Origin of the sequence: Musicola keenii (genome assembly GCF_014855505.1) — a bacterium.
Taxonomy (GTDB): Bacteria; Pseudomonadota; Gammaproteobacteria; order Enterobacterales; family Enterobacteriaceae; genus Musicola; species Musicola paradisiaca.
The window spans coordinates 115,344-172,756 of record NZ_JAAWVW010000002.1 but is presented as its reverse complement, the minus strand read 5'-3'; the positions used below and the strand labels follow the sequence as shown (position 1 = coordinate 172,756).

General features: G+C 55.5%; 53 protein-coding genes, 1 tRNA gene and 2 pseudogenes (2 of these 56 cut by a window edge). 37 read left to right on the top strand and 19 right to left on the bottom strand.

Features of this window, described 5'->3' with window-relative positions; all coding sequences use genetic code 11:
* Positions 1–60, bottom strand: the 5' portion of a protein-coding gene (locus HEP82_RS03085; protein ID WP_192456733.1) for an NADH-dependent flavin oxidoreductase. 1,095 nt of this gene lie to the left of the window's left edge; 60 of the gene's 1,155 nt are visible here — the first part of the coding sequence; the start codon lies at positions 58–60; the stop codon falls past the left edge of the window.
* Between the two features lie 219 nt (positions 61–279).
* On the opposite strand from HEP82_RS03085, the gene HEP82_RS03080 reads away from it, so the two are divergent.
* The gene (locus tag HEP82_RS03080) at positions 280–1,203 is read left to right on the top strand and encodes an AraC family transcriptional regulator (protein ID WP_192456732.1); all 924 of its coding nucleotides are present in this window, start codon (positions 280–282) and stop codon (positions 1,201–1,203) included.
* 157 nt (positions 1,204–1,360) lie between these two features.
* Here the strand turns inward: HEP82_RS03080 and HEP82_RS03075 are convergent, their stop codons facing one another.
* Together HEP82_RS03075 and HEP82_RS03070 are read right to left on the bottom strand one after the other, a co-directional pair.
* On the bottom strand, positions 1,361–2,317 hold the full coding sequence (locus HEP82_RS03075; RefSeq protein WP_192456731.1) for a phospholipase D family protein: 957 nt from the start codon (positions 2,315–2,317) through the stop codon (positions 1,361–1,363).
* Between the two features lie 90 nt (positions 2,318–2,407).
* Positions 2,408–2,785: a RidA family protein gene (locus HEP82_RS03070; RefSeq protein ID WP_192456730.1), complete on the bottom strand. Its 378-nt coding sequence runs from the start codon at positions 2,783–2,785 to the stop codon at positions 2,408–2,410.
* Positions 2,786–2,901: 116 nt separating this feature from the next.
* On the opposite strand from HEP82_RS03070, the gene HEP82_RS03065 reads away from it, so the two are divergent.
* On the top strand, positions 2,902–3,600 hold the full coding sequence (locus tag HEP82_RS03065; RefSeq protein WP_192456729.1) for an HAD hydrolase-like protein: 699 nt from the start codon (positions 2,902–2,904) through the stop codon (positions 3,598–3,600).
* A gap of 194 nt (positions 3,601–3,794) precedes the next feature.
* Here the strand turns inward: HEP82_RS03065 and HEP82_RS03060 are convergent.
* A tRNA-Ser gene (locus HEP82_RS03060) sits at positions 3,795–3,884 on the bottom strand.
* Positions 3,885–4,139: 255 nt separating this feature from the next.
* Between HEP82_RS03060 and HEP82_RS03055 the strand changes: the two genes are divergently transcribed.
* The gene (locus HEP82_RS03055) at positions 4,140–4,877 is read left to right on the top strand and encodes a phosphatase (protein WP_192456728.1); all 738 of its coding nucleotides are present in this window, start codon (positions 4,140–4,142) and stop codon (positions 4,875–4,877) included.
* Positions 4,878–4,908: 31 nt separating this feature from the next.
* Positions 4,909–5,478, top strand: coding sequence for a TorD/DmsD family molecular chaperone (locus tag HEP82_RS03050; protein WP_192456727.1), 570 nt, complete (start codon positions 4,909–4,911; stop codon positions 5,476–5,478).
* A gap of 245 nt (positions 5,479–5,723) precedes the next feature.
* Here the strand turns inward: HEP82_RS03050 and HEP82_RS03045 are convergent, their stop codons facing one another.
* From HEP82_RS03045 to mdtH, 3 genes are all read right to left on the bottom strand, one after another.
* Positions 5,724–6,287 carry a lipoprotein gene (locus tag HEP82_RS03045; protein ID WP_192456726.1) on the bottom strand — a complete coding sequence of 188 codons (564 nt, stop codon included), beginning with the start codon at positions 6,285–6,287 and terminating at the stop codon, positions 5,724–5,726.
* 123 nt (positions 6,288–6,410) lie between these two features.
* Complete coding sequence (grxB, locus tag HEP82_RS03040; protein ID WP_192456725.1) at positions 6,411–7,058, bottom strand: glutaredoxin 2; 648 nt, start codon at positions 7,056–7,058, stop codon at positions 6,411–6,413.
* 282 nt (positions 7,059–7,340) lie between these two features.
* Entirely contained in the window at positions 7,341–8,546 is a 1,206-nt protein-coding gene (mdtH, locus tag HEP82_RS03035) for a multidrug efflux MFS transporter MdtH (RefSeq protein ID WP_192456724.1), read from the bottom strand.
* 385 nt (positions 8,547–8,931) lie between these two features.
* Here mdtH and rimJ point away from each other — a divergent pair, with 385 nt between their 5' ends.
* The 6 genes from rimJ (at position 8,932) to HEP82_RS03005 (ending at position 16,591) form a co-directional block, all read left to right on the top strand.
* On the top strand, positions 8,932–9,516 hold the full coding sequence (gene rimJ / locus HEP82_RS03030; RefSeq protein ID WP_015853875.1) for a ribosomal protein S5-alanine N-acetyltransferase: 585 nt from the start codon (positions 8,932–8,934) through the stop codon (positions 9,514–9,516).
* A 105-nt stretch (positions 9,517–9,621) separates the two neighbouring features.
* A complete protein-coding gene (locus HEP82_RS03025; protein ID WP_192456723.1) occupies positions 9,622–10,269 on the top strand; it encodes a YceH family protein in 648 nt (215 codons plus the stop codon).
* Positions 10,270–10,309: 40 nt separating this feature from the next.
* Positions 10,310–11,227 carry a Gfo/Idh/MocA family protein gene (locus tag HEP82_RS03020; RefSeq protein ID WP_192456722.1) on the top strand — a complete coding sequence of 306 codons (918 nt, stop codon included), beginning with the start codon at positions 10,310–10,312 and terminating at the stop codon, positions 11,225–11,227.
* 214 nt (positions 11,228–11,441) lie between these two features.
* A complete protein-coding gene (gene murJ / locus HEP82_RS03015) occupies positions 11,442–12,977 on the top strand; it encodes a murein biosynthesis integral membrane protein MurJ (RefSeq protein WP_192456721.1) in 1,536 nt (511 codons plus the stop codon).
* Positions 12,978–13,361: 384 nt separating this feature from the next.
* Positions 13,362–14,954, top strand: coding sequence for a methyl-accepting chemotaxis protein (locus HEP82_RS03010; RefSeq protein WP_192456720.1), 1,593 nt, complete (start codon positions 13,362–13,364; stop codon positions 14,952–14,954).
* A 410-nt stretch (positions 14,955–15,364) separates the two neighbouring features.
* Positions 15,365–16,591, top strand: a complete 1,227-nt coding sequence (locus HEP82_RS03005; RefSeq protein ID WP_192456719.1) for an EAL and HDOD domain-containing protein — start codon at positions 15,365–15,367, stop codon at positions 16,589–16,591.
* 69 nt (positions 16,592–16,660) lie between these two features.
* Here HEP82_RS03005 and argS read toward each other — a convergent pair whose 3' ends face one another.
* Positions 16,661–18,391, bottom strand: coding sequence for an arginine--tRNA ligase (gene argS / locus HEP82_RS03000; protein WP_192456718.1), 1,731 nt, complete (start codon positions 18,389–18,391; stop codon positions 16,661–16,663).
* 167 nt (positions 18,392–18,558) lie between these two features.
* Here argS and HEP82_RS02995 point away from each other — a divergent pair, with 167 nt between their 5' ends.
* Both HEP82_RS02995 and cutC read left to right on the top strand, forming a co-directional pair.
* Positions 18,559–19,131, top strand: a complete 573-nt coding sequence (locus HEP82_RS02995) for a VOC family protein (RefSeq protein ID WP_192456717.1) — start codon at positions 18,559–18,561, stop codon at positions 19,129–19,131.
* A gap of 371 nt (positions 19,132–19,502) precedes the next feature.
* Positions 19,503–20,267, top strand: a complete 765-nt coding sequence (cutC, locus tag HEP82_RS02990; RefSeq protein ID WP_192456716.1) for a copper homeostasis protein CutC — start codon at positions 19,503–19,505, stop codon at positions 20,265–20,267.
* Between the two features lie 293 nt (positions 20,268–20,560).
* Here cutC and HEP82_RS02985 read toward each other — a convergent pair whose 3' ends face one another.
* Complete coding sequence (locus HEP82_RS02985) at positions 20,561–20,908, bottom strand: ankyrin repeat domain-containing protein (RefSeq protein WP_192456715.1); 348 nt, start codon at positions 20,906–20,908, stop codon at positions 20,561–20,563.
* A 690-nt stretch (positions 20,909–21,598) separates the two neighbouring features.
* On the opposite strand from HEP82_RS02985, the pseudogene HEP82_RS20195 reads away from it, so the two are divergent.
* The 3 genes and pseudogenes from HEP82_RS20195 to HEP82_RS02975 form a co-directional block, all read left to right on the top strand.
* Positions 21,599–21,652 (top strand): annotated as a pseudogene (locus tag HEP82_RS20195) (hypothetical protein); the annotation flags it as partial.
* Positions 21,653–21,673: 21 nt separating this feature from the next.
* Positions 21,674–21,881: pseudogene (locus HEP82_RS02980) on the top strand (IS1 family transposase); the annotation flags it as partial.
* Positions 21,882–22,134: 253 nt separating this feature from the next.
* Entirely contained in the window at positions 22,135–22,395 is a 261-nt protein-coding gene (locus HEP82_RS02975; RefSeq protein WP_015853866.1) for a hypothetical protein, read from the top strand.
* An 84-nt stretch (positions 22,396–22,479) separates the two neighbouring features.
* Here the strand turns inward: HEP82_RS02975 and cmoB are convergent, their stop codons facing one another.
* The 3 genes from cmoB to HEP82_RS02960 form a co-directional block, all read right to left on the bottom strand.
* Positions 22,480–23,451 carry a tRNA 5-methoxyuridine(34)/uridine 5-oxyacetic acid(34) synthase CmoB gene (cmoB, locus tag HEP82_RS02970; protein WP_192456714.1) on the bottom strand — a complete coding sequence of 324 codons (972 nt, stop codon included), beginning with the start codon at positions 23,449–23,451 and terminating at the stop codon, positions 22,480–22,482.
* Positions 23,448–24,191 (bottom strand): carboxy-S-adenosyl-L-methionine synthase CmoA, encoded by a 744-nt coding sequence (cmoA, locus tag HEP82_RS02965; protein ID WP_192456713.1) that lies wholly within the window; start codon positions 24,189–24,191, stop codon positions 23,448–23,450. The genes cmoB and cmoA overlap by 4 nt, the downstream gene beginning before the upstream one ends.
* A 135-nt stretch (positions 24,192–24,326) precedes the next feature.
* On the bottom strand, positions 24,327–24,722 hold the full coding sequence (locus tag HEP82_RS02960; protein WP_192456712.1) for an MAPEG family protein: 396 nt from the start codon (positions 24,720–24,722) through the stop codon (positions 24,327–24,329).
* 660 nt (positions 24,723–25,382) lie between these two features.
* Here HEP82_RS02960 and HEP82_RS02955 point away from each other — a divergent pair.
* A complete protein-coding gene (locus HEP82_RS02955; RefSeq protein WP_243061602.1) occupies positions 25,383–25,754 on the top strand; it encodes a hypothetical protein in 372 nt (123 codons plus the stop codon).
* 120 nt (positions 25,755–25,874) lie between these two features.
* Here HEP82_RS02955 and HEP82_RS02950 read toward each other — a convergent pair whose 3' ends face one another.
* Positions 25,875–26,687, bottom strand: a complete 813-nt coding sequence (locus tag HEP82_RS02950) for a DUF72 domain-containing protein (protein WP_192456711.1) — start codon at positions 26,685–26,687, stop codon at positions 25,875–25,877.
* Between the two features lie 295 nt (positions 26,688–26,982).
* Between HEP82_RS02950 and aspS the strand changes: the two genes are divergently transcribed.
* The 4 genes from aspS to ruvC all read left to right on the top strand — a co-directional run bounded on the left by aspS (position 26,983) and on the right by ruvC (position 30,681).
* Positions 26,983–28,788: an aspartate--tRNA ligase gene (aspS, locus tag HEP82_RS02945; RefSeq protein WP_192456710.1), complete on the top strand. Its 1,806-nt coding sequence runs from the start codon at positions 26,983–26,985 to the stop codon at positions 28,786–28,788.
* 1 nt (position 28,789) lies between these two features.
* Positions 28,790–29,233, top strand: a complete 444-nt coding sequence (gene nudB, locus HEP82_RS02940) for a dihydroneopterin triphosphate diphosphatase (RefSeq protein ID WP_192456709.1) — start codon at positions 28,790–28,792, stop codon at positions 29,231–29,233.
* Positions 29,234–29,375: 142 nt separating this feature from the next.
* The gene (locus HEP82_RS02935) at positions 29,376–30,119 is read left to right on the top strand and encodes a YebC/PmpR family DNA-binding transcriptional regulator (protein ID WP_192456708.1); all 744 of its coding nucleotides are present in this window, start codon (positions 29,376–29,378) and stop codon (positions 30,117–30,119) included.
* Between the two features lie 40 nt (positions 30,120–30,159).
* Positions 30,160–30,681 (top strand): crossover junction endodeoxyribonuclease RuvC, encoded by a 522-nt coding sequence (gene ruvC, locus HEP82_RS02930; RefSeq protein ID WP_192456707.1) that lies wholly within the window; start codon positions 30,160–30,162, stop codon positions 30,679–30,681.
* A gap of 164 nt (positions 30,682–30,845) precedes the next feature.
* On the opposite strand, the gene HEP82_RS02925 is transcribed toward ruvC, so the two are convergent.
* Both HEP82_RS02925 and HEP82_RS02920 read right to left on the bottom strand, forming a co-directional pair.
* Positions 30,846–31,808 (bottom strand): sugar-binding transcriptional regulator, encoded by a 963-nt coding sequence (locus tag HEP82_RS02925; protein WP_192456706.1) that lies wholly within the window; start codon positions 31,806–31,808, stop codon positions 30,846–30,848.
* Positions 31,809–31,995: 187 nt separating this feature from the next.
* Positions 31,996–32,781 (bottom strand): triose-phosphate isomerase, encoded by a 786-nt coding sequence (locus tag HEP82_RS02920; protein ID WP_192456705.1) that lies wholly within the window; start codon positions 32,779–32,781, stop codon positions 31,996–31,998.
* Between the two features lie 245 nt (positions 32,782–33,026).
* On the opposite strand from HEP82_RS02920, the gene pdxA reads away from it, so the two are divergent.
* The 10 genes from pdxA to ruvB all read left to right on the top strand — a co-directional run bounded on the left by pdxA (position 33,027) and on the right by ruvB (position 44,060).
* Positions 33,027–34,070, top strand: a complete 1,044-nt coding sequence (gene pdxA / locus HEP82_RS02915; protein WP_192456704.1) for a 4-hydroxythreonine-4-phosphate dehydrogenase PdxA — start codon at positions 33,027–33,029, stop codon at positions 34,068–34,070.
* A 55-nt stretch (positions 34,071–34,125) separates the two neighbouring features.
* Complete coding sequence (locus HEP82_RS02910; protein WP_192456703.1) at positions 34,126–35,844, top strand: four-carbon acid sugar kinase family protein; 1,719 nt, start codon at positions 34,126–34,128, stop codon at positions 35,842–35,844.
* Positions 35,845–36,007: 163 nt separating this feature from the next.
* The gene (locus HEP82_RS02905; protein ID WP_192456702.1) at positions 36,008–37,015 is read left to right on the top strand and encodes a 2-keto-3-deoxygluconate permease; all 1,008 of its coding nucleotides are present in this window, start codon (positions 36,008–36,010) and stop codon (positions 37,013–37,015) included.
* A 10-nt stretch (positions 37,016–37,025) separates the two neighbouring features.
* The gene (locus HEP82_RS02900; RefSeq protein ID WP_192456701.1) at positions 37,026–37,397 is read left to right on the top strand and encodes a PTS glucitol/sorbitol transporter subunit IIA; all 372 of its coding nucleotides are present in this window, start codon (positions 37,026–37,028) and stop codon (positions 37,395–37,397) included.
* A gap of 49 nt (positions 37,398–37,446) precedes the next feature.
* Positions 37,447–37,905, top strand: a complete 459-nt coding sequence (locus tag HEP82_RS02895; RefSeq protein WP_015853846.1) for an RpiB/LacA/LacB family sugar-phosphate isomerase — start codon at positions 37,447–37,449, stop codon at positions 37,903–37,905.
* Between the two features lie 32 nt (positions 37,906–37,937).
* The gene (gene tal / locus HEP82_RS02890; RefSeq protein ID WP_192456700.1) at positions 37,938–38,888 is read left to right on the top strand and encodes a transaldolase; all 951 of its coding nucleotides are present in this window, start codon (positions 37,938–37,940) and stop codon (positions 38,886–38,888) included.
* Between the two features lie 18 nt (positions 38,889–38,906).
* Positions 38,907–40,916, top strand: a complete 2,010-nt coding sequence (gene tkt / locus HEP82_RS02885) for a transketolase (RefSeq protein ID WP_192456699.1) — start codon at positions 38,907–38,909, stop codon at positions 40,914–40,916.
* Positions 40,917–41,113: 197 nt separating this feature from the next.
* Positions 41,114–42,145: a HoxN/HupN/NixA family nickel/cobalt transporter gene (locus tag HEP82_RS02880; RefSeq protein WP_192456698.1), complete on the top strand. Its 1,032-nt coding sequence runs from the start codon at positions 41,114–41,116 to the stop codon at positions 42,143–42,145.
* A gap of 285 nt (positions 42,146–42,430) precedes the next feature.
* On the top strand, positions 42,431–43,048 hold the full coding sequence (gene ruvA, locus HEP82_RS02875) for a Holliday junction branch migration protein RuvA (protein ID WP_192456697.1): 618 nt from the start codon (positions 42,431–42,433) through the stop codon (positions 43,046–43,048).
* Positions 43,049–43,055: 7 nt separating this feature from the next.
* The gene (ruvB, locus tag HEP82_RS02870; RefSeq protein WP_015853841.1) at positions 43,056–44,060 is read left to right on the top strand and encodes a Holliday junction branch migration DNA helicase RuvB; all 1,005 of its coding nucleotides are present in this window, start codon (positions 43,056–43,058) and stop codon (positions 44,058–44,060) included.
* Between the two features lie 140 nt (positions 44,061–44,200).
* Here the strand turns inward: ruvB and znuB are convergent, their stop codons facing one another.
* Together znuB and znuC are read right to left on the bottom strand one after the other, a co-directional pair.
* Positions 44,201–44,986, bottom strand: coding sequence for a zinc ABC transporter permease subunit ZnuB (gene znuB / locus HEP82_RS02865; protein ID WP_192456696.1), 786 nt, complete (start codon positions 44,984–44,986; stop codon positions 44,201–44,203).
* Entirely contained in the window at positions 44,983–45,741 is a 759-nt protein-coding gene (gene znuC / locus HEP82_RS02860) for a zinc ABC transporter ATP-binding protein ZnuC (RefSeq protein WP_192456695.1), read from the bottom strand. Before znuC ends, znuB begins: the two co-directional genes overlap by 4 nt.
* Positions 45,742–45,816: 75 nt before the next feature.
* Here znuC and znuA point away from each other — a divergent pair, with 75 nt between their 5' ends.
* The 4 genes from znuA (at position 45,817) to HEP82_RS19920 (ending at position 50,445) form a co-directional block, all read left to right on the top strand.
* A complete protein-coding gene (gene znuA, locus HEP82_RS02855) occupies positions 45,817–46,839 on the top strand; it encodes a zinc ABC transporter substrate-binding protein ZnuA (RefSeq protein ID WP_192456694.1) in 1,023 nt (340 codons plus the stop codon).
* A gap of 12 nt (positions 46,840–46,851) precedes the next feature.
* Entirely contained in the window at positions 46,852–48,315 is a 1,464-nt protein-coding gene (gene mepM, locus HEP82_RS02850) for a murein DD-endopeptidase MepM (RefSeq protein WP_192456693.1), read from the top strand.
* 149 nt (positions 48,316–48,464) lie between these two features.
* Positions 48,465–49,445, top strand: coding sequence for a lauroyl-Kdo(2)-lipid IV(A) myristoyltransferase (gene lpxM / locus HEP82_RS02845; RefSeq protein WP_192456692.1), 981 nt, complete (start codon positions 48,465–48,467; stop codon positions 49,443–49,445).
* Positions 49,446–50,016: 571 nt separating this feature from the next.
* Positions 50,017–50,445: a hypothetical protein gene (locus HEP82_RS19920; RefSeq protein WP_225622286.1), complete on the top strand. Its 429-nt coding sequence runs from the start codon at positions 50,017–50,019 to the stop codon at positions 50,443–50,445.
* A 379-nt stretch (positions 50,446–50,824) separates the two neighbouring features.
* Here the strand turns inward: HEP82_RS19920 and pyk are convergent, their stop codons facing one another.
* Positions 50,825–52,267, bottom strand: coding sequence for a pyruvate kinase (pyk, locus tag HEP82_RS02835; RefSeq protein WP_192456691.1), 1,443 nt, complete (start codon positions 52,265–52,267; stop codon positions 50,825–50,827).
* A gap of 173 nt (positions 52,268–52,440) precedes the next feature.
* Positions 52,441–53,310, bottom strand: coding sequence for a MurR/RpiR family transcriptional regulator (locus tag HEP82_RS02830; RefSeq protein ID WP_192456690.1), 870 nt, complete (start codon positions 53,308–53,310; stop codon positions 52,441–52,443).
* 364 nt (positions 53,311–53,674) lie between these two features.
* Between HEP82_RS02830 and zwf the strand changes: the two genes are divergently transcribed.
* From zwf to HEP82_RS02815, 3 genes are all read left to right on the top strand, one after another.
* Entirely contained in the window at positions 53,675–55,150 is a 1,476-nt protein-coding gene (gene zwf, locus HEP82_RS02825) for a glucose-6-phosphate dehydrogenase (RefSeq protein ID WP_192456689.1), read from the top strand.
* 167 nt (positions 55,151–55,317) lie between these two features.
* Positions 55,318–55,959: a bifunctional 4-hydroxy-2-oxoglutarate aldolase/2-dehydro-3-deoxy-phosphogluconate aldolase gene (locus tag HEP82_RS02820; protein WP_192456688.1), complete on the top strand. Its 642-nt coding sequence runs from the start codon at positions 55,318–55,320 to the stop codon at positions 55,957–55,959.
* A gap of 366 nt (positions 55,960–56,325) precedes the next feature.
* Positions 56,326–57,413, top strand: the 5' portion of a protein-coding gene (locus HEP82_RS02815) for a glycoside hydrolase family 30 protein (RefSeq protein WP_192456687.1). It continues 154 nt past the right edge of the window; the window shows 1,088 of its 1,242 coding nt (coding positions 1–1,088); it begins with the start codon at positions 56,326–56,328; its stop codon lies beyond the right edge, outside the window.

Sequence of the window (57,413 nt, the reverse complement as noted above, 5' to 3'; positions counted from 1 at the left end):
TAGGGTCAGGCCGTTGTTGAAAGCGAAAGGCTGAAGCAGCTTCGATTGGGGTGAGGTCATAGTACAAAATCTCCATGAATGAAAAAGTAAGTCAGGGTAGGTCGTGAACCGGTGTGAGGCAGTATGAGCGCGAAGGCCCTGGGAGTGTTTGCCAGAAACGTGGTATTTATTGCCTGATTTGATGATTTGATATCAATCATCAAGTCGGTAGACAACCAGCAATGCTAAGCTTCAACAATACATTTGAGATGTAACCATTAGATTTTATGGAGATGTGGAATGAGTTCTCAATCAGAACCGGACATGGGTGAGCTTGCCAGCCTGATTGGCAATATTGCACAAATTGATGGAGACCATAATACGCTGATACCGGCGCTGAAGCTGCGTCGCTGCAGTTCTATCACCGATCCTACGCCCTGCATCTATGGCCTGGGTCTGGTATTGATCGTGCAAGGCGGCAAGCGGATCACCCAGGGTGACGAGATCTTCGAATACGGGGCTGGACAATCCCTTATCACCACCGTAGATATGCCGGTTGTCGCATACGTTACTCGTGCCAGTACCGCAGAGCCTTTCCTCGGGATGTGGTTGGAGCTTGATGCTCGCCTCATCGCTCAGTTGGCGGCGGAAATGGAGTTTGCGACGCCATTGCCGGCGTCGACGACACGAGGAATATCTCTCGTGGCGCTGGAGCCCGGCTTACAGGATGCGCTGACCCGGCTACTCCGATTGCTGGCCGAGCCGGCGTTGATTCCTCTCCTCGCGCCCTTAATCCAGCAGGAGATCGTCGTGCGCCTGCTCAATGGGGGGCATAGCGCCGGTTTGCGCCGTCTCGTGGCGATCGGCTCGCCGAGCCAGCAAATTGCCAAGGTGATCGCATGGCTTAAACAGCACTACACGGAAAATGTGTTGATGGATGAACTGGCGGCAAAGGCCCACATGAGCCCCTCAACGTTCCGACAGCATTTCCGCGCCGTTGTCGGCGTGAGCCCGTTGCAATACCTGAAGAATCTGCGCCTGCTTGATGCCCGGCAATTGATGCTCAATGAAAATCTGGATGCCGGCAGCGCAGCGACGCGAGTCGGATACGAGAGCGCATCCCAGTTCAGCCGGGAATACAGCCGACTATTCGGGGATCCGCCGAATCGAGATATCAAGCGGATGCGAGAATCGACCTGGACAGGCAACCGACGTGACCACTAAAGCGTGGCCAGCCGACCCGGTATCCGGCTTTGCCCCAGACTTGCGTCTGGAGAAGGGCTAGCAAGGATGAACCGGCCTGGTCGGGATTGACTCGCGGGGGGAATCGCCAAGCCGGCAGTGAGGTTCGCGACGGGATCGTGAAAGATTCAGCACCTGGTTATGTCCGGTGCAGGATCTCTTGCAGTTCGTCGCGGTCAATACAGGTGGCGTCACCTTCAAAAAATTGCGGTATCGCGCGCTTAAGTTTTGTTTTCAACGTATTCAGTTCGAACGGGCGTTGATACCGATTCTGCCGATACGAATAGAGAAAGTGGCGCCCCTCGCTGTAGATAATTCTATCGAATGTATAAAAATCGATATAACTTCCACGGTGATTGGCGCAAAGCACCACATCGCCCTGTTGGTAGGGCAGATCATCTTGCTTGGCGTCGTATGTGAAAAAATCCCTCAGCAGGAGGGTATCAGCTTCCGCAGATGCTTCTTGCAACAGTTGAGTGGCTTTGGCTTTGGTTTCCGCTGAATGGCGTTTACACCAAATGAACAACGGTAGCGTCTGATTGCTTTCATCTAATAACCATTGCTCGGCGCTGGAATAATGCCGAGACCTGGCTAATCCCGCCTGGGTTCTATTATGGTTGCGACAGTAATGATGAAAGTTTAATTGGAATGCTGATGATGTATCTGCTTTGATGACCGATTTCGTGGTTAATAATTGTCTAAAACGCTGCACATATTCAGTATACAGGCCGATATTTTCCATGACCACGCAAGTATCCCGTCGAAGAGATAAGCCAGTTTTTGTAAAATTAGCGCTGCCAATGACAACGATATCCGGTTCGATTAAATACAACTTCCAATGAATACTTGATTCATAGCCAAAGTCCACGAAAGCGTGAAAGTCATTTCGGTTTAGATTGGCACAATATTCAATGAATTTTGGCGCAGTGAAGGCATTAATTGTCCCAACCAGTAATTCAATGGTGTTGTTATTATCCAGTAATGCGGAAATGATCTCTTCTGTGCCGCTGGCAAAGGCGGTAATGATTTTAATCTTCTTTCCCTGGTGTGATGTTAAATAATCTTCCAGGCATGAGGTGTCATCAAGGATGTTCATATTTTCTCGTGGTAAATACCCTAAATAATTCAGTGCCCACGTAATGATGGCGGGCACTCACAGTGCTGATACCGGTTGCCTGTAATGACATCACTGTGCATCAGGCGAGGAGGCCACAACCGCCGTGCCGTCCATCATACAGAGGCAGTTTTCGCTGATAAAATCAGTGAACACCGTCATCCGTGCTGGATAATGGCCATCGGTGAAAAACTCGCGGAAAACGTCCCGAACTGCGGGGAAATCGTGGCGGTGCTTGAGATACAGCGTCAATTGAACCATGTCATTGAGGCTTGCGTCGACGGATTGTAACGTTCGACTCAGTGCTTTCAGAGACGCTCTTGCCTGAAACACCGCATCCGCTTTTTCATGGCCGCCACTGTGGTGTGCCAGGAAAATAAATCCGCCAGCGACTACGCATGCTGGGCAAGTCTCATCTTTTGTGTGTGGCGCCGCTCTCATAATCATCATAATACCCTCATCATTAATGGTTTTTTACTGTATTCCCATACAGTGGTTATAGCAAGCCGATCGCTATTAGGTTATTTGCGAACAATCACATTTATTAAAAATGAAGGGGGTGCAGCGTGAATGTACTCTTTGATCTGGACGGAACCATCATTGATTCTCTCCCCGGCATCAAAGCGAGTTTAGTGTATGCCATTCGCCAGCAAGGCCATGACATTGATGAAAATATGGACATCACCGCGCTGGTTGGCCCGCCCATGAATAGTATTGTCTGTACTTTACTGGCGCCGTATGGCGATAACCGCGTGGCTGAAACGGTGAATATCTATCGGGAGCATTATGGTCAACATGGGCTTTATGAGAGCGTGCCTTATCCGGAAATTCAGACATCGCTTAGCCAGTTAAAAAATAATGGGCATGATTTATTTTTGGCGACATCGAAGAGACAGATTTTTGCAGAGAAGATACTGGTGAATTTAAAACTTGATTCGTTTTTTACCGATATTATGGGCACGCTCGCAGACGGTAGTTTAGATGATAAAAGCCAATTGTTATCGGCCCTGATAAATAAACATGCGCTGGATAGAAAAAATACCGTCATGATAGGGGACAGGAAAGAAGATATTATTAGCGCGCATAATAATGGTTTATTCGCCATCGGCGTGTTGTGGGGGTATGGTTCTTATGATGAGTTGAGGAACCATGGCGCGAATATTTATTGCCAGTCACCCTCACAGTTATGCGCGCGGCTGGAGGACAGGGGGGACATGGTCAGAGGTGCAATTAACAGCGGCGATACCCCTGATGACCTCGAGTGACGCTTACCCATATGGGCAAACCGATATGGATGTAAAAAACGCCGAAAATGGGATGCTGTAAACTGCGAGGGCGCGCATCATTTATGCGGTCTGCGTGAATGCGCGCTGACGACGCGATGCAAGTTTTCCCCTCACTCATCAACGGTAAAAAAACAAAAACCCCAGGCGTAAGTCTGGGGTTTTTGTTTTTAATCTGGCGGTGAGGGAGGGATTCGAACCCTCGATACGTTTTCACGTATACACACTTTCCAGGCGTGCTCCTTCAGCCACTCGGACACCTCACCGTAGCCGCTGTCTCAGCGACGGGCGCTACTGTAGGGAAATTCCGTTGTAGCGTCAACAAACTTCTTTCATAACAACGTGCGTTTAGCCAAACTTCACGCGATCTGCTGCTTTGCTCGCCAACGGTGGGGATATCGCAATGTACGCAGTTGAGAATATGTCGGCGGCGTTAATTTAATGTTATTGATTCTCATCGCCGCTGTGTCGTGGAGGGATAAATGCTATGCTTGCTTATCAATGCCACACCAGGAGAAATCATGTATCCCGTTGATTTGCACATGCACACCGTCGCCAGTACCCACGCCTACAGTACACTGCATGACTATGTTGCCGAAGCGAAAAAGAAAAACATTCGTCTGTTCGCCATTACCGACCACGGCCCCGATATGGCGGATGCGCCGCACTACTGGCACTTCATTAATATGCGTGTTTGGCCGCGCGTGGTTGGCGGCATCGGCATTCTTCGCGGGATCGAATCCAATATCAAAAATCTGGACGGCGACATCGACTGTACCGGCCAGATGCTGGAAGTGATGGATCTGATCATCGCCGGTTTTCACGAACCGGTATTCCCACCGCAAAATCAGGCCGTTCACACTACTGCAATGATTGCTGCCATGGCGCAGGGGCATGTGCACATGATAAGCCACCCCGGCAACCCCAAATTTCCCATTGATATCCGCGCCGTGGCGCAGGCCGCCGCCGAGTACAACGTGGCGCTGGAACTGAACAATTCCTCGTTTGAACACTCCCGCCGGGGTAGCGGGCCGAATTGTCGGGCGATTGCCGAAGCGGTTCGTGACGCGGGCGGTTATCTGGCGCTGGGGTCTGATTCGCATATCGCTTGGTCGATGGGGGAGTTTCCCCACTGTGAGCGCATATTGCAGGAAGTTGATTTTCCGCAGGATCGTGTGTTGAATGTCAGCCCGCGTCGGGTGCTGGATTTTCTGCAATTACGCGGTAAGCCTACTATTCCCGAATTTGCGGATTTGTGACACCGTCACTCATTGTTCACAAGGTAATAACATGAATGAATTCTCTGTGGTGTGCCGCATCCTCGGCTCACTGTTTTATCGTCAGCCGCAGGATCCGCTGTTGGCGCCGTTATTGACGCTGATCCAGCAAGGCAAAATGCCGCAGCACTGGCCGCTGGAGCAGGATGACCTGTCAGCGCGCTTACAGAAAAGCGTCGATTTACCGGCGCTGACGGCGGATTACGTCTCGTTGTTCGGTGATGACCCGGCGGTGGCGCCGTGGGGGTCGGCCTGGGAAGAGGGCGCACCGGAGGCTGAGGTGCGGGCATTTTTACAGCAGCGAGGTATGCCGTTGGGCGAGGGCCCGGCCGACCATTTCGGTGGGTTGCTGCTGGCGGCGTCCTGGCTGGAAGATCAGGCGCAGGACGATGAAACCGCCGCGCAGATTGCTTTGTTCGACAACTACTTATTGCCCTGGAGCGGACGTTTTCTGGGGAAAGTTGAGAGCCACGCCGTCACGCCGTTCTACCGCACATTGGCGATAATGTGCCGTGAGGCGCTGGATGCGATGCGAGATGAGCTGGCGGAGACAGAAGACGAAGACAATGAGGATGATGTGTAACCCGCGTTGCCGAGTAGGTAGCCCGGTCACTCACTCAACTGCGCAGTTCGCGCCGTATTTACCGCACATCACGGTGTCGGCTACGGCGCGCCCATCGCGGCGGTTTTGCCTGCAACACGCGCAGCGTCGTGTCGGAATACGGCTTTCGCGTGACGTGCTTTCGCTAGACTCAACCGTTCGGCGCTATAACTCGCCGGGCTGATGGCGAACATGCCGATACGTGGCAGGTTCGCCTGGTTCAGTGCTTAGTCGGTGAGCAGAATCACCAATTGCCCCGGTTTAACGTCAATACCTTTGGCCAGTTTTTTCGCCAGCGCTTCCTTGTTGCTGTGCTCCGGGTTCAGCACATAAGCGGGTTTTTGGTCGAAGTAATTCTTCAGCGACTGGTTCAGATAGGGCGTCAGCGTCTGCAATAGCGACTGCAATTTTTCCGGTTCGACTTGGTAGCTCACCAATTCCAGATCTTTCAGATAGATGGCACCTTGCTCTTTATTGAACACCGGCTGGGCTTTCAACGTCAGTTTCATGTCGGCGGTCTGGTTGCCGAGCAGCGAAGCGATATTCACTTTGGCGTTGCCGCTCAGCGTCACTTTGCCGGGCTCGGTGCGGCCGATTTGGCTATTGAGTTCGGTCAGCACGATGTTGGCGTCGATCACGCCGGGGACACCAAGCTGTTTCTGATAATCATTATGCTGTTGCAGGTATTGGTTGATTTCCTGCTCGCTCAGGGAATATTGCGTCAGCGGCCCGCAGCCGCTCAATAACCACGAGCCAAGCAGCGCCAATGCGGCCAGTCCTGAAAATTTCATCCTATAACCTCTTGTTTTTAAAGTGCTCTGAACCACCGAAACCTGCTGGCAGGGTGCGACAATCGGGGTATATCGCCAATCGGAATGTACTGAAACGCGCCTGCCCGCAGGCAGGCGGCGTGATTACTGCGCCTGATCGGCCAGCAAGTTGATGTTGCTCAGCCGCGCCATCGCATCACGGTAGGAGGCGACCTGGGGAGGAACGGCGACGTTGGCGACAATGCTCAGCGAACGCAGCAGCGGGAACAGATTGATATCGTCCAGCGACAGCGCGCCGTTGCAGGCGTCGGCGCTGACAATCAGCGGTTCCAGCGCCAGCAGGTCATGCTCCAGCCGGGCGACCAGCGTCTCGGTTTGGGCGAAGTGCCCGGCAAAGCTGCCGATCTGGCCCTCTTTTTTGTGGATGAAGTAGTTGCGGCCGGCCTCGGTGGCAAACTCTTCAAACCGGGCGCGGGAAAAGCGGGGGATCAGCAACTGGCCCGCGTACTGGTAAACCTGGCGGATCCAGTCATCAATGGCCGGGTTAACCGCGCCGTTCAGTACCGGTTTGCCATCCAGCCCGTCAACGTATCTCACGATATCCAGACTTTCCGGCATATAGCCGCCATCCGCCTTTTGCAGAATCGGCACCATCTTCTGTCCCACCATGGAAATGGGCGTCGCTTCGTCGTCATTGGACAGTACGGTCACGTCTACCGGCAGAGACTTCAGGCCGAAAATCATGCGGGCCTTCACGCAAAACGGGCAGTGTTCATAGATAAAAAGTTTCATACCAGATCTCCTGTAGTGCGCATGACCTCAGCCTGCGCGTGACTGTTCCAGCGCAGGATTATCCATTGTCGTGGTGTGGTGCGTCCATGCTGTTTGTGCCGGTAAATGTAACGAAATAGCGTCCGTCGCCCAGTCGACAGGAAATACGTTCAATGACCTAGGCGTCGGGTGGGCGCTATGGCGGCGGGAAAACGTGTGGTGGATAACTCGTGGTCAGTGAAATGCCGTCAGGAAAACCCGCGGCGGGGAGAACAGTGGCGCCCGTGACGGGCGCCGGTGACATCAGTGGTCACGCAAGATGGCGGGTTCGAGACGTTTCAGGTGGAACTGCCAGTAGAGCGCCGCCAGCGTCAGCATCCCGACAATACCGAGCATGCACCAGGGCAATGCCGGTTGGTTGAGTGATTTACCCATATCGAACAGCCAACCGCCGCCGCTGTAACCTAGAGCGCCGCCCAGCGCCAGCCCCATCCGGCTAAAGCCCATATAGCTGCCGCGGGCGCGGGCGTCGGACAACGACGCACTCAGGGTTTCCCGTGCCGGTTCGGCGATGATCGAGCCCAGGTAAAAAATACCGATCAATAGCAATAGCAACCGGACATGCGTCACCATGCCCATCGGCAGCAGGCTCAGGGTCATGATGAACAGACCTAACATCAGGCGTTGTTCCAGACGGTAGCGTTTTTCGCTCCAGCGGGCGATGGGATACAGCAGCGACAGCGACAGCACCGCCTCGATAGCGTACATCCACTTGACGGCCGAAGGCGTCCCCGCCAGCTCATTGACCATGATCGGCATCATCAGCAGTACCTGTACGCCCAGCATGTAGTAGCCGGTCAGCGTCAGGACGTAAGTCACAAAGCGCCGATCGCGCAGTACCCGCGACATACCTTCCAGAATCGGCGTGCGGGTGGTGGAAATCCGGTAGGCGGGCAGCAGCCATGCATTCAATAGGCCGATCAGCACGAAAATAGCCGCGCCGGTCCAACACACCACATTGAAATTGTATTGCATCAACCAACTGCCCAGTAGCGCGCCCAGTACCGCACCGGCGTTATCCTGCATCATCAACAGCGAGTAGAACCGGCTGCGCTCGTGCGGACGGGTGAGTTTGATGACGATGGCATTACGCGGCGGCTCGAACAGCGTGCCGCCCAAGGCGGATAAAATGCAGGATAGCATCAGCAAGAGCGGTGTTTCCGCCAATGCCATCAGCACGAAACCGGAAGCGCGCAGCAACATGCCGGCGACGATCATCGGTTTGGCGCCGAACCGGTCGGCGATCGCGCCGCCGAAAATCCCCAGCCCCTGTTGGGTAAACTGCCGCAGGCCGAGTGCTATCCCCACCGTCAGCGCCGCCCAACCCATCTGATCGACAAAACGAATGGAAATTAACGGGAAAACAACAAAGAAACCTAAAATTACCAGCATGTTGTCCAGCAGCAGGAAGTATTTCCCCAGGCTGCGGGCTTGCGTCATCAACGGCATGTTTCACCACAAAGAAAGCAGAAGAAGGCGTATGGATCTGATGAAGGACAGCCGGCGAAATGTGCGTCAGCACAATGTGTGTGGCGGGTTTTCGCATCCCTGCCTGACTTCAGATCTCTCGTCGGCGCTATTGTCTCGCCTCTTGATGAAATGTGATAGGGCACGCGCTAATAATTTTTTTTCATTAAACAACTGTTACCTGGGCGACAGTTTAAGAAAAAAAGCCGGCAGGATGACGTGATTGCACAATAACTCGGCGCCGGCGATTTTACGGCGTGGAAGCGATGTGGTTATAGTAGATTGTAAAATCATGGCTTTCGGCGGGGGCATTTCCGCCGGTGCAATACATTTGACCTATCGACAATCTGTCCGCCTGGGGGGAGACATGTTTGGCTACCGTTCCGCGTCAACGAAAGTCCGTCTGGTGACAGACCGGCTTGTAGTCCGTCTGGCACATGAGCGAGATGCCTGGCGTCTGGCTGAATACTATGCGGAGAATCGGGAATTTCTGAAGCCCTGGGAGCCGGTGCGTGACGCCAGTCACTGCTATCCTTCCGGCTGGCAGGCGCGCTTGAGCGTGATTACCGACATGCATAAACAGGGCAGCGCTTACTATTTTTTGCTGCTTGACCCGGATGAAAACGAAGTGCGCGGCGTGGCTAATTACAGCAATGTGTTGCGCGGCGCGTTTCACGCTTGCTATCTCGGCTACTCGTTGTCGGCGAAGTGGCAGGGGCAGGGGCTGATGTATGAAGCGTTGCAGGCGTCATTGCGTTACATGCTGCGCCAGCAGCATATGCACCGCATCATGGCCAACTACATGCCACATAACCACCGTAGTGGCGATCTGCTGGCTCGGTTGGGTTTTGAAAAAGAAGGTTACGCCAAAAACTATTTGCTGATTGATGGCAAATGGCAGGATCACGTACTGACCGCCCTGACCAATACCGAGTGGACGCCTATGCGTTAGGCCGCGCCCCGTCCCGGTTTCCCGATGAGTAACGATAGCGTCGACGCGCCGTCCGGCGTCGGCGGATCCTGAACTTCGCCCCGATAATGCACAAGGAGCACGCGAATGAAATACGAGTTGAATACCCGTGAAGCCAGAGTGATCGGCTGTATGCTGGAGAAACAGATCACCACGCCGGAGCAGTATCCGCTGTCGCTGAACAGCCTGACGGCCGCCTGCAACCAGAAAACCAACCGCGAGCCGGTGATGGACTTGAGCGAAACCGAGGTGCAGCAAACGCTGGATGTGTTGGTGAAACGGCATTTCCTGCGCACGGTAAGCGGCTTCGGCAACCGGGTGATGAAATATGAGCATCGGTTCTGCAACTCGGAATTCGGCGATCTGAAATTCTCGGCGGCGCAAGTGGCGTTGGTCGCCACCCTGTTGCTGCGCGGCGCGCAAACGCCGGGCGAATTGCGTACCCGGGCGGCGCGGCTGTATGAGTTCAGCGACGTGTCAGATGTGGAAAACACCCTGCAACAGCTGTCCGCACGTGAGGACGGGCCGTTCGTGGTGCGGCTGGCGCGGGAAGCCGGCAAGCGCGAAAGCCGGTTTATGCACCTGTTCAGCGGCGATGTAAGCGGCGATCCCGAACCCGACACGGAGCGCACGCCGGAAAGCGCGTCCTTGCTGGCGCGGGTGGAGATGCTTGAACAGGAAGTGGCAGCGTTACGCCAGCAACTGGCGGCGCTGCGCCAACCTTCGGACGCCTGAGCGCGTCGGCCGTTAACCGAATAATCATTGAGGATCGCCGATGTCATCGCTACGTATCGGGATGGTGGGGCTGGGCGATATCGCCCGTAAGGCCTATTTGCCGGTGCTGTCGCAGCAGCTGAACTGGACACTGGCGGGCGCGTATTCGCCCAATCAGCAGAAGGCACACCAGATCTGCGGGCAGTATCGAATGCCGTGTGCCGCGAGTTTGTCCGCGCTGGCCGAACAGTGCGATGCGGTGTTCGTGCACAGCAGCACCGCGACCCATTACGAGGTGGTGCACGCTTTGCTGATGGCGGGCGTGCATGTGTATGTCGATAAACCGCTGGCGGAAACGCTGGCGCAGGCTGAGGCGCTGGTGGCGCTGGCGGCGAAGCGCCGCCTGATGCTGATGGTCGGTTTTAATCGACGGTTCGCGCCGCTGTACCGACAATTGGCGGCGTTGGTGCCGTCGCCGGACAGTCTGCGGATGGAGAAACACCGCATCGACCACGTTGGCCCGCAGTCGGCGGCGTTTACCCTGTTGGATGATTATCTGCATGTGGTGGATACCGCGCTGTGGCTGTCGAGATCGGCCGACGCATCGCTGAACGGCGGCACGCTGCGCTGTACGCCGCAGGGTGCGCTGATCTACGCAGAGCATCACTTTCAGGCGGGTGACTGTCTGGTGACGACCAGTATGCACCGACAGGCGGGTACTGGCCGCGAAGCGCTACAGTGGGTGGGCGCGGGCGGCTGGTATCAGGTGGAAAATCTGCACGACTGGAAAGAGGAGCGGGACGGCGTAATCGTACAGCGGCCGGCGCCGTCTTGGCAGAGCACGCTGGAGCAGCGGGGGTTCGCGGGGGCGATTACGCATTTCGTCAACTCGGTGGTATCGCAGACGCCGCCGTTAACCAGCGGCGATCAGGCGCTGCGCGCGCAGCGCCTGGTGGACAGCCTGCTGGGAAAATGCTGAAAAAGAACGCAGTCGCGCGTTTGTTCGGTAGCTATTGAACACGCAATGCGTAGACTAGGCCACACTATCAGGCGGGAGCGCGGTTTGTTTCCGCCTGCGACGCAGCGATACCGGTGGCGTCCGGCGGGGCGACCGCCGGCAGTCCTTGAGCCGCGCCGCCCGTGATGTTGCGGCGGCGTCCGGTATCCCCGATTTCCCTATCCAGAAAAAGCGAATGAATTTACTGAAATCACTGGCCGCGGTCAGTTCCATGACCATGGTTTCCCGAGTGCTGGGGTTTGTGCGCGACGCGATCGTCGCCCGCGTGTTTGGCGCCGGTATGGCGACCGATGCATTTTTCGTGGCCTTCAAACTGCCCAACCTGCTGCGGCGTATTTTTGCCGAAGGCGCGTTTTCCCAAGCGTTTGTTCCCATTTTGGCGGAATACAAGAATCAACAAGGTGAAGAGGCGACCCGTACCTTTTTAGCTTACATCGCCGGGATGTTGACGCTGGTGCTGGCGTTGGTGACGGTGGCGGGTATGTTGGCTGCGCCCTGGGTGATCATGATTACTGCGCCGGGATTTGCCGATACGCCGGATCGTTTTGCGCTCACTGCGGCGCTGTTGCGTGTCACCTTTCCTTATATTTTGCTGATCTCGCTGACGTCGATGGTGGGGTCGGTGTTGAATACCTGGAACCGGTTTTCCGTGCCGGCATTTGCGCCGACGCTGCTCAACGTCAGTATGATCGCTTTTGCGCTGTTCGGCGCGCCGCTGTTTCATCCACCGGTGATGGCGTTGGGGTGGGCGGTGGTGGTCGGCGGCGTGCTGCAACTGGGTTATCAACTGCCGCATCTGAAAAAAATAGGCATGCTGGTACTGCCGCGCATCAAATGGCGCGAGCCTGGCGTCGCACGGGTGATGAAGCTGATGGCACCCGCCATACTCGGTGTTTCCGTCAGTCAGATTTCGCTGATCATCAATACCATCTTCGCCTCTTTCCTCAGCCAGGGCGCGGTGTCCTGGATGTATTACGCCGACCGGCTGATGGAGTTTCCCTCCGGCGTGTTAGGTGTGGCGTTGGGCACTATTCTGTTGCCGTCATTGTCGAAAAGCGTCGCCAGCGGCGATCAGGTGGAGTATTCGCGTCTGCTGGACTGGGGGCTGCGGCTGTGCTTTTTGCTGGCGTTGCCCGCGACGGTAGCGCTTGGCGTGTTGGCGCAGCCGCTGACGGTGGCGCTGTTCCAATATGGCAAGTTCAGCGCCTTTGACGCGCTGATGACCCAGCGCGCACTGGTCGCTTACTCCGTCGGCTTGATGGGATTGATTCTGGTTAAAGTGTTGGTGCCGGGGTTTTATGCGCGGCAGGACATCAAAACGCCGGTGAAAATCGCGATGGTGACGCTGGCCATGACCCAACTGATGAATCTGGTGTTTATCGGGCCGTTGCAGCATGCCGGGCTGGCGCTTTCCATCGGGCTGGCGTCCTGCATTAATGCTGCGCTGCTGTACTGGCAGCTGCGTCGTCAGCGCTTGTTCCAGCCGCAGCAGGGGTGGACGTCATTTCTGGCGAAACAGGCGATCGCCGTGGTGAGTATGGCGCTGGTGTTGGTGCTGATGTGCTATTGGATGCCCGCCTGGGATCAGGGCGGTATGGCGGCGCGTCTGCTACGGCTGATGGCGGTGGTGGCAGCCGGCGGCGGCAGTTATTTCGCCGTGCTGGCGCTACTGGGATTCCGCCCGCGGGATTTCGCCCGCCGCAGCGTCTAAGCCTTTTCTATTACCTGTTTCCCCTTTCCCGAGTTTCCTTCATATCCCGCCGGCGGCCTTATCGGTCGTTTGCGGGACGATGAGTTGCCGTTTGTTTTCCTTTCTTTGTCCTCTTGTTTCCTGAAAAAACAGCACATCGCCTGACATTTAGCAATTTGTTTAGCATTACTGATCAGTGCTACACCAAGTTGTATAAATCAATTGCGGAATATAGGCCCGAAATTATGCGTTATTTGTGCGAATGAATTGCTGTTATGTGACTGTTTTATTGATTCATTTAACTAATTAAGTGCAATGTTTTGTCGATAACAAGTTATCAGTGCATACATTACTGATACTTTAAATAAGAAACACAATAACCGTATGTAAATAAAGGAAAAGAAGATGACGATTTTCCAGAAATTAACAATAGCTATCACTATTTTCGTACTGTCGCTCATCGGTGTGGGCGGGTATGGCATTAAAGCGCTTGGGGATTCAAAGGATCGGGTTGAATACGTCACGGGAAATACGTTGCCCAGTCTCACTTTATTGTCTAATTCGAACATCAATGTGCGTGAAGTACGGGCATCGCTCAGTTCGCTGAGCAACATGGAGGATCAGGGGCAACGTGTGGCGCTGTTGAAATCCACGCTGGACAAGCTGACAAGCGTGGATAAGCTCATGGCAGACTACAAGCAGAACTATATTGCCGATGCGCACGATGCGCAGATGACCGATTACATCATTCAACAACTGACGTTGTACCGTCAGGCTATTGATAATGTTTATAAAGGCGGAATCCAGCAGAACACCACGGATACCGCCGCGGAAAATACTAAAAAGCAGGTTGAACAGGCATTGATTAAAGCTTTGCAGGATCAACGTGATTACAACCTGACGCTGGCCGATACACAGGAAAAATCTAATGAGGCGAGTTATAACACTGCGCTGTATACCTTTGTCGGCCTGATCGTTGCCTCGGTGGCGGTGGCCGGTACGCTGGCGTTGATGATTTTGCTGTATGTCCGTCGCAGCCTGAATCATCTGCAACATACCTTGCTGACGATCAGCGACAATCTCGATCTCACGTTGAGAGCAGACGACAGCCGTCATGATGAAATCGGCAAGACTGCGCAAGCGCTCAACAACCTGACCGACCGTTTCGCTACCGTGTTGGCGGATGTGCGGATGTCCAGCGAAAGTGTGGCGACCGCATCCAGCGAGATTGCCGCGGCGAACATTGATCTGTCGTCCCGTACCGAAGAACAGGCTGCGTCACTGGCGCAAACCGCCGCCAGCATGCATGAAATCTCCTCCACCGTGGAAAGCAACGTCGAAAATGCCCGGCAGGCCAACAGTCTGGGCCTGAAGGCGGCGGAGGCCGTGACCCACGGCGATGAGTCGGTTGAACGCATGATGCAGGCGATGAAAGGCATTGCTTCCGGGTCGGAAAAAGTGGCGGAGATCACCAACCTGATCGAAGGCATCGCTTTCCAGACCAATATTCTGGCGTTGAACGCAGCGGTGGAAGCAGCGCGCGCCGGCGAGCACGGCCGCGGCTTCGCCGTGGTGGCAGGCGAAGTACGCACGTTGTCACAACGTTCCTCTTCCGCCGCCAGAGAAATCAAAACGTTGATAGACAATGCCATTGCGGCAGTGAGAAACGGCTCGCAGCAGGCGGATGATGTGCGCGAGGCCATCGGTAATGTCAAAACCCTGATCACGAATACGTCATCGCTGGTGGGTGAAATGTCGCTGGCGTCGGAAGAGCAGAGCCGCGGCATCAGCCAGATCAACGTAGCGATCAACCAGATGGAGGCGGTGACGCAGCAGAACGCCGCGATGGTGGAACAGGCGTCGTCGGCGGCGGAATCGCTTAACGATCAGGCGACGAGATTGCGTCAGTTGGTGGAAACGTTCCGACTGAGAGAGGGGGGGGCACACGCATCGTCGGATGAGGCTTTGTCGTCTCGGTTGGCGTTAGGGATGAAATAACCGACGGGTGCCAGAGACGCGGCGGTAACGTCGCGTCTCTGGCGTGAATGGGCCAGCGATTTCATCACTATTGTTCGTGAATAACGCCAAGTTATTGGTTGAATGAGTGAGCAATTGTTTCAACAATGTGTGATTAGAGTCAAAATATAAGTTCTTATTATTCAGGTATAGATAATGCGAGATTATCTGGCTATAGTTTACAAGGTAAATTAATACCTATCAGAAAATAGAACGTGATAATAAATATCATTTTTATAGCGCAGCGTGAGTGAATAACATAATGATGAGTTGGGTATAAAGAGAAATTAATTTCGGCCGTGATAAATAAAACAAGAAGGTATGATGATAAATATTTTCTCTTACGCATGTACTTTCTTTTGCATGCAATATAGCCAATAACCGGGGGATACATGTATTCATTCGTTGCGCGGCAGCCTATCTTTGACAGGCACCTGAATACGGTAGCCTATGAGATTTTTTTTAGAAATGGCTTGACCAATGCCTTTCCCAATGTGCCCTCCGAGTATGCGACGGCCCAGATCATTTCGGATCAGTTCCTGTGTGCGGCGCCGTCCCGCCTGGTTGGGCATCATTCCGCATTCATTAATTTTCCCTATCAATTAATTGTTAACGGCGTCGCGCATGCGTTGCCGCGTAACAAAGTGGTGATTGAAGTATTAGAGCAGGCGACGCCTGATGATGACTTATTGAAGGCGGTGCGAAAATTACATGATGATGGGTTTCGCATCGCACTGGATGACTTCTCTTTAGACAGTGCCTGGGATCGCTTCATCCCCTACATTCACATCATAAAATTTGATGTGCAGGATACTGAGTTTAATGATATTGACCGCTATCTCAGTAAACAGGGTAAAAAAATAGACCATGTGACGTTGCTGGCTGAAAAAATAGAGTCGCATGCCGAGTTTGAGCGATATAAAAAATATGGATTTGATCTTTTTCAAGGCTATTTTTTTAGCAAGCCGGAAGTGATCAAAAATCGCAGGTTATCACAGAATGAGATCGCCACATTCCAATTGATAAAAGCGGTAAGCGCCGAAGAGATTGATTTTAAGAGAGTTGAGATGTTGATTAAGGGCGATGTCTCTCTTTCCTATAAAGTCATGCGCTACGCAAAAAATATTTTATACCGGACGGTCGGCGCCAGTAATTTTAAATGCCTGTCGTTGAAAGATATCGCCATGTACCTCGGTAAGAATGAACTGCGCCGTTTTGTGGCTATTGCCTGTTTATCCGTTGCAGGTGATATCGAGGTGGAGGAACTCTATCAAGTGAGTTTGACCCGCGGGCGATTCTGCGAGTTGGTGGCTGAGCGAGTGGGGTGGCATTCTTCCGTACAGGATGCGTTTTTATGTGGGTTGTTTTCGCTACTGGACGTGATCCTGGATGTGTCGCTGGAGGATGTCTTTGGGCACATCACCCTGTCTGAAGCGGCTTCCAGGGCCTTGCTTCATCATGAAGGCAAACTTTACGCGCTATTACGGCTGTCGCAACTGTATGAACAAGGGTTATGGGCGGGCGTCGGCGAGATGGCGAAGTTGATGCAACTGTCGGATCACTGTGTCATTACGGCAATGGACAGCGCAACCCGGTGGGCGGATGAATTCAGTATTTAGCCGTTGCGAAGGGTGACAACACAGAGTGAGGGATTCGGGCCGACGGCAATGGCGTCGGCCCGGTGACGATTACATCTTGTCGACGGTCTGGATACCCAGCGTGTCCAACCCGGTTTTCAACGTCATCGCCGTGAGCTGCGCCAGCTTCAGGCGGCTCTGACGCACGCTGTCGCTGTCGGCGTTGAGGATTGGGCAGTGTTCATAGAAACTTGAGAACAGCCCGGCCAGATCGTACAGGTAGGCGCACATGACGTGCGGCGTACCCTCACGGGCCACGGTAGTGATGGTTTCTTCAAATTGCAGCAGGCGGGTCGCCAACGCCAGCTCGCGTTCATCATCCAGTCTGATCGGTTGCGTCAGGCTGCCGTCGTCCACCCCGGCGCGTTTGAAAATGGACGCCACGCGGGTATAGGCATATTGCATATACGGCGCGGTGTTGCCTTCGAACGCCAGCATGTTATCCCAGTCAAACACATAGTCAGTGGTGCGGCTTTTGGATAAGTCGGCGTATTTCACCGCGCCGACGGAAACCACTTGCGCCAGTTGTTCCAGCTCGGCACGCTCCATTTGCGGGTTTTTCTCGGCAATCAGCGCCAGAGCGCGGTCGTAGGCTTCATCCAGTAACTCGGACAGCTTGATGGTGCCGCCGGCGCGGGTTTTGAACGGCTTGCCGTCTTTGCCCAGCATCATGCCGAACATGTGGTGTTCCAGGCTGACGGCATCCGGTACGTAACCGGCTTTGCGCACGATAGTCCAGGCCTGCATCAGATGCTGATGCTGACGGGAGTCGATGTAATACAGCACGCGGTTGGCGTTCAGCGTTTCGTACCGGTATTTGGCGCAGGCGATGTCGGTGGTGGTGTAAAGGTAGCCGCCGTCCTTTTTCTGGATGATGACGCCCATCGGCTCACCTTCCTTGTTCCGGAACTCTTCCAGATAGACCACGGTGGCGCCTTCGCTTTCCACTGCCAGACCTTTGGCTTTCAGATCAGCGACGATGCCCGGCAGCATATCGTTGTACAGGCTTTCGCCCATGACATCATCTTTGGTCAGCGTGACGTTGAGGCGATCGTAATTGCGCTGGTTTTGGCTCATGGTGATATCCACCAGCCGGCGCCACAGGGTGCGACAGTATTCATCGCCGCCTTGCAGTTTCACCACGTAGCCGCGCGCACGCTCGGCGAAGGCGGCATCGTCGTCGTAATGCTTTTTCGCTTCCCGATAGAAGGCTTCCAGATCGGAGAGTTCCAGATCGCCGGCATGCTCGTTCTGCACTTTTTCCAGATAAGCGATCAGCATGCCGAACTGGGTGCCCCAGTCGCCGACGTGGTTGGCGCGGATCACCTTGTGGCCGAGAAACTCCAGCGTACGAACTGCTGCATCGCCGATGATGGTGGAGCGCAGATGGCCGACGTGCATCTCTTTGGCGACGTTGGGGGCGGAATAATCGATGACGATGGTTTGCGGTTCCACACCGGCGATGCCCAGCTTCGGCGCGCTCAGCGCGTGCTCCAGCTGCGCGGACAGCCACTGGCGGTCGAGGAAAATATTGATAAAGCCGGGCCCGGCGATTTCCGTTTTGGCGGCGATGCCGTCCAGTTGCAGCAGCTGTACTACCTGTTCGGCTAACTGGCGCGGCGGCATGCCCAGTTTTTTAGCCACAGCCATGATGCCATTGGCCTGATAATCGCCAAACTGTGCCTTGGCTGACTGGCGAACCATCGCTTCGCAGTCAGCGCCCGCGCCCGCCGTAACCATTGCCTGACGGACTTTTTCGGAAAGAAGAGCCTGAATATTCACCGGGGTACCTTAATTGACAAAATAAGCTGCCTTTTATATCACAAATAGGTTGGCTCGTCAGCAGCACAACCCCGGCCGGGCGCGGCTGTACAGGGAATTAAAGATGGCGACGCTCGGGGGGAATGTGTAGATTGGCGCCCATATTTTTTTACCCGGATGAGGAATCTATGACTGCACTGCTACCCGCATCATTACGCGACGATCTGTCCCGCTTTGAAAACGAACTCTGGCAGTTGGCGGCGCAACTGCAACTGAACCTGGCGGATTTTCAGGCGGATCACCTTGCGCTGCGTTGTCACCAATACAGTACGGCGGAGCGCTGGCGCGAAGCGTTACTGACGAGCGGAACCTTGCTGTCGGAAAAGACCATTAACGGACGCCCCATCTGTTTGTTCACTTTGCACCAGCCGCTTACGGTCGGGCCGTGGCGGATCGACTGTGTGGAACTGCCGTGGCCCGGCAACCGTCACTATCCGCACGAAGGCTGGGAGCATGTGGAACTGGTGTTGCCCGGCGATCCAGCCACGCTGCATCAGCGCGCGCTGGCAAGCTTGTCGGACGAGGCGCTGCGGGCGCCGGGTATCAAACTGAAATTCAGCCATCCACAGGGGGAACAGGAACGTTTACCCAATCCTACGCTGGCGGTGACGAACGGTAGTGTAACGCTCAAGTTTCATCCGTATAGGATCCAGGATGTTGTCGCCAGCGAGCAGGATGAAGACGCGACACGCGGCGGGTGAGATATAAGTGCGCCGCTTAATAAGCGCGCTGCTTTCAGGCTTAACTGCATGGTATGGCTGATAAATTGTGTCGTGGCTCATATTTTGCAGCGAAATGCCCAAACCAGTGTGATGCGGCTCTCTTCCTCAGGTCGGGGCCGATGCCATAGTTAGCCGGAACAGATTCCCCGCTATCAAAAACATTCCCGATAGCCTTCGACCGTGGGAACGCACGCCGCGTTTCCGCCTTGTGCCTGTGTTGCGTGCAAGCGGAACGCCCGGTTTTTTATCATGTTGATTTTTGGGCGGATACAGCTGTCGGCCACCACGCTTCACGCGAAGATGCGCGTGGTGATCGCCGCTGTAAATGGCCATATTTGTGGGAGGAGGGTATGCCAAAACTGGAGGTGTGTTGTTACAGCATTGATTGCGCGTTGACGGCTGAGCAGGCCGGCGCGGATCGGATTGAACTGTGCGCCGGATTGCGGGAAGGCGGACTGACGCCCGGGTACGGTGTACTACGTCAGGCGCGGGAAACGCTGAGTATTCCGGTTCATCCGATGGTGCGTCCGCGCGGCGGCGATTTCTGCTACAGCAGCCGTGAGTTCGCCGCGATGCTTTATGACATCGATCAAATCCGTGAAATGGGGTTCCCCGGTTTGGTGGTTGGGGTGCTGGATGAGGAAGGCCACATCGATCTGCTGCGGATGCGGCGGGTGATGGCGCATTGCAGCGGGTTGGCGGTGACGTTTCACCGTGCATTCGATATGTGTCTCAATCCTCGGCATGCGATTGATCAATTGGCGGATTTGGGCGTGGCGCGTGTGCTGACTTCCGGCCAACAACCCAGCGCCGAAAACGGATTGCGGCTGTTACGGGAACTTAATGATGTCAGCCGGAGTCCAATCATTATGGCTGGCTCCGGCGTGCGTTTGACCAACCTGCACAAGTTCCGCGATTGCGGTATTCAGGAGGTGCACAGTTCGGCCGGGCGCTGGTTGCCGTCGTCGATGCGTTACCGCAAAGTCGGGGTGACGTTGTGTACTGAAGGCGATATGGACGAATTCCAGCACTATTGCGTGGATGGCGACATGGTCGCGGCGATGAAGAATGCGCTGAGCCCATCATCCATTGATGTTCCGCTTTCCAGCGGGTGATTGCGGTCGGTGTCGTTGCGGCGAACCCTCAGCCACAAACAGGCGGCGGTGATGCCGTCACGCAGGCCGTTGAGACAGAAAACGTTTGCCGCGCAGCATTCCCCTTACGGTCTGCTTGCGAGTACCAGGCCCCGGCGTGTTGCCGGGGCTTTTTTTCACTACCGTTGCGGCGGTTTTTCAGCGTTATCGATAAGAAGCTCGGTAGCAGCGGTAATATCGGCAATATTGACTAAAAAGTTCGCTGAAACGAGCTTGACCGGATAATAAAATATAATCTATGCGGTGAGTAACGGTTATAATTCCTTTCCGCCATTCTTTATTAAAATATCAACGATATCTTGATGATTATTAGCTATAGCCCTCGTTAATGGACTGTATCCTTCCCCATCTGGCGCATTAACATTTGCACCTTTGCTGATGATAAATGAAACAATTGCTGTATTACCGACCATGCTAGCCAAGTGCAGAAGAGTATAACCATTAGAGTTTTTTACGTTAACTAATTTAGGATTGTTATTAATTATTTTAATGACTTCTATATTCTCTCCTGACCATATGAGATTGCCCACATTGTCGTTCTCATTTGCCAAGACGGAGGAAGAGAATAAAATAAAAAACACAAATGATAAAATTGATTTCATAACACACCCAGAGTTTTGTTCGTTAAAAATACAAGGGAATGATATCAACATTAACTCGGATGAGTTATCTGTTAATTTAAACAGCTATCTACGATGGTTTAGTTTATTTATTTTCTGGAGAAGAAATAACGGTAATGACATAATTTGGGTATTCTGCTACTAGCGAATACGGTGTGAGTTTATTTACATCATATGGATGCGATCCTCAGCGAGGTTCTGATTTTAAAACTGTCTCGGGCTCATACGGCTACGGTGTCTTTTGCAATATATTGCAGGCAAGTGATGTCGTCATACATGAGGTCGTCAATCAGCCGATAACTGCTCGTTACCATGCGTGCTAACGCACGGATTGAATCGTTGGTTTACTCTTCTGGAAAGTATATAGACAAAACGCTCACAGGTGCTATCAACCGACCCATGCCATTTTCCACGTCGCATGCCAGAAGGTGTGGCTATTATCTGGCAGTTAGCGATGTGACAGCGATGATTGCTGGCGATCTGATTTATTCAATAGATCGGTATTGTTTACATGGTTTCCCATATCACTTGTGTCTTATGCGTTTTCTAATTAATGAATTTTCTTATTAATGATAATCCAGAAAAGCGCTGCAAGTATTAATATAATCACACGTGGGCAATGCCCCCAATGAGTTGATTGCGACATCTAATGCGCGCTTTTAAGGTTTTCTCATGGTCAGTGTTAATGTTTATTTCCCCCGTTGTCAGTTTGCTCAGGTTTATCGCCATGGGCTGAACCCTAAAGGTCGTGACAGATCTCGCTGCCGTGAATTATTGGCTCTTCTTACGCCGTTTAACATCGGAATAATAATCAGCGATGAGGACGTACATTAAACATCGAGCCCGGAAAACACGCTGTTTTTCACGCTCGATTGAACCGCATGAAAAAGTCATCGGTGCGTTCATTGAAAAACATATGTTCTACTCATTGGCGTCATTACCTGGGCGTAGCTAAGCGAGATTCCGCTTTAGACGATCCTCGTTCAGGCGGCAGCAGGCTCCCTGCATCATCGGGAAAAACGTCAGTGCGCAGTGTGTCATAAGGCTTGTTTCACCCGCCTTCGTGGCGTTGTGCGCTTTTTAGCCATCGCTTTCGATAAGAACGCAACAGAACCAGGGTATAAGCATGAATTGTTATGCACTTAGCGTTTATTTCCGTTGGCAGGTGCTATGCTCAACACTCTTACTGTGGAATAAGGAATCCTGCTATGCGTGGAATCGTTGTGCATCATGAACATCGCATTGGTTTCATCGTTATCCGCGATCCTGATGGCGCGTTTATCGTCGCTAAATTAAAGGAGAACTACGATATTGAGCGGGGTGATGCGGTCTCCGGCGAATTGCATACCGCCGGGCATACTGTGTTATTAAATGAAACCAACGGTGAAGAGATCCCGGCTGATATTCAACAGGGAACGATGACCGAAGAAGAGGCCATCAACCTCATCGTTAAAACCGCTAACGCATAAGTCGCAACAGTATTCTGCGTATGGCGCAGGAGCAGCACCTTTTTCACCGGTCTGGCCGCCATTTACCGATGACGGCCAGCGTTTTTATGGCTTCTGCGCCACCAGCACCGCCCGCAACGGTGCGGGGTAGCCTTCCAGCGTTTTGCTGTGGTCTGCGGGGTCGAGAAAATCGGCCAGCGACTCGCTGATCATCCAGTCGGTGCGGCGCTGTTCCTGCACGGTGGTTACACATTGATCCACGACGCGGATGTCGCGAAAACCACATTTCTCCAGCCACTGAGTGAGTGCGGCAGCCGACGGCAGGAAATAGACGTTGCGCATTTGGGCGTAACGTTCGCCCGGCACCAGCACGCAATGCTCGTCACCTTCCACTACCAGTGTTTCCAGCACCAATTCGCCGCCGGAGACTAGCTGGTTTTTCAATTGCCAGAGATGATCGAGCGGCGAACGGCGGTGATAGAGCACGCCCATGGAAAACACGGTGTCGAACGCATTGAGCGCCGGCAACTGCTCGATACCGAGCGGTAGCAGGTGCGCACGCGGGTCATCGCCCAGCAATTTACGCACCGCTTCAAATTGGCACAGGAACAGTTGGGTGGGATCGATACCCACGGCCATGCGGGCGCCGGCGCCAATCATACGCCACAGGTGATAGCCGCTGCCGCAGCCGACATCCAGAATCAGCCGATCCTGCAGCGGGCTGATGTGCGGCGCAACGCGATCCCACTTCCAATCGGAACGCCATTCGGTATCGATATCGACGCCATAGAGCGAAAACGGGCCTTTGCGCCATGGCATCAGGTTGCGCAGCAAGCGCTCGATGCCCAGACGTTGTCCTTCGGACAGCGGCGTATTCATAGCGGCGCTGACGCCATCGACCAGTTCGAGCCGATCTGGCGTTAAGGTTGGCAGATGTTCCACGGAATTGAGCCATTGCCTGAACCCGCCGTGCAGCGATGACTGCTGCCACTCGCTAATTTGGGCCGGCAGCGTATTCAGCCAATGGCTGAGCGGCCCGATGGCGATCTGCTGATAGAAACGGCCGAAATCGATCATGCGGCGTCCTCGGGTTTTATCGCCACCAGCGAGCCGAAGTTAAAGCACTGGAACCAGACTTCACTGTGGGCGAAACCGGCTTCCCGCAACCGAGCTTTGTGGGTTTCCACCGAGTCGGTGATCATGACGTTTTCCAACATGCTGCGTTTTTGGCTGATCTCCAGCTCGCTGTAGCCGTTAGCGCGTTTGAAGTCCAGGTGCATATTGAACAGCAGTTCGCCGATGGCGGCGTCTTCAAAGCTGAATTTTTCCGACAGCACCAGCGCGCCGCCGGGGCGCAACCCTTGCCAAATACGGCGAAGCAGAAGCAAACGCTGCTCCGGCGTGATGAATTGCAAGGTGAAGTTAAGCACCACCAGCGAGGCATTATGGATGTCGGTGTCGAGGATATCGGCTTCGCACACATCTACCGGGGTGTCGGCGCGAAAGGCTTCGATATGGCGACGGCAACGCTCCACCATGGCGGGCGAGTTATCGACGGCGATAATCCGGCAGCCGGGGACATGAATGTTGCGGCGCATTGATAGTGTCGCGGCGCCCAGTGAGCATCCCAGATCGTAAACCCGGCTATCCGGGCGGACGAAGCGTTCCGCCAGCATGCCGATCATGGAAATAATATTCGAGTAGCCGGGAACGGAGCGCTGAATCATGTCGGGGAAGACTTCAGCGACGCGCTCATCAAAAGTCCAGTCGCCTAGGTTGGCGATGGGGGCGGAAAAAAGCATATCGCGGTTTGGCATAGCGGAAACAAGCACACAGGAAAAGAACAGGGGCGTATTCTAGCAGAAAGTGCGGCGGTTGATGAACGAAAGACGGTAAGGGTGTGTGCCCTTACCGTCGCAGATGTTGCGTATTCCTGCTGCTGGTTAAAGCGGTTATCGCAGCGTAAACACCAGCTCCCAGGGCAAATAATAGAGATTGAACACCACCATCAGCACCAACGACACATAGGTGGCCGACATACCGGAACGCCGCCAACCGAACTCCCGATGCCGCAAACCATAGTAATGACACAGCCGACCCAGCATCAGCAGAATGCCGCACAGATGAACCATGGCGTTTAAGGCGCCGTTCATCTCCATCAGCACCAGCATAATGGCGCCGATAGGAATGTATTCCACTGCGTTACCGTGGACGCGGATCGCGGTTTGCAGTTCATAAAAACCGCCATCGCCATACGCCACACGGTACTGCATCCGCAGTTTCACCACATCTATCGACAATTTGATTAACAAGATTGCGCCGAGTACCACATAGAGCGCACTGACCATATTACACTCCACTCCCTGACCAAACATGTCCGCAGCGCCGAAAGCCGGGGCGTCGGACTGACACCGCATAAAACAGGCGCGCGTATTGTAGGTGATTTTTCGTGGAGAAAGGAGTCATCTCGGCGGCCCTGGCGTAATAAAAATGGCATGCACAAACATGCGGCCGGCGCGTTTCCCAACCAGGGGGATGGGCTGATGCAGTCATCTTCGCGGCGGGTCAACCGAATGCCTAATACCCGTTCCCTCTTTATTCCGCGTTACAGAAAAGCGGCCGGCGCACCGACAACGCGAAATACGGTGAATATCGATGCCATTTTTATCTTCGCTTAAAAATAACATTATTCACCGATAGGTGGGTTCACCGGGGTAAATTCAGAACGACGTTGTTAATGATGAAAAGGGAATTTTTATTTTATTGTTAATAATAATGTGAGCCTGCTGAGAAATAACGGTTGTTATATCATGCAATGAAAATAAAAAATCCTGTGGTAATAAATACACTATCCATGCACGAATAAACGTGCAATTTTTAAAAAATGACACAATAAACTCGATATGATCGAAACACTCCGGGCGGGCAGCCTGAAAACGGCGCAGAAAATAGCCGTCAGTATATAGCAAGATGCACAGGCATGGCTTGATGCTCAACATTATCCAGTCGTGTTAAAACCACTGGAAAGCGCAGGTTCGGACGGTGTGTTTATTTGTAATAGCTGTGAAAAAACACAACGCGCATGTGAGCAAATATCAAAAAAGGAAAATAAGCTTAATAGTGTTAATGCATCGGTTCTTTTTCGTGAATATTTGAAGGGGATTAAATATGTGGTGAATTTTGTTTCTCTCGCCGGGAATATTCTGGCGGCGGAAATTGTTAAGTGTCATAAGAAAAGACTGGATTCAGGCAATATTGTTTACGATTTTGATGAAATGATTGATGCGTCTTATTTGGAATTCAACACGCTGGCGGACACTACCCGAGGTGCGCGTGCCTGGGGATTAAAAACGGCTCCCACCATGCTGACGTCATGCTAACGGCCGATGGGCCTTGTCTGGTTGACATTGCGGCCAGAAGCGGTTGCCCCGTGAAGCCCTTCGCAAGCCGACCGGGAGGGGGCGAAGTCCTGCTTTGTGGCGCCGTTGCGTCGCTACCGGTCAAAACAGCGACGACTGCTGCGGCCAGTCTGGGCAGGGCGGCAGGCCGGGGATCGCGGCGTCGAGGTGCGGCCATAACGCTTGCACCAATGCCGGCGCGCTGGCGGTGCCGGCGGTATGGATGAACAGATAGGGGGAATGCGCCCGCCACGCGGCCAGTTTATCGATCCAGGGCGTGAACCAGCGCAGATTGTCTGCTGGGTCTTCATTGCCGATAAAACGGATCAGCGGTTCGTCGGCGGTACGCACCACGTGCAACGGCACCTTCGGCTTTTTACGCTGAGCGTCCCGCAAAGCGTCGCTGGTAGGTGGCGCATGATGAACCGGTCGGCTGTCCATGATCACCCGGTTGATACCACGCTGATGTAACCCCTGATTCAGGTGCCGTTCCGCATCCCCTTTGGCGAAAAACAGTGGATGACGCACCTCCACGCCGTAGCTGAACCCCGTCGGCAGCGCCGCCATAAATTGCCACAGCGTGTCTAGCTGATCCGGGCCGAACGCCGCCGGTAACTGAAGCCAGAGCTGCCCCAGCCTTGGGCCGAGCGGTTCGATGCAGCGGAAAAACTCCGCCACCGGCTGCTGGCAATGGCGCAGCGCGGCCTGATGGCTGATGGTGGCGGGGAATTTGAAACAGAAGCGGAATGCATCGTGTGTCATGTCACGCCAGCGCTGTACCGACTCGGCGGTAGGCAAGGCGTAAAAGGTGGTGTTGCCTTCAACGCAATTGAAATAACGGGCGTAATCCGCCAGGTCGTGCAATCCCAGCCGGCTCCATGCCGGGTGGTGCCACTGCGGTAAACCGATGTACATAACGTTCCGTTCCGAGGGTTTCTGAGGTGTTGCTCGAATGTAACAGGTTGATGGCATCATACCCCGCAATTGTGTAGCCGGCAGCCAAACGCAGGAAAAAAACAAAAAAGTGTGTGCGGGGCGGCGTACAGACCGCTACCATCGTATTTATTGCGAGGGGAAAATGCCTTTATAATGTTCCCCTTTTTTTATTGGACACAACTCCAGAAAAATCATGCCGGCCAGCCTGACAGCCTCAATTCGCCGCCGACAGGCGCGCGTGATGGGATCGGCGGCGGTGTAAAAGGACATCGTAATGCGTACTGAATATTGCGGGCAGTTGAATTTGTCCCACGTGGGCCAGGAAGTAACGCTGTGCGGCTGGGTTAACCGCCGCCGTGATCTGGGTGGTTTGATCTTCATTGACATGCGCGACCGCGAAGGTCTGGTGCAGGTGTTCTTCGACCCGGATCGTCAGGATGCGTTCAAGCTGGCTTCCGAGCTACGCAACGAATTCTGCATCCAACTGACCGGCACCGTGCGTGCTCGTCCTGATAGCCAAATCAATAAAGACATGGCCACCGGCGAGGTGGAAGTGTTTGCCACCGCGCTGAGCATCATCAACCGCGCCGAGCCGCTGCCGCTGGACTCTAACCAGAACAACACCGAAGAAGCGCGGCTGAAATACCGCTACCTGGATCTGCGCCGTCCGGAAATGGCCCAGCGCCTGAAGACTCGCGCCCGCATCACCAGCTTCGTGCGCCGTTTTATGGACAGCCACGGTTTCCTCGATATCGAAACCCCGATGCTGACCAAAGCCACGCCGGAAGGCGCTCGCGACTATCTGGTGCCGAGCCGCGTGCACAAAGGTAAATTTTATGCGCTGCCGCAGTCGCCGCAGCTGTTCAAACAGTTGCTGATGATGTCCGGCTTTGACCGCTACTACCAGATCGTCAAATGTTTCCGCGACGAAGATCTGCGTGCCGACCGCCAGCCGGAATTTACCCAGATCGACGTGGAGACCTCGTTCATGACCGCGCCGCAGGTGCGTGAAGTGATGGAAAAACTGGTGCGCGAACTGTGGCTGGAGATCAAGGGCGTGGATCTGGGCGACTTCCCGATCATGACCTTCGCCGAAGCCATGCGTCGCTTTGGCTCTGACAAACCGGACTTGCGTAACCCGCTGGAACTGGTAGATGTTGCCGACCTGCTCAAAGACGTCGACTTCAAGGTGTTCTCCGGCCCCGCCAACGATCCGAAAGGCCGCGTAGCCGCCATTCGCGTGCCGGGCGGCGCCCAGCTGAGTCGTAAGCAGATCGACGAATATGCCAAGTTCATCGAAATTTACGGCGCCAAAGGGTTGGCCTATATCAAGGTCAACGAGAAGGCCAAGGGGCTGGAAGGCGTGCAGAGCCCGGTCGCCAAGTTCCTCAATGAGGCGATTTTGGCGGCGTTGCTGGATCGCACTGCGGCGCAGGACGGCGATATCCTGTTCTTCGGCGCCGACAGCGCCAAAGTGGTCACGGATGCACTGGGCGCGCTGCGTCTGAAACTGGGCCGCGATCTGAAGCTGACCGACGAAAACAGCTGGCAGCCGCTGTGGGTCATCGACTTCCCGATGTTTGAAGACGACGGCGAAGGCGGCCTGGCGGCGATGCACCATCCGTTTACCGCCCCGCGCGATATGGCACCGTCCGAGCTGGCGGCCAACCCGACCGCCGCTATTGCCAACGCCTACGACATGGTGCTGAACGGCTACGAAGTCGGCGGCGGTTCAGTGCGTATTCATAACGGTGAGATGCAGCAGACGGTGTTCCGCATTCTCGGCATCGACGAACACCAGCAGCGCGAAAAATTCGGCTTCCTGCTGGACGCGCTCAAGTTCGGTACCCCGCCGCACGCCGGTCTGGCTTTCGGCCTGGATCGTCTGGTGATGCTGCTGACCGGCACCGACAACATTCGCGATGTTATCGCCTTCCCGAAAACCACCGCCGCCGCCTGTCTGATGACTGAAGCGCCGAGCTTCGCCAATCCGGCGGCGTTGGAAGAGCTTTCCATCGCGGTGGTGGGCAAGGGCAAAGCGGCGCAGGATGCCGCCGAGAATGGCTCAGAGAATCGTTAAGATGAACTATAAGCGCCCCGTATCGGTTCTGGTGGTGATTTACGCCCGTGATACCGGCAGGGTGCTGATGCTTCAGCGCCGTGATGACCCAAGCTTCTGGCAATCGGTCACTGGCAGTCTGGAGGAAGGCGAAACCGCAAGGTGTGCCGCGCTGCGTGAAGTAAAGGAAGAAGTCGATATCGATATCGCCGCCGAGGCGTTGCCGCTGATTGACTGCCATCGCAGTGTGGAATTCGAGCTTTTTGCTCATTTAAGACGTCGCTACGCGCCGGGCGTAACGCACAATCTGGAGCACTGGTTCTGTCTGGCGTTGCCAACAGAACGTGAGGTGATCATCAGTGAACACCTTGCTTACCAGTGGCTGGATGCCCCGGCGGCGGCTCGGTTGACCATATCCTGGAGCAACCGGCAAGCGATTGAAGAATTTGTTATTTGTCCAGCCTGACCTTCGTGGCACCCGCGTGATGTTAAGGCGGCGACCGGGCGGAACGTCGGTGGTTTATCAAAACACACCGGGGTAAGCGACGGAACCGACGCAACAACCGCGTGGGGGATCACGGGGATACAGGCCTTTTTCGGAGATTTTTATGGCAGGTCATAGTAAGTGGGCCAACACCAAACATCGTAAAGCGGCGCAGGATGCCAAGCGCGGCAAGATTTTCACCAAAATTATTCGTGAGCTGGTGACGGCGGCCAGACTGGGGGGCGGCGATCCTGGCTCCAACCCGCGCCTGCGCGCCGCTGTCGATAAAGCGCTGACCAACAACATGACGCGCGACACCCTGAACCGCGCCATCGCCCGCGGCGTGGGCGGCGATGATGACGCCAACATGGAAACCATCATTTATGAAGGCTACGGCCCCGGCGGTACCGCCGTGATGGTGGAATGTTTGAGCGACAACCGTAACCGTACCGTGTCCGAAGTGCGCCATGCGTTTACCAAATGCGGCGGCAACCTCGGTACCGACGGTTCGGTAGCCTATCTGTTCAGCAAGAAGGGCGTGATCTCCTACGCACCGGGCCTGGACGAAGACACCCTGATGGATGCGGCGCTGGAAGCGGGCGCTGACGACGTGGTCTCCTTTGACGACGGCGCGATCGATGTCTTCACGCCATGGGAAACCTTCGGCCAGGTGAAGGATGCGCTGGACGCCGCCGGGTTTGTGGCTGAATCCGCCGAAGTCTCCATGATCCCGTCCACAAGGGCGGATATGGATGCGGAAACCGCACCGAAACTGATGCGTCTGATCGACATGCTGGAAGACTGCGACGACGTGCAGGAGGTTTACCACAACGGTGAGATCTCCGACGAGGTAGCGGCGCTGCTGTAATGGCGTGCGATTCCAGCCACTGTGAACCGGGAGCGTGACGATGAGTATTATTCTCGGCATTGATCCCGGTTCGCGCATCACGGGGTATGGCGTGGTGCGTCAACAGGGCCGGCAAATCAGCTACCTCGGTAGCGGCTGTATCCGCACGGTGGTGGACGACATCCCCGGCCGGTTAAAGCTGATTTTTGCCGGTGTCAGCGAAATCATTACCCAATTCCAGCCCGACTGCGTGGCGATTGAACAAGTGTTCATGGCGCGTAACGCCGACTCGGCGCTCAAGCTGGGCCAGGCGCGCGGCGCGGCGATTGTCGCGGCGGTTAACCAGTCGTTACCGGTGTTTGAATACGCCGCCCGGCAGGTGAAGCAGACGGTGGTCGGCACCGGAGCGGCGGAGAAAAGCCAGGTGCAGCACATGGTGCGCTCGTTGCTGAAGCTGCCTGCCAACCCGCAGGCGGACGCAGCGGATGCGCTGGCCATCGCCATCACCCATTGCCATTTCAGCCAGAACCTCACCCGTATCAGTAGCGACCGGCTGACGCTGGCGCGCGGTCGATTACGCTGATAGTTGATGACGTTGACGGCCGATGACGCGATGACGTTGCTCGTCGATGGCGTTGACGGTCGATGTTCCTCGTTATCCCCCCTGCGTCGTGCTCGTCAGCTAAGGGGCGCGGCCCGATCATCGGTTTCCCATCGGCCGCCATGCGCGGCCGCTTTTTCGCAGCGCTATTTCGCCTGCTCCAGGTTCAGCACCGTGCGGGCATTACTGGCGCTGGTGGCAATTACATCGATAATCCCGGAGCGTAAAGCCGCCAGTATCGCGGTGGCCTTGGTATTCTCGGCGGCGATGGCGATAACGCAGGGGATTTTGCGCAACTGTTCCGGGCTGAGCCCAATCACCCGATCGTTCATCACGGTGTCCACCGGCGTGCCTTGCATATCGAGGAAGGAATAACCGGCGATATCGCCGACAACGCCCTGTTCCTGCCGTGCGGTGATGATCTCCTGCGAGGTAAACCAGCCCAGTTGCACCATAAAGCTGTTTTCGTTCATGTCCCCCAACCCCACCAGCGCGATGTCCGCCTTGCTGGCGCGATCCAGTGTCTCGCTGATCAAGCGGTTTTGCATGAAGGCAGCCTTCATCGCGGAGTTTTCCACGTAGGCCGGGGCATACAGGGTTTCGCTGCTGGCGTTGAACTTGCGCGCCAGATGCCGGCTGATGTGGTCGGCGTCGATCAGCTCGCCGTCGCGTTTGGTGCCGCCGATGCCGCAAATGAATTTGCACTGCCGTTCGGGAAAGACGCCGACATGGCTGGCGACGGCGGCGACGTTGCGGCCTTGCCCCACCGCAACCGTCATGCCGTTTTTGATGATGCTGGACAGATAGGTGGAAACCAACGACGCCACCTGCTGACGTTGTTCTTCTTCATCGTGATGGTCGAGGGCGATCAGCGCACGTTTGATGCCGAAACTCCGGATGAACTGCTGTTCGATCTGCGAACTGAAAACCGGGTGGTAACGCACATTGATTTCGACGATACCTTCCGCGCGCGCGCGTTTCAGCAGACGCCCGACCTTGATGCGGGAGATGCCGAAACGGCTGGCGATCTCTTCTTGCGTCTGTTCGTTTTCGTAGTAGGCGACGGCAATTTCCGTCAGCAGTTCGCTGTCTGAATCGAATTCACTCATGGGTTAACTCGCCATTGTAGGGTTGCAGTGAGGCACCAGGTCGTGTCTCGCCATTATTCCTTCGCCGACGGCCATCGACAGGGGCCGGCGTGCAGGATCCTTCTGACTGAATGTGGACTGCGGCTCACGTGGGCGACGACATGTGCAATAACGCCGGAGCAGCGCCAACGCAGGCGCGACGGTACGCTTAACGTTCCCGCCACATCGCGGCGTTGTGCGCCAGTCGACAAAAATCCTCAGCGTCCCATGCCGAGCGGCCGATGAATAATCCATCGATATCAGGGCATTGGATCAGCGCCGAACTATTATGCGGATTTACGCTGCCACCGTACAGCAACGTCATGTTCTCCGCCGTGTCCGTGCCGTAGGTGTCCGCCAGCGCCTGCCGCAGGGCGCGGTGTATGGTTTGCGCTTCATCGGCCGTCGCCGGGGTGCCGCCGTCGCCGATCGCCCACACGGGTTCATACGCGATGATCACTTGTTCAACCTGCGGGCGCGCCAGCCCGGCCAGGGCGATTTTCATCTGACGCACGACAGTTTCAATCGATACTCCCCAGCCTTTTTCCTGCGCGCTGTCGCCGACGCACACCAGCGGCCGTAGCTGATAGCGTAGCGCGGCCTGTACTTTTTTCTGAATATCTGCGTCATTTTCGGCAAAGTCGCGCCGCCGTTCCGAATGGCCCAGCTCCACCAGCGTCGCACCGCAGTCGCGCACCATGGACGGTGAGATTTCCCCGGTCCAGGCACCGGCATCGGCATAGTGCATGTTCTGGGCGCCGGTCAGGCAGTTGACGCCGCCCTGACGCAAGCGCGTCGTCACCTCACGAATCAGGGTAAAAGGGGGGATGACGAACGGCTGGATGTGGGGGCCGGCCGCCGTATTGAGCCGATTAACCAACACATCGCAATAGGCGTTGGCCTCTTCCAGGGTTTTGTTCATTTTCCAGCTGGTGCCCAGCATCAGGTTTCTCATTAATCACTCCCGTTATCACTATTCGCCTGCGGTGAGGGTAACAAAAGTCCTTATGGCTTTACTTATAATCATGACCAAAACAAATGTTCGATCACGCATTTCCTCATTCAAGGATATTTCTGTATGAAATGTGACCTTATTCAAGGTTATTTGTTTTTCTTACCGTAAACTGCCACCTAACAAAAGTTATTTAAGTGAACATATGAACATTTGGTTGTTCTGGCCATATGAAAAAGGTGAAAAATATGTCGGTTGAGAAAAAACCTGTGGTTGATAACAAACCTGTTGTTGATAACAAACCTGTCGTAGCCCTTACCATCGGCGACCCGGCGGGCATTGGCCCGGAAATCTCCGTCGCCACCATGATGAATCACGCGGTGTATGAGGAGTGCCGGCCGTTTTTGATCGGTTCAGTGCCGATCATCCAACGGGCGATGGCGATCTGGAACTGCGACTTCGCCATCAACGTGATTCACTCGCCGGCCGAAGCCCGTTTTACCTGGGGAACGCTGGATGTGCTGGAAACCGGCGACTACGACTGCGACAGCATTGTCTGGGGGAAAGTGCAGAAACTGGCCGGCCAGATGTCGCTGGATTACGTGATGAAATCCAGCGCGCTGGGCATGGCCGGCGAGATTGACGTGGTCTCCACCGCGCCGATCCATAAAGAAGCCATCAAACTGGCGGGCTGCAAGTTGCCCGGTCATACCGAGATCTATCAAGTGGAAACCGGCTCCGATTACGGCCTGACCATGTTCCATGTGCAGAAACTGCGCGTGTTCTTCGTCAGCCGTCATATGGCGCTGAAAGACGCCTGCGACTATGCCAACAAAGAGCGGGTACTGGCCTGCGTACAGCAGATCCATCATGAATTCACCGCGCTGAATATCCCGCAACCACGTATCGCGGTCGCCGCGCTTAACCCCCATGCGTCTGACAATGGGCTGTTCGGGCACGAGGAGAAAGACAACCTCATTCCGGCGGTTCAGGCGGCGCAGGCGCTCGGCATCAATGCGATCGGGCCGGTTCCGGCCGACTCGGTTTTCCACCAGGGCAAACTGGGGCATTACGACGCGATCCTTTCTCTCTACCACGATCAGGGGCATATCGCCTGCAAGACACTGGACTTCGAGCGTTCGGTCACTATCACCTTCGGCCTGCCGTTTATGCGTAGCTCTGTTGACCACGGCACGGCGTTTGACATCGCCGGTACCGGCAAGGCTGGCACCGTCAGCATGCTGGAGTCAACGCTGGTGGCGGCACGCTACTGGAAGATGAAACACCGATAACCGCAGGCAGGTACCCGCAAGCCGGGTACACGCCTTCCTGAGTAAGGAGAACCGCATGAAACGTTATCTGGACATTACCCGCGGCAGCAAAGGCTGGGGTGGGCCCTTGAGCCTTGAAGTGACGGCGGGGAAAAAGATTGCCTATATCACCGGAGGTATTCGCCCTGCGGTGGTGGATCGCTTGATGGAGTTGACCGGCTGGGACGCAGTGGACGTGTTTAAGTACGGCGAACCGGAGGAGCAGGAGGTCGGGCTGGTGGTGATTGATTGCGGCGGTACGCTGCGCTGCGGCCTGTACCCCAAACGCGGCATTCCCACCATCAACCTGCACCCCACTGGCAAAACCGGGCCGCTGGCGGCGTTTATTCGTGACGATATTTACGTGTCCGGCGTCACGCCGGCCGGGGTGCAACTGCGCATCGAAGGCGGGCAGGGCGACCGGCTGGGCATCGTGGCGGATGACCTGACCGGCGCGACCACCGTCGGGGTGCTGCTGGCGCGCAGCGGCATCAGAACCGCGGCCTTTTTTGACGCGGATTCCTTCGACACCTGCGATTCAGACTGGCAGGCGATGGTGATCAGCAGCAATAGCCGACCACTGCCGAAAGCGGAAGCGCAACAATTGGTGCGCCAGGCCACGCTGTCGTTGCAGGCGCGCGGGGCGCGCTACTTCACCAAGCGCGTCGATACCACGCTGCGCGGCGGCATTGGCTATGAAATCGATGCCATGCTGGACGTGTTGCCGCAGGAAACCGTGGCGGTCGTCGTGCCGGCGATGCCGCAATCGCGCCGGATTCTGGTGGGCGGCTATTCGGTCATCGACTCGGTGGCGCTGTCGTGCACCGATGTGGCTAAAGATGTGCGCACCCCGGTGACGGAAACCTTTGTGCCGGAATTGCTGGCCGCGCAGACGCACTACCACGTCGGCCACATCGCGTTATCCTGCGTGCTCAAGGGGTACGACGCGGTCGGCCAGGCGCTGAGCCAGTTGCAGCAGAACGGCTCGCGCATCATGGTGGTGGATGCCATCTCATTGGCGGATATCGAAACCATCGCCCGGGCGGTGACGTTGCTGAACTGGAACGTGCTGGCGGTGGATCCCGGGCCGTTTACCGAACGGCTGGCCTGGGCGCGGGAGATGATCCGCGATGAACCGCGTCCGGAAATCACGCCGGTGCCGGTGAGCCAACAGCAAGGGTCGGTGGTGGTGGTGGCGGGCAGCGCCACGCCCGTGACCAAACGCCAGCTCACTCGGCTGATCGAACAGGACGCGCGCGTGTGCCATATCCCGGTGGATGCGGAACTGCTGATTGACCGGGATCACTCGGCCGAGATTGAAGTGCAGCGGGTGGTGCGTCAGGCGCAGGAGTGCGTGCGCACACATCGCAATGCCATTTTCGTGTTCGAATCGGCGCTGACCGGGCGGTTGCTGGATTTAGCGCAGGAGGAACAACGCTTTGGACTGGCGCACGGGCAGGCGGCCGACAATATCAACCGTGGGCTGGGGGATATCGTCCGGGCGGTGCTGGATGCCGGCGGCGGCGAAATTCGCGGGTTGTACATGACCGGGGGCGACACCATGGTGAACGTGCTCAGACGATTGGGCGCCAGCGGCATCGAAATGGTGGATTACGTGATACCGCAGACCGATTTGGTCAGGATCATCGGCGGCGATTACAACGGGCTGGTGTGCGTCGGCAAAGGCGGGCTGACCGGCTCGGATGAAGTGATTCATACCATCGTTGAACATATTTATCGCGAAGCGACGCAGTAACATAGCTGAAAAATAACCTATCCGCGGGTGAGTGATTTGGTATTGATTCAGTACGCGGATACCCTGAGCCTATTTTTCGCTATGCGTATTATTCAGGATATGGGCCGAATCTATTTAATAAAAATAGGCCTGATGTGACTCTACCCTACAAAAGAGAAACACCATGAAAAATATAAATCTGTTTGACAAGATGAATAAGTTCCCCGGCGGGTTGATTATTATTCCATTAATCCTTGCCATATTAATTAATACCTTTTTCCCGTCGATGTTAAAAATAGGCGGCCCGACAACTGCATTATTTAAAGCCGGTTCCAGCGCAATGATGGGGATATTCCTGCTGATTTGCGGCGCGTCGATCAATATTCGCCAGGCCGGGCTACCGTTATATAAAGGCGCGGTATTGCTGATGCTGAAATTTGCCGCCGGTGCGCTGGCGGTGTGGATTATGGGCACCCTGTTCGGGCCGGCGGGCTTTTTCGGTATCTCCACGTTGGCGTTGGTGGCCTGTATTACCAGCTCCAACAGCTCGTTGTATATCGCGCTGTGCAGCAACTATGGCGACGCCAGCGACGCCGGGGCCATTTCCGTGTTCTGCATCAAGGATGGGCCGTTCGTCACCATGGTGGTATTGGGGGTCAGCGGGTTGGCCAATATTCCGTTCGAGGCATTGTTGTCGATGCTGGTGCCGCTGTTGGTCGGGATGATGTGGGGCAATATTGATGAAAAATTCAAACAGTTGTGCGCCGCCTCCCAGCCGCTGGTCATCATCATCATGTCGTTTGCGATCGGCGCCAACTCCAGCATGAATACGGTGTTCAGCGCCGGATTGTCCGGCATCCTGTTAGGCGGCATTTCCGCCCTGACTGCGATGGTCTTCTACTTCCTGTACAACCTGTTTTTGAAGAAGAAAACCGCACTTGGCGCGGCGCTCGGCACCACGGCGGCCAGTTCGGCCTTGACGCCGGCGATGGTGGCCCAGGCAGACCCGACGCTACAAGCGTTCGTCGATGCCGCCACTGCGCAACTGGCGACCGCCAGCATCATCACCATGCTCACCGCGCCGGTGTTGGTGGCCTGGTTTGACAAACGCCTGCGTAAAACCGATGCCGATGCGCCGGCAACGCAAGCGGCGGGGCAGCCGCTCAGTTCGCCGGCGGATAAGGCGAAATGAGGGGACTGGAATGAGACATGTCGTGTGGCAAGCGACGATCCGCGCCGTCGGTCATGAGGCGGAGGCGATGCGGCGGGATAATCGCGTGATTTTGTTCAGCGATTGCGTGCCGCCGGATCTGGGGGCGTACTGCCTGCTGCATCAGGATGGTGAGTGGTTCCAGCCGCTGGCGGTGAATCAGCAGCTGGAATTAGATGGGATGCATTATCTCATTACCGCCATCGGTGATGTCGCCAACCATAATTTACGCGAGTTGGGACATATCACGCTGTTATTCGATGGCAGTGCCACGGCGGAATTACCGGGGATGGTACATGTTAAGGGGAATATACCGGATAAATTACCGGGTTCAGGAAATATCATTATTTCTGAGCCGTGCTGAAAATCCGACTGAATTAAAATTTCATTAATCTGAAGTAAGGATATTAATCATGAAACCAATCGCCATTGGTGCGGATGACGCTGCGTATGAATTACGCAGTACCATTACGAATTATCTCGATTCACTCAATATTCCCTGGGTGGATTTCAGCAGCGATAAAAATGCGGATAACCGTTATTACCCGGATGTAGCGCACGCCGTCGCTATGTCGATTAAAGCCGGTCAGCAGGATCGCGGCATTTTAATCTGCGGCACCGGTATTGGAATGAGCATTGTGGCGAACAAAGTGCCGGGCATTCGTGCTGCGCAGTGCCACGATACGTTCTCGGCGGAGCGGGCGCGCAAAAGCAACAACGCGCAGATCGTTACGTTGGGCGCCCGGGTGATCGGCGCTGAGCTGGGCAAGCAGATTATTCGCGCCTGGCTGAATGCCGAGTATGAAGGCGGCGGCTCGGCGGCGAAGGTGGAGCGTATCGATTACTATCAAAATCAACATATTGCCGAATAGTCCGTCGCAAGAGCTGGCGTAGGGGAATAACCATGAACCAACTGGATGCTTTAAAACAGTACACGGTAGTGGTGGCGGATACCGGCGATATCGACGCCATCCGGCAGTTCGCGCCGCAGGATGCTACTACCAATCCCTCTTTAATCCTCAAGGCGGCGCAATTGCCCCAATATCAGAGCCTAATCCGCGATGCGGTCGGGCAGGCGCAGCGGCAGGGCGGCAGTGACGCCACTCGGTTGCTTAATGCGTGTGATCAGGTGGCGGTCAACATCGGCGCAGAAGTGCTGCGGCAGGTGCCCGGCCGGGTATCGACCGAGGTGGATGCCCGCTTGTCCTGGGATCGCGGTTTGTGCGTCGCCAGAGCGCGGCGGCTGATCGCGCTGTATCAGGAACAGGGCATCGACCGCTCGCGTATTCTGATCAAGCTGGCGGCGACCTGGGAAGGGATCCGCGCCGCCGAAGTGTTGGAGCAGGAGGGCATTCAATGCAACTTGACGCTGCTGTTCTCCTTTGCGCAGGCGCGTGCCTGTGCGGAAGCGGGCGTCTACCTGATCTCGCCGTTCGTCGGGCGTATCTATGACTGGTATCAGGCCCACCCTGAGCAAACGTCGGCGGAGCCCGGCGAGGATCCAGGCGTGGCCTCGGTACGGCGCATTTACCAGTATTACAAAACGCACGGTTACGACACCGTGGTGATGGGGGCCAGTTTCCGCAAGAAATCGCAGGTGACGGCGCTGGCGGGCTGCGACCGGCTGACCATCTCCCCGACGTTGCTCAACGAGCTGAAGGCGTGCGATGAGCCGCTGCCGCGTCAATTGTCCGTCGAGGCGGTCAGCGAAACACGCCCCAGCCCGATGACGCAGGCGGAATTCCTGTGGCAGCACCACGACGACCCGATGGCGGTAGAAAAACTGGCGGAAGGTATCCGGCTGTTCGCCGCCGATCAGATTCGGCTGGAAAATATGCTGCATAGCCTGATGTAACGCGCCGGGAGATTAACGATGACGCATTCTGATTACAGCGCACGGCCATTAGCCAATGCGGTTCGCGCACTGAGTATGGACGCAGTACAGCAGGCCAATTCCGGCCACCCCGGCGCACCGATGGGGATGGCGGATATGGCCACCGTGCTGTGGCGTGAGTTTTTGCACCATAACCCCGCCAACCCCGCTTGGCCTAACCGCGACCGGTTTGTGCTCTCCAACGGGCATGCCTCGATGCTGCTTTACAGCCTGCTGCATCTGAGCGGTTATGCGCTGCCGCTGGAGGAACTGAAAAATTTCCGACAGATGCACAGCAAAACACCGGGACACCCGGAGGTGGACGTCACGCCCGGCGTAGAAACCACCACCGGGCCGTTGGGGCAGGGGATCGCCAACGCCGTCGGGATGGCGCTGGCCGAGCGTACTCTGGCGGCGCAGTTCAACCGACCGGGGCATACCCTGGTCGACCACTACACCTATGTGTTCCTGGGCGACGGCTGCATGATGGAGGGCATTTCCCACGAGGTGTGCTCGCTGGCAGGGACGCTGAAGCTAGGCAAGTTGATGGCGTTTTACGACGATAACGGCATCTCCATCGATGGCCATGTCGACGGCTGGTTTACCGACGACACTGCCGCCCGGTTTGAAGCTTACGGCTGGCATGTGGTGCGCGGCATTGACGGACACGACGAGGCGGCGATCCGTGCGGCGATCAACGCCGCGCGCGCAATCGGCGATAAGCCGTCGCTGCTGATGTGCAAAACCGTGATTGGCTTCGGTTCGCCCACCAAGGCCGGCAGCCACGAGTCCCACGGCGCGCCGCTGGGGCAGGCGGAGGTCGCGGCAGCCCGCGAAGCGCTGGGCTGGCCATACCCGCCGTTCGTGATCCCGCCGGAAATCCGTGCGCAGTGGGATGCGCGGGAGGTTGGTCAGGCAAGGGAAAATGCCTGGGCGGCGCGGTTTGCGGATTATGCGCGCGCGTTTCCCGAACTGGCGGCGGCGTTTACCCGCCGCATGCGTGGCGAGTTGCCGTCAACATTCGCGGATGACGCACAGGCGTTCATCGCCGGGTTGCAGGCCAACCCGGCGGAGATTGCCAGCCGCAAGGCCTCGCAGAACACCCTGAACGCCTTTGGCCCGCTGCTGCCGGAGCTGGTGGGCGGCTCCGCCGATCTGGCGCCGAGCAACCTGACGCTGTGGGCCGGCTCCCGGTCGTTGAATGACGATCCGGCCGGCAACTATGTGCACTACGGCGTGCGTGAGTTCGGCATGACCGCCATCGCCAACGGGATGGCGTTGCACGGCGGTTTTTTGCCGTATACCGCCACCTTCCTGATGTTCGTCGAATACGCCCGTAACGCGGTGCGCATGGCGGCGCTGATGAAGCAACGTCAGGTGCTGGTCTACACCCACGACTCTATCGGGCTCGGGGAGGATGGCCCGACCCACCAGCCGGTGGAACAGCTGGCGATGCTGCGGGTGACGCCGAATCTCAGCGTGTGGCGCCCGTGCGATCAGGTGGAAACCGCGGTGGCCTGGCAACAGGCGGTGCAGCGACATGATGGCCCGACGGCGCTGATCCTGTCGCGCCAGAATCTGGCGCAGCAGCCGCGCAACGACGCACAGCTGACGGCGATCACACGGGGCGGTTATGTATTGAAAGACTGTACGTTGCCACCAAGGCTGATGGTGATCGCCACCGGATCGGAAGTCGCGCTGGCGGTGGCCGCGTGGGAAGTGCTGTCGGCACGCGGGGTGGCGGTTCGCGTGGTGTCGATGCCGTCCTGCGACGTATTCGACCAGCAGGATGCCGCTTACCGCGAAGCGGTGCTGCCGTCAGCGGTAAGCGCACGTATCGCGGTCGAGGCGAGCATCGCCGACTACTGGTACAAGTATGTCGGGTTGCACGGCGCCGTGGTGGGGATGCGTGACTTCGGTGAGTCGGCCCCGGCCGGGCAACTGTTTGCGCGCTATGGCTTTACCCTCGACAACCTGCTGCATCAGGCGGAAGCGCTGTTGGCGCGCTAACGCTATTCCACTGAAATAGACCGGGCTCCCGTCAGTCGGCGGGGGTCGGCATTTATCTCGCCGATGCCCAAGTTCCACCCGAAAATTCCGCCCGTCTTTGATCTGCGACAACGTGCGGTTGTATGAAAAATCCATAAACTTTCACACTCACTATTTCCCCGACGACATCTGCCGCCGGAACGATGGGAAAGGTTCTCATGTTGTCTTCGTTACTGCGGGAAAACCCGCGCGCTGTGGTGATGCTGGGCAGTCTGGCCGTTATCAATCTCATGGTATGGGCATTGGCTGTGGTGATCTTTGGCGACGACGCTGCGCTGATGGCGACCTGCCTGCTGGCCTGGTGTTTTGGGCTGCGCCATGCGGTGGATGCGGATCATATCGCCGCCATCGACAGCGTGACCCGCAAAATGATGCAGGAAGGGAAGCGTCCGCTGGGCGTCGGCACCTGGTTCTCGCTTGGCCACTCCACCATCGTGGTGTTGGCGTCGCTGGCGCTGGCGGCAACGGCGACAGCGTTTCAGGACGATATGACCTGGTTCCACGACGTGGGCGGCGTGATCGGCACCTCGGTATCCGCCGGTTTTCTACTGCTGATGGCGTTGGTGAATTTGGTGATCCTGCGTAGCGTCTGGCGGAATTTTCAGCAATTCAAACAAGGTCAGCGCCTGACACCGGAAGTGATAGCGGCGGCACCGGCCTCCGGCATGCTGGGTTGGTTGTTTCGTTCCACATTCCGGCTGGTGAACAAAAGCTGGCACATGTACCTGGTGGGGTTCCTGTTCGGGCTGGGGTTTGATACCGCGACGGAAATCGGCGTGCTGGGCCTCTCGGCGGCGGGCGCCTCGCAGGGGATGTCGATCTGGTCGATCATGCTGTTTCCCGCGCTGTTCACCTGCGGCATGGCGCTGGTGGATACGCTGGATAACGTACTGATGGTGGGCGCCTACGGCTGGGCGTTCAGCAAGCCGCAGCGCAAGCTTTACTACAACATGACCATTACCGCGTCGTCGGTGGTGGTAGCGGTGTTTATCGGCGGGCTGGAGGCGCTCGGTCTGCTGGCGGACAAGCTCGACCTGCATGCCGGCGCGTGGCGTTTGGTGGATGATATGAACGACCAACTGGGCAACGCCGGTTTTTATGTGATAGCGCTGTTTATCGCCTGTTGGGTGATTTCTCTGTGTAACTACCGCTGGAAAAAGTACGACGCGCTGGATAATCAGGCCGCCTGACGCCGTCGGTTCGGCGCTGGCCGAATGGGTTGACTCACCGGGAGACGCGCCCGGTTCTCCCTCATCGGGTTTGGCGCGGGCCGAGCGGTTGGATTAACGGCTCGGCGGCGTGGCGCCCCCTTGTCCGGCTTCCCCCTATCCTGCACAACGCCCGTCATCCGGGCTTTTAAACGGCGAGCGGCATCGCAATCTGGATATGCATACAGCTTTTGTGTATGCGCTACTTTTTTTGTGTTATAAGCTATACGCCAACATTTTAGTGCTATTGGAAAGAGGAAAAACCGCGTGATAGGTCGTCTGAGAGGCATCGTATTGGAAAAGCAGCCGCCGCTGGTGCTGATTGAAGCCGCCGGGGTGGGCTATGAAGTGCATATGCCGATGACCTGCTTCTATGAACTGCCGGAGCTCGGTCAGGAAAGCGTTATTTTTACTCATTTCGTGGTGCGGGAAGATGCGCAACTGCTGTTCGGTTTCAACAATAAGCAGGAGCGTTCTCTGTTTCGCGAGCTGATCAAGGTCAATGGCGTCGGGCCGAAATTGGCGCTGGCGATCCTCTCTGGTATGTCGGCGCAGCAGTTCGTTTTCGCCGTGGAGCGTGAAGAGATCGGCGCGCTGGTAAAACTGCCGGGTGTCGGCAAGAAAACCGCCGAACGTCTGGTGGTGGAGATGAAAGATCGCTTCAAAGGGTTGAATGGCGATCTGTTTACCGCCGCCAGTGATATCTCGCTGCCGGCGACGGCCGGCAAGGCCGCGGACGCACCGGATCCGCAGGCGGAAGCCGAGGCTGCACTGGTGGCGCTGGGCTACAAACCGCAGGAGGCGGCGCGGATGGTCAGCAAGGTGGCGCATCCGGACGCCGATTGTGAAACCCTGATCAGGGAAGCGCTGCGCGCCGCGTTGTGAGGTAAAAATGATTGAAGCCGACCGTCTGATTTCGCCCAGCGTCATCGCCGAAGAGGAAGTACAGGATCGTGCCATTCGCCCCAAAACGCTGGCTGAGTACGTTGGGCAACCGAAAGTGTGCGAGCAGATGGAGATTTTTATTCAGGCGGCCCGTAAACGCGGCGACGCGCTTGACCATCTGCTGATTTTTGGCCCGCCGGGGTTGGGTAAAACCACGTTGGCGAATATCGTCGCCAACGAAATGGGGGTGAATTTGCGCACCACCTCTGGCCCGGTGCTGGAGAAAGCGGGCGATCTGGCGGCGCTGCTTACCAACCTTGAACCGCATGACGTGCTGTTCATTGACGAGATTCATCGTCTTTCGCCGGTGGTGGAGGAGGTGCTCTACCCGGCGATGGAGGATTACCAGCTTGATATCATGATCGGCGAAGGCCCGGCGGCGCGTTCCATCAAACTGGATTTGCCGCCGTTCACGCTGGTTGGGGCCACCACCCGCGCCGGCTCGCTGACCTCTCCGCTGCGCGATCGCTTCGGCATCGTGCAACGTCTTGAGTTCTATCAGGTGGCCGACCTGCAGCACATTGTGCAGCGCAGCGCACAGTGCCTGGGGCTGGAGATGACGGACGAAGGCGCGCTGGAAGTCGCCCGCCGTTCCCGCGGTACGCCGCGTATCGCCAACCGCCTGCTGCGGCGAGTGCGCGATTTCTCCGAAGTGAAATCCGACGGCGTCATCACGATGGAGGTGGCGATGCAGGCATTGGATATGCTGGCGGTGGATGCGGAAGGTTTCGACTATATGGATCGCAAATTGCTGCTGGCGGTGATCGACAAATTTATGGGCGGGCCGGTGGGGCTGGATAATCTGGCCGCAGCAATCGGCGAAGAACGTGAAACTATCGAGGATGTGCTGGAGCCCTACCTGATTCAGCAGGGCTTTTTGCAACGCACGCCGCGCGGACGCATCGCCACGCAGCACGCCTATCGTCATTTCGGCCTAAGCCGGGAAGAGTAGGTACCGTCGGTACCCGAAGGAAAAATAGCCGTCCGCCTTTCCTTGTTCCCGCCGGCCCATCGGCTGACGGGAAGCCCGATAACGTTAAAACACACCAATACGGATTTGCCCTTCACGCATTGAGGGTAGGGCGGTCTGCGTCAGGCCGGCTGTTTTTTCAGCAGGCTGAGTATGAACAGCAGCGATGCGCACAACACCACCGACGGGCCCGCCGGCGTATTGGCGTCGGCGGAAAAGGCCAGCCCGCCAGTGACCGCTAACATCCCGACGGCGATGGCGAGCAGCGCCATTTGTTCCGGCGTGCGCGCGAAGCGGCGGGCGGTGGCCGCAGGAATGATCAGCAATGAGGTGATGATCAACGCGCCGACGAATTTCATCGCCAGGCCGATAGTGAGCGCGGTGATCAGCATCAACAGCAGTTTGGTTCGCTGGATCGCGACGCCGTCGACGTGTGCCAGCTCCGGGCTGATGGTCATGGACAGCAGCGAACGCCATTGCCAACACAGAACCATCACCACCAGCAATACGCCGGGGCCAATCATCCACAGATCGTCCGTCGTGACGGACAACAGGTCGCCGAACAAATACGCCATCAAATCAATCCGGATATTGTTCATCAGACTGACCACCACCAGCCCAAGCGACAGCGCGCTGTGTGCCATGATCCCCAACAGAGTATCGATTGCCAGCCAGGGACGTCGCTCCAGCCAGACCAGCCCGCAGGCCAGCATCAGCGTGACGGCGATCACCGCATAAAACAGATTGATGTCCAGCAACAGCCCTAGAGCGACGCCCAGCAGCGAGGCATGCGCCAGCGTATCGCCAAAGTAGGACATGCGCCGCCAGACCACAAAGGAACCGAGCGGGCCCGCTGCGATGGACAAAAACATCCCCGCCAGCCAGCCGGGCAGCAGTAGTTCAATCATGCGTTGTTTCCGTCCTGTCGTTTCAGAATGATTTTGCCGTTCAAGTCATGCCGGTGGTTGTGGTGATGACGGTAGATGGCTAACTGTTCAGCACCCCGGTGCCCAAACATGGCGAGGAATTCCGGATGGAGTGAGACTACTTCCGGCGCGCCGGAGCAGCAAACATGCTGATTGAGGCACAGCACTTCGTCGGTTTTGGCCATGACCAAATGCAGATCATGGGAGACCATCAATACGCCGCACTGGTACTCCTGTCGCAGCTGGTTGATCAATTCGTACAGTGCCAGTTGGCCGTTGACGTCGACACCCTGGGTCGGTTCGTCCAGCACCAGCAATTGTGGCTGGTTGAGAATGGCGCGTGCGAGCAGAACGCGCTGAGTTTCGCCGCCGGAGAGTTTTTGCATCGGTTGTTCCAGCAGGTGCCCTGCCTGTACGCGCTTGAGGGCGGGCATGATGTCGTCGTGTTTGACGCCGGGGCGCAGCCGCATAAAGCGATTGACGGTCAGCGGCAGCGTGACGTCAAGATGCAGTTTCTGCGGGACATAACCGATGCGCAGGTGGGGCGCGCGTTCAAGACGGCCGCTGGTGGGGGGCAATAATCCCAACACCACGCGCACCAGCGTGGATTTTCCCGCGCCGTTGGGGCCCAGTAGCGTCAGAATGCGACCGGCCTGTAGCCGGAAGGTGATATCGGTGAGTATCGGACGGTTGCCGAACTGTACGCCGATATTGTCCAGTGAAACGAGTGTTGCCATAGATTTTGGGTTGCAGAGAATACGTGACGTTATAATATAACGGTTTTTCGTATAAAAATCGATGGATGAAGGGTTATGTTGCGCTCTACTCATGATAAATGGCTGAAAACCATACTCGTCGCTGGCGTGTTGCTGACCGGGGCATGCGCCTCGCCGGCGGCGTCCTCAGCGGTGTTGACGTCAATTCGCCCGCTGGGGTTTATTGCGGCGGCTATCACCGATGGCGTGACCACAACCGACGTGCTGTTGCCGGATGGCGCGTCGCCACACGATTATGCGCTGCGTCCGGCGGATGTTCAGCGGTTACAACGCGCCGATCTGGTGGTGTGGATTGGGCCGGAGATGGAAGCGTTTTTACAAAAAGCCCTGCAACCGCTGCCTGCCGGGCGTAATCTGGCATTGAGCTCGCTTCCTGCAGTGCGTGATAATTTGTTGCGCGAATCACATCACGACGATGATGAAGAAGAAAACACGACTTCCCATGACGTTGATCATGATATGCACGCCAAAGACGGGCATTCTCATGATGTCGGCCAGAATTCGCATGATAATGAAGCAGATGAACATCATCATGGCGAATTCAATATGCACATCTGGCTGTCGCCGGAGATGGCGCAGGCTGCCGCTGTGGCGATCCATGACCGATTGCTGGAACGCATGCCGCAGAATAAAGACAAACTGGACGTAAATCTGCGTAATTTCACTGAGAAACTTGCGCAGGTAGATAAAAATGTTGTTAATATGCTGACGCCTGTGCAAGGCAAGGGCTATTTTGTGTTTCATGATGCATACAGCTATTTCGAGCAGCATTATGGACTACGTCCGTCGGGATATTTCACTATCAACCCGATCATTCAGCCCGGTGCACAGCGCTTACACCAAATTCGAACACAGTTGGTTGAGCATAAAGCGGTTTGTATTTTTGCTGAACCACAATTCAGGCCAGCGGTCATCAATGCTGTCGCCAAGGGAACTGACGTGCGCATCGGCGTGCTGGACCCATTGGGAAGTGACATCACCCTGGATAAGGACGGTTACGTAAACTTTTTACGCCATTTGTCCAAACAGTATCTGAGCTGCCTGAATGAAAGGAGATGAGGATAGGAACAAGTGCAGCAGATAGTCCGAACTATCACTCTGGCGTATAACAGTCTGCCCCGACCCCATCGCGTGATGCTGGGGTCGTTGACCTTTATCACACTGGCTGCCGCCGTCTGGCGGCCAGTGACGTATCCGCCGGTTAATGATGCGCCCGCCGTGGTGAAAGACATCGACGGCGACATCAATCATTACCAGGTGCTCAATCCTCCCGCCAGCGAACCGCTGGATACTACGCCGGTTCCGCCGCTGGGTGAGGGGCGCAGTGCCTCCACGCCTAACATTCCCGATGCCACGGCGTCAGGCGCCGCTGCCAGCGTCAGCACGTCGGTCGCCGCGACGTCTACGGCGCCGATGGCCGATAGCGAACCGCTGGATCAGCCCTCCACTACGCAAGGGATCCCGGATGGGAAGTCGGAAGAAGAAGACGATGGCAGTCATGAATATGTCGTGACTTCCGGCGATACGCTGAGCAGTATCCTGACCCAGTACGGTATTGATATGTCGGATATTTCCGCGCTGGCGGATCGGCATACTTCGTTACGGAACCTCAAGATCGGCCAGCAATTGTCCTGGACGCTTGATGATGACGGCGCGTTGCAGACTCTCAGCTGGCAGGTTTCCCGCCGTGAAAGCCGCACTTATACCCGTAAAGGCAATATTTTCACTGAAGAAGTGGAAAATATTGAGGGTGACTGGCAGGACAAGGTCTTTACCGGTCGGATGAACGGCAGCTTTGTTAGTAGCGCGCAGTCCGCCGGCTTGACCGCCAATGAGGCCCGGGAAGTGATTCGTGCCTTGCAGTGGCAACTGGATTTGCACAAGGTACGCAAAGACGACGAGTTTTCTGTCCTGACGTCCCGCGAAATTCTGGATGGCCATACCGAACAAACCGAATTGCAGGCGGTGCGTCTGCGTACCGGCGGCAAGAATTACTATGCATTCCGTGCCGACGACGGCAAATTCTACGATCGTGAAGGCGCCGGGTTATCGCGGGGTTTCCTGCGTTTTCCGACGATGAAGCAGTTCAAGATCTCCTCCAACTTTAACCCGCGCCGCCTGAATCCGGTGACGGGGCGAATCGCACCGCATCGCGGCGTCGATTTCTCCATGCCGGTGGGGACGCCGGTGTTGGCTGCCGGTGATGGCGAAGTGGTGGTAGCCGAGCGTGATAGCGAAGCCGGCAATTACATTGCAATTCGCCACGGCCGCCAATACACCACCCGTTACATGCATATGACGCGGCTGCTGGTGAAACCGGGGCAGCGGGTGAAGCGTGGTGATCGTATCGGCCTTTCCGGCAATACCGGTCGTTCGACCGGCCCGCATCTGCATTATGAAATCTGGATCAATCAGCAGGCCGTGAACCCGCTGACGGCCAAGTTGCCGCGCTCCGAAGGGCTGGTGGGTAAAGACCGCCGTGAGTATCTGGCGCGCGTCAAAGATTACCTGCCGCAGTTGAAGTTTGATGATTAACGGTATTGCCTCTGATAACAGCCGGTAGCCAGTGCTGCCGGCTGTTTTTTTTGCCGATGGGAAAATACGCTCCAGAAGTTCAGCCGTGTAAATTGCAAAACCCCTCTCAGCCATTATGATTGGCGGAGGCAGTAATAAAGAGTCGTCGCATGGAACAGGAAAAGAAAGAAAGAAAAAGCAACGCCGAATTTATCCCCAGCTTCAAGCCGGCTTTTTTACACCCGCGCTACTGGGGTGTCTGGCTGGGAGCCGGTGTTATGGCCGCAGTGGCCTGCGTTCCGCCGCGGTGGCGCGACCCGGTGTTGGGCGCGTTAGGCCGGCTGGTCGGGCGCTTATCCGGTGGGGCGCGTCGGCGGGCGCGCATTAATTTGTTGCTGTGTATGCCGGATCTGTCGGAGGCGCAGCGTGAGCGGATTATCGATGACATGTTCGCTACTGCGACACAGTCGATGGTGTTGATGGTGGAGCTGGCTATTCTGCCCGGCAGGCTCACGGGTGAGCGGGTGCGTTGGCATGGCATGGAGATGATCGAACAGTTGCGTGAGCAGCAGCGTAATATCATTTTTCTGGTGCCGCATGGGTGGGCGATAGACATTCCGGCGATGCTGATGAGCCAGCGCGGGCATCAAATCGCCGCCATGATGCACAACCAGAAAAATGCGCTGGTCGACTATCTGTGGAATAAGCTGCGTCTGCGGTTCGGCGGGCGTTTGCATACGCGCAACGATGGTATCAAACCCTTTGTCGGGTCAGTCAGGGATGGATTTTTGGGCTACTATCTGCCCGATGAAGATCACGGTGCAGAGCACAGCGAGTTTGTTGATTTTTTCGCTACCTACAAAGCGACCTTACCGGCGATTGGCCGACTGATGAAGGTGTGTCGGGCGGAGATTGTGCCACTGTTTCCGGTGTATGACAGCAAGACGTCGCGGCTGGATGTCTTTGTGCGCCCGGCAATGCGGGATCTGGCTGGCGCCGAGGATAGCTACATTGCCCGGCGCATGAATGAAGAGGTTGAAGCATTGGTCGGCCCGAATCCGGAACAGTACACCTGGATCCTCAAACTGCTGAAAACACGCCAACCGGGTGAAACCGAGCCTTATCTGCGCAACGATCTCTACCCGCGCTAAGCGATACAATCCGGGTGTCCTGCACATCTCCCTCGCCGGGACACCCGTCAGCCGTTTTGCTAAACCCCCGGTACGCGGCGATTGGCCTCCCTCCGTGTAGCACCGTGTTATCCCCCGATTTAGCGCAGATACTGCGACGCGAGCAGCGAGGTGGGGTTGGCGGCGTTTACGCCATGACGCTGCGCTGTGATGTGCGAATGGTTAATGTTTATTTTGCAGCGCAACCAGGGGGACACGATGTGCGACGAGCATTTGTGGATAACTTTTCGGTTTTCAACCCACTTAAGCAGAATTAATACTTATTTATGAAATTTAAAATAAACTGTAATAGTTAAATTTAATGACCCAAACAAGGGAATGGAACTTATAAAAAATCCGATAAACAGGGTTTTTATTCCCGGTATTTATTCTAGGAATATTCCCTGTTCTTTTTATTTTTCATTTTGATTTAATAGCCACGAAGCCAAGCGATACCGGCTTCAATCGTTAGCCAGGACAAATAAAGCAACGTATTTAGGCAGCTTATTTGGTGGGGCTAATAAAAAAGATTCTCTTTTAAAGGATATTCACAATGAATATGAAACCACTGTTTTTAGGCGTTTTACTGGCAACAGCGTATGTCTCTGCCAATGCTGCAACCACCACGGTGGAAAAAAGCGCAAATGACGCCGTAGCAGCCACCAGTGCAAAACCGGCATCTGCTGAATCTGCATTGGGCAAAGCGGTGGATAAAGCCAATACGAATGCGGCGGCTAAGTCGGAAACGGATGCCGCCGCCGTCAAAAAACCGGTTGGCGCCGATGGGAAGATGAAGGCGGAGAAAACTGTCGGCACGATGGAAACCACAGCAGCGAAGAAAGAGCAAAGCGAACATAAAAAACCAATGAAAAGACATCAGGCGGAAAAAGAGAGTCAGTCGGCGGTTAAAGACAGCACAGCTGAAAAATCCAGCCCGGTCAAAAATGAAGGTGCCACCATGCCGAAGAGCAACGTACAGTAATATTCCTGGCCAAACGCTAACCGAGAAAATTATTTTAACGAAATAATGTTATTTACATAAATAACCATGTGCTGGCGGAAAGGATGCCGCCGCTATTATTTTGCATGGTTCGAACAGTTATGAGCTAAATAATGCTAATTGAAAGAGTGGCGAATTTCCATTGTTGACCACGTCAGGTCATTGTCGTTACCAAACAATATTATCGCGATAAACGACGGTGTCATAGAGCAGCATGGAATAGTTTTGGTTACAGCCTTGAGGGTAAGTCATCGAGACAACACACCGGCAATATGAAATATGGCGGATATAAAAAAGCGGGGCATATATCACCCCGCTTTTTTTGTCGGCGTCCCGCAATGGAACCGCCGGCGTATCAGCCTTATTCGACGCGCAGAATACGGACGGTATTGGTAGTACCTACCGTGCCCATCACGTCGCCCTGGGTGACGATCACCAGATCGCCGGACATCAGGAAGCCTTTGTCGCGCAGTAACAACACGGCATCATTGGCGGCGGCGACGCCGTCCGTGTAGCTGGAGAACTGCACCGGCGTTACGCCGCGGTACAGTGCCGTCAGGTTCAGCGTATGCTCGTGGCGGGACATCGCGAAGATCGGCAGGCCGGAACTGATGCGGGACATCATCAGCGCGGTGCGGCCGGACTCGGTCATCGCAATGATGGCTGTTACCCCTTTCAGGTGGTTGGCCGCGTACATGGCGGACATGGCGACGGATTCTTCGACATTGTCGAACTGGATATCAAGGCGGTGTTTGGAGACGTTGATGCTGGGGATTTTTTCCGCGCCCACACAGACTTTGGCCATCGCCGCTACGGTTTCCGCCGGGTATTGCCCCGCTGCGGTTTCCGCCGACAGCATGACGGCGTCGGTGCCATCCAATACCGCATTGGCCACGTCCATGACTTCGGCGCGGGTCGGCATCGGATTAGTGATCATCGATTCCATCATCTGGGTAGCGGTGATAACCGCACGGTTTAGTTTACGGGCACGACGGATCAGTTTTTTCTGAATACCGACCAGTTCCGGGTCGCCGATTTCCACGCCCAGATCGCCGCGTGCCACCATGACGACGTCAGAGGCCAGGATGATGTCGTCCATGGCATCATCGGTGCTTACCGCTTCGGCGCGCTCCACTTTGGAGACAATCTTGGCCTGGCAGCCGGCTTCGCGAGCCAGCCGACGGGCATAATGCAAGTCTTCGCCGGTACGGGGGAACGAGACCGCCAGGTAATCGACGCCGATTTTGGCGGCGATGATGATGTCGGCCTTGTCTTTTTCCGTCAACGCTTCCGCCGACAAGCCGCCGCCCAGTTTGTTGATGCCTTTGTTGTTAGACAACGGGCCGCCTACCGTCACCTCGGTGTAGACTTTCATGCCGTCTACGCTCAGAACTTTCAGCTGCACACGGCCATCATCCAGCAGCAGGATATCGCCGGGAACCACGTCGTCCGGCAAACCTTTGTAGTCGATGCCGACTTTTTCTTTATCGCCTTCACCTTTGCCGAGATTGGCGTCCAGCAGGAATTTATCGCCCACATTGAGGAAAATCTTCCCTTCTTTGAACGTGGATACGCGGATTTTCGGCCCCTGCAGATCGCCCAGGATGGCGACATGGCGACCCAGCTTCGCGGCGACTTCGCGCACCCGGTCAGCGCGCAGTTGATGGTCTTCCTGAGTGCCGTGGGAGAAGTTCAGGCGGACTACGTTAGCGCCTGCGGCGATAATCTTTTCCAGATTATTGTCGCGGTCGGTAGCCGGCCCCAGTGTGGTAACGATTTTGGTTCTTCTGAGCCGTCTGGACATGTGTAACTCCGTTGACTGGTGAAGCGTGTTTGTAATGCGGTAACGGCAGGAGGAGGGGGAAGCCGATGCTTGCCTGTACGCGCCCCCGGCCGGATGCCGTGCCTGGTTTTAAGGTAACGGGCTGGCGCTCCATTCCGGGGAGCGGCGCCGCAGTCACCCGATATTACGACAAATTAGTTAAAAGGACTGCTGAATCGTTCTTCCTTATCAAAACGCGATTCTTTTAATGCTTCTTTGACACGCTTCAAGTTATCCCGGAATTTCGCGCCGCGCCGCAGCGTAAATCCGGTGGCCAGCACATCGATCAGCGTCAGCTGCGCAATGCGCGACACCATCGGCATATACATGTCGGTGTCTTCCGGCACTTCGACCTGCAACGTGAGCGATGCTTCCCGCGCCAGCGGCGAACCGCCGGAGGTGATGGCGATGACGGTGGCGTCGTTCTCCCGCGCCAGCCGCGCCATTTCAACCATGTTCTTAGTACGACCGGTGTGGGAAATCAGCACCACCACGTCGCCTTCGCTGGAGTTCATGCAACCCATGCGCTGCATCACCAGATCGTCAAAGTACACTACGGGAATATTGAAGCGAAAGAACTTGTTCATGGCGTCATGGGCGACAGCCGCCGAGGCGCCGAAACCGAAGAAAGAAATTTTCCGCGCCTGGGTTAATAAATCTACCGCCCGGTTGACCGCCTGAATGTCGATGTTGGATTTGGCGTATTCAAGACCCGCCATCGCCGACTCGAAGATTTTGCTGGTATAGGACTCCACCGAATCGCTCTCTTCCACATTACGGTTTACGTAAGGCGTGCCGTTGGCCAGACTCTGCGCCAGATGGAGTTTGAAATCGGGGAAACCTTTGGTGTCGAGACGACGGCAGAAACGGTTGACGGTGGGCTCACTCACTTCAGCCAGGTCGGCGAGGGCGGCGATACTGGCATGGATGGCTGTCTGCGGCGAGGCGAGAATGACTTCCGCCACTTTTCTTTCCGATTTACTCAACAGCTCTAGATGACTCTGGATTTTTTCCAGCATATTCATATAACAGTGACCATCTATGGTATTTTCATTGGCTGCCCTAGGGTAAACCAATGCGGAATGGGTGAAATATACTACGGGCGTCCGGCTGTTGCAGAGGGCTGAGTAACACGCCGCCTGCTTTTTTTGTCAGAATATGACTTGTGTCTAACTTTCAAAATAGTAATTCACTGTCAAAAAAGACAGAAAATTTCTTTTTTGGGCAGATGCCAGATAGGTTTCGCTGCTGTGCCCAATGGCATCTTAAGCCTTGTCGTACCAGCAAATAAGCAGAATGTGGTTTTTTTTCAGGTTTACTGGGTAAAGTCAAAAAGAGTACATTAGTTCTGTAATAAAATTACAGTGCCCTGCAATGAGGAGATTGAAAATGGCGGTAACGTCAACGGCTCAGGCGTGTGACCTGGTGATTTTCGGTGCGAAGGGCGACCTGGCGCGCCGTAAGTTGTTGCCTTCACTGTATCAACTGGAAAAGGCAGGCCATATTCATCCGGAAACCCGCATCATCGGGGTGGGACGTGCGGACTGGAGTAAAGCCGATTACGTTAAAGTGGTGCAGGATGCGCTGGACACCTTCCTCAAGGAGCCGGTGGATACAGCATTGTGGAGCACCCTGAGCGAGCGGCTTGACTTCTGTAATCTGGATGTGGAGGACACCGCCGGTTTTACTCGCCTCGGCGCCATGCTTGACCAACAAAACCGTGTCACCATCAACTATTTCGCCATGCCGCCGAGCACATTCGGTGCCATTTGCCGCGGGTTGGGTGAAGCCGGGCTGAACAAAGAGCCGACCCGGGTCGTGATGGAAAAACCACTGGGCACCGATCTGAACTCTTCCCGCGCCATCAACAATCAGGTGGCCAAATATTTCGACGAATGTCAGGTCTACCGTATCGACCACTATCTGGGCAAAGAAACGGTGCTCAACCTACTGGCGCTGCGGTTTGCCAACTCGCTGTTCGCCAACAACTGGGATAATCGCACCATTGATCATGTGCAGATCACCGTGGCGGAAGAAGTCGGCATCGAGGGGCGCTGGGGGTATTTCGATAAGGCCGGACAGATGCGCGATATGATCCAGAACCATTTATTGCAGATTCTGACCATGATCGCCATGTCGCCGCCGGCGGATCTCTCGACCGACCGTATCCGCGATGAAAAGGTAAAAGTGCTGCGCTCGTTGCGCCGTATCGATCGTTCCAACGTGCACGACGTCACGGTACGCGGCCAGTACACCAGCGGCTTCGTGCAGGGTAAGAAAGTGCCGGGTTATCTGGAAGAAGAGGGCGCCAACAAGACCAGCAATACCGAAACGTTTGTGGCGATCCGCGTCGATATCGACGACTGGCGCTGGTCGGGCGTGCCGTTTTATTTGCGTACCGGCAAACGTCTGCCGAGCAAGTGCTCGGAAGTGGTGGTGTATTTCAAAAACCCGGCGCTCAACCTGTTCAGCGATTCTTATCAGCAACTGCCGCAGAACAAACTGATTATCCGCCTGCAACCGGATGAAGGGGTGGAGATTCAGATTCTGAACAAGATCCCGGGGCTGGATCACAAGCACCGGCTGCAAACCACCAAACTGGATTTGAGTTTTTCGGAAACCTTCAATCAACAGCATCTGGCCGATGCCTATGAGCGCTTGCTGCTGGAAACCATGCGCGGGATTCAGGCGTTGTTCGTCCGGCGCGATGAAGTGGAAGAAGCCTGGAAATGGGTGGATTCCATTATGGATGCCTGGTCGATGGATAACGACTCGCCGAAGCCGTATCAGGCGGGAACTTGGGGGCCGGTGGCGTCGGTGGCGATGATCACCCGCGACGGCCGCTCCTGGAACGAAGTGGAATAAGCGGTTTTGCCCCGTCGCTGTGGCGGGGAAAACCGTTAGCAATAAACAGGCGAATCGCCTGGGCTGACGGTGCGGTCGGACGTTCGCGGGTCTCCGCGGATCCCTGTGGCAGGGGCGCGCCAGATAATTAATTGATGCCCATTGGGCATGACTGGAGAAGATTCTCAATGAAAAACTGGAAAACCAGTGCGGAAAGCATTCTGACAGCCGGTCCTGTTGTTCCTGTCATCGTGATCAACAAACTGGAGCACGCGGTACCGATGGCGAAAGCGCTGGTCGCGGGCGGAGTGCGCGTGCTGGAGCTGACGTTGCGTACCGATTGCGCTGTCGAGGCTATTCGCCTGATCGCCAAAGAAGTGCCGGACGCTATCGTGGGCGCGGGGACGGTGCTGAATCCGCAGCAACTGGCCGAAGTGACCGACGCCGGCGCGCAATTCGCCATCAGCCCAGGCCTGACCGAGCCGCTGCTGAAAGCCGCCGTCGCGGGTACCATCCCGTTGATTCCGGGGATCAGCACGGTGTCCGAACTGATGCTGGGCCTGGATTACGGCCTGAATGAATTTAAATTCTTCCCGGCGGAAGCCAACGGCGGCGTCAAGGCATTGCAGGCGATCGCCGGCCCGTTCGGCAAAGTGCGCTTCTGCCCAACCGGCGGCATTACGCCGAAAAATTACCGCGACTATCTGGCGCTGAAAAGCGTGCTGTGCGTCGGCGGTTCCTGGCTGGTGCCGACGGACGCATTGGAAAGCGGCGAATATGCCCGCATTACCGATCTGGCGCGCGAAGCCGTGGCCGGCGCGACCGCGTAAGCGACAACAGCCTGGCTGACACCACGATATTCATTCTATCGTTTCAGGGTGTCGTATTATCACCGCAGGTATTCCCTGCGGTTTTTTATTTCAGCGTATTCCAGGGGGCGATTTTCTCTGGCGGCGTTGTTCAACACGCCAGCCGGTTATTCGGTAATACGAATTGTTTAGGGGATAGATCTTTAATCTTTAGATAAAATAATTATAGGTTTTATCTGGAAAGCAATATAGAAATGAAATATAAATGTTCTGCCATTTTAATTTACTATGAGATGGTTTTGTTTTTTATTCTTATCGTTTTTTCGGAATGAATAAATTCATTATTTCCTGTTTTTTCCAATAATCATGTTATTAAGGATGAATACGATGAATGGAAAGATAAATGACTGGGTACGTCATTGTTTACGTGCGACTGTTCTAATTTCGGCTACCACCGTCGCACTGTCTGTGCATGCTGCAACAGTGAGTATCGATGCAAATATTAATTATCAGACAATTCAAGGGTTTGGTGGGATGAATGGCGTCGGGTGGATTAACGACCTGACGACAGAACAAATTAATACTGCATTCGGGAATGATACCGGGCAGATCGGGCTCTCTATTATGCGCATACGAATAGATCCGGATTCCAATAAATGGAATAAACAGGTATCGAGCGCACGTCAGGTGTCTACGCTTGGCGCAAAAATAATGGCGACGCCTTGGACACCACCGGCATATATGAAAAGCAACAATAGCCTGATAAATGGCGGGCGTTTACTGACAGAGCATTACTCAGGCTATACCTCGCATCTTTTAGATTTTTCAAATTATATGCAAAATCAAGGTGCGCCTATTTATGCCATTTCCATACAAAACGAACCTGATTGGAAACCTGATTATGAATCGTGTGAATGGAGCGGTGATGATTTTAAAAATTATCTCAAATCACAAGGCGCTAAATTTGGCGCCCTCAAGGTTATTGTTGGCGAGTCATTAAATTTTAACCATAATTTAACCGACCCGACATTAAATGACAGCGATGCGTCACAATACGTTGCAATAGTCGGCGGGCATTTATATGGCACAACACCTAAATCTTACCCGTTAGCGCAAAATGCCGGTAAACAACTTTGGATGACGGAGCATTATGTTGATTCAAAGCAATCTGCCAATAACTGGTCATCGGCGCTTGATGTCGCCACTGAACTGAATGCCAGCATGGTCGCTAATTATAATGCGTATGTATGGTGGTATATCCGCCGCTCCTATGGGTTATTGACCGAGGATGGCAACGTCAGTAAACGTGGTTATGTGATGGCGCAATATGCCAAATTTGTTCGCCCTGGGTTCCAGCGTATTCAAGCCACGGAAAACCCCCAGACAAATGTTCACCTTACCGCCTATAAGAACGCAGAAGGGAAGATGGTCATTGTGGCAGTCAACACGAACGACTCAGATCAACTGTTAACACT

Excerpts from the sequence above, each read along its gene's own strand:
- HEP82_RS03080 (WP_192456732.1), top strand. The coding sequence starts at position 280 with ATGAGTTCTCAATCAGAACCGGACATGGGTGAGCTTGCCAGCCTGATT.
- HEP82_RS03075 (WP_192456731.1), bottom strand. The coding sequence starts at position 2,317 with ATGAACATCCTTGATGACACCTCATGCCTGGAAGATTATTTAACATCA.
- HEP82_RS03070 (WP_192456730.1), bottom strand. The coding sequence starts at position 2,785 with ATGATGATTATGAGAGCGGCGCCACACACAAAAGATGAGACTTGCCCA.
- HEP82_RS03055 (WP_192456728.1), top strand. The coding sequence starts at position 4,140 with ATGTATCCCGTTGATTTGCACATGCACACCGTCGCCAGTACCCACGCC.
- HEP82_RS03050 (WP_192456727.1), top strand. The coding sequence starts at position 4,909 with ATGAATGAATTCTCTGTGGTGTGCCGCATCCTCGGCTCACTGTTTTAT.
- HEP82_RS03045 (WP_192456726.1), bottom strand. The coding sequence starts at position 6,287 with ATGAAATTTTCAGGACTGGCCGCATTGGCGCTGCTTGGCTCGTGGTTA.
- grxB (WP_192456725.1), bottom strand. The coding sequence starts at position 7,058 with ATGAAACTTTTTATCTATGAACACTGCCCGTTTTGCGTGAAGGCCCGC.
- mdtH (WP_192456724.1), bottom strand. The coding sequence starts at position 8,546 with ATGCCGTTGATGACGCAAGCCCGCAGCCTGGGGAAATACTTCCTGCTG.
- rimJ (WP_015853875.1), top strand. The coding sequence starts at position 8,932 with ATGTTTGGCTACCGTTCCGCGTCAACGAAAGTCCGTCTGGTGACAGAC.
- HEP82_RS03025 (WP_192456723.1), top strand. The coding sequence starts at position 9,622 with ATGAAATACGAGTTGAATACCCGTGAAGCCAGAGTGATCGGCTGTATG.
- HEP82_RS03020 (WP_192456722.1), top strand. The coding sequence starts at position 10,310 with ATGTCATCGCTACGTATCGGGATGGTGGGGCTGGGCGATATCGCCCGT.
- murJ (WP_192456721.1), top strand. The coding sequence starts at position 11,442 with ATGAATTTACTGAAATCACTGGCCGCGGTCAGTTCCATGACCATGGTT.
- HEP82_RS03010 (WP_192456720.1), top strand. The coding sequence starts at position 13,362 with ATGACGATTTTCCAGAAATTAACAATAGCTATCACTATTTTCGTACTG.
- HEP82_RS03005 (WP_192456719.1), top strand. The coding sequence starts at position 15,365 with ATGTATTCATTCGTTGCGCGGCAGCCTATCTTTGACAGGCACCTGAAT.
- HEP82_RS02995 (WP_192456717.1), top strand. The coding sequence starts at position 18,559 with ATGACTGCACTGCTACCCGCATCATTACGCGACGATCTGTCCCGCTTT.
- cutC (WP_192456716.1), top strand. The coding sequence starts at position 19,503 with ATGCCAAAACTGGAGGTGTGTTGTTACAGCATTGATTGCGCGTTGACG.
- HEP82_RS02985 (WP_192456715.1), bottom strand. The coding sequence starts at position 20,908 with ATGAAATCAATTTTATCATTTGTGTTTTTTATTTTATTCTCTTCCTCC.
- HEP82_RS02975 (WP_015853866.1), top strand. The coding sequence starts at position 22,135 with ATGCGTGGAATCGTTGTGCATCATGAACATCGCATTGGTTTCATCGTT.
- cmoB (WP_192456714.1), bottom strand. The coding sequence starts at position 23,451 with ATGATCGATTTCGGCCGTTTCTATCAGCAGATCGCCATCGGGCCGCTC.
- cmoA (WP_192456713.1), bottom strand. The coding sequence starts at position 24,191 with ATGCCAAACCGCGATATGCTTTTTTCCGCCCCCATCGCCAACCTAGGC.
- HEP82_RS02960 (WP_192456712.1), bottom strand. The coding sequence starts at position 24,722 with ATGGTCAGTGCGCTCTATGTGGTACTCGGCGCAATCTTGTTAATCAAA.
- HEP82_RS02950 (WP_192456711.1), bottom strand. The coding sequence starts at position 26,687 with ATGTACATCGGTTTACCGCAGTGGCACCACCCGGCATGGAGCCGGCTG.
- aspS (WP_192456710.1), top strand. The coding sequence starts at position 26,983 with ATGCGTACTGAATATTGCGGGCAGTTGAATTTGTCCCACGTGGGCCAG.
- nudB (WP_192456709.1), top strand. The coding sequence starts at position 28,790 with ATGAACTATAAGCGCCCCGTATCGGTTCTGGTGGTGATTTACGCCCGT.
- HEP82_RS02935 (WP_192456708.1), top strand. The coding sequence starts at position 29,376 with ATGGCAGGTCATAGTAAGTGGGCCAACACCAAACATCGTAAAGCGGCG.
- ruvC (WP_192456707.1), top strand. The coding sequence starts at position 30,160 with ATGAGTATTATTCTCGGCATTGATCCCGGTTCGCGCATCACGGGGTAT.
- HEP82_RS02925 (WP_192456706.1), bottom strand. The coding sequence starts at position 31,808 with ATGAGTGAATTCGATTCAGACAGCGAACTGCTGACGGAAATTGCCGTC.
- HEP82_RS02920 (WP_192456705.1), bottom strand. The coding sequence starts at position 32,781 with ATGAGAAACCTGATGCTGGGCACCAGCTGGAAAATGAACAAAACCCTG.
- pdxA (WP_192456704.1), top strand. The coding sequence starts at position 33,027 with ATGTCGGTTGAGAAAAAACCTGTGGTTGATAACAAACCTGTTGTTGAT.
- HEP82_RS02910 (WP_192456703.1), top strand. The coding sequence starts at position 34,126 with ATGAAACGTTATCTGGACATTACCCGCGGCAGCAAAGGCTGGGGTGGG.
- HEP82_RS02905 (WP_192456702.1), top strand. The coding sequence starts at position 36,008 with ATGAAAAATATAAATCTGTTTGACAAGATGAATAAGTTCCCCGGCGGG.
- HEP82_RS02900 (WP_192456701.1), top strand. The coding sequence starts at position 37,026 with ATGAGACATGTCGTGTGGCAAGCGACGATCCGCGCCGTCGGTCATGAG.
- HEP82_RS02895 (WP_015853846.1), top strand. The coding sequence starts at position 37,447 with ATGAAACCAATCGCCATTGGTGCGGATGACGCTGCGTATGAATTACGC.
- tal (WP_192456700.1), top strand. The coding sequence starts at position 37,938 with ATGAACCAACTGGATGCTTTAAAACAGTACACGGTAGTGGTGGCGGAT.
- tkt (WP_192456699.1), top strand. The coding sequence starts at position 38,907 with ATGACGCATTCTGATTACAGCGCACGGCCATTAGCCAATGCGGTTCGC.
- HEP82_RS02880 (WP_192456698.1), top strand. The coding sequence starts at position 41,114 with ATGTTGTCTTCGTTACTGCGGGAAAACCCGCGCGCTGTGGTGATGCTG.
- ruvB (WP_015853841.1), top strand. The coding sequence starts at position 43,056 with ATGATTGAAGCCGACCGTCTGATTTCGCCCAGCGTCATCGCCGAAGAG.
- znuB (WP_192456696.1), bottom strand. The coding sequence starts at position 44,986 with ATGATTGAACTACTGCTGCCCGGCTGGCTGGCGGGGATGTTTTTGTCC.
- znuC (WP_192456695.1), bottom strand. The coding sequence starts at position 45,741 with ATGGCAACACTCGTTTCACTGGACAATATCGGCGTACAGTTCGGCAAC.
- znuA (WP_192456694.1), top strand. The coding sequence starts at position 45,817 with ATGTTGCGCTCTACTCATGATAAATGGCTGAAAACCATACTCGTCGCT.
- lpxM (WP_192456692.1), top strand. The coding sequence starts at position 48,465 with ATGGAACAGGAAAAGAAAGAAAGAAAAAGCAACGCCGAATTTATCCCC.
- HEP82_RS19920 (WP_225622286.1), top strand. The coding sequence starts at position 50,017 with ATGAATATGAAACCACTGTTTTTAGGCGTTTTACTGGCAACAGCGTAT.
- pyk (WP_192456691.1), bottom strand. The coding sequence starts at position 52,267 with ATGTCCAGACGGCTCAGAAGAACCAAAATCGTTACCACACTGGGGCCG.
- HEP82_RS02830 (WP_192456690.1), bottom strand. The coding sequence starts at position 53,310 with ATGAATATGCTGGAAAAAATCCAGAGTCATCTAGAGCTGTTGAGTAAA.
- zwf (WP_192456689.1), top strand. The coding sequence starts at position 53,675 with ATGGCGGTAACGTCAACGGCTCAGGCGTGTGACCTGGTGATTTTCGGT.
- HEP82_RS02820 (WP_192456688.1), top strand. The coding sequence starts at position 55,318 with ATGAAAAACTGGAAAACCAGTGCGGAAAGCATTCTGACAGCCGGTCCT.